The sequence below is a fragment of the Burkholderia sp. AU16482 genome (genome assembly GCF_002223285.1).
Lineage (GTDB): Bacteria > Pseudomonadota > Gammaproteobacteria > Burkholderiales > Burkholderiaceae > Burkholderia > Burkholderia semiarida.
The window spans coordinates 1,188,901-1,246,571 of the sequence record NZ_NKEY01000003.1 but is presented as its reverse complement, the minus strand read 5'-3'; the positions used below and the strand labels follow the sequence as shown (position 1 = coordinate 1,246,571).

Here is a 57,671-nt window from a genome sequence, read left to right as displayed (position 1 = left end):
CTGCGGCACGCGGCGCAAGCCGATCTCGTGATGGCGTTCTACAACCCGATCTCGCGCGCGCGGCCGTGGCAGCTCGACCGTGCGCTCGATATCGTGCGCGCGCATCGCGCGGCCGATACGGTGGTCGTGCTCGGCCGCGACATCGGCCGGCCGGGCGCGACGCTCTCGACGACGACGCTCGGCGCGCTGCGCGGCGAGCAGGTCGACATGCGCACGATGGTGATCGTCGGCTCGTCGACGACACGGCGTTTCGCGATCGGCAACACGCGCGAATGGGTCTATACGCCGCGCTGGTATCGGTGAACGCGGCTGCGCGCGGCGTGGCGCGTACCGCATCCGGGGCGACGCTCGCGTGAATGCGCATGCACGCGCGCCGGCGATCGGCATGCCGGCGCGTCGCCGGTTCGCTGGAACCGGTCCATGCGCACTGCGTCGCGCGACCGGTCGGAAAAAGTGCCCGCCCCGCGTTTCGAAACGCGAACGAATCGGCAAGTTCGTTACGTATCGGAAATCGAATAGCAAAAAGAAGAACACCTAAATTCCCTATTCGACGCGAATCCTCCAAGATAGGCACGCCGCCGGTGGGACACCTGCGTTGCCCGCCGGCGGCGATACGCAGGCCAGCGTATCCCTCTTCCACTTGGAGAACACAGAATGAACAACAATGTGTTGCCGCGTTTCGTTCCGCGTGCGTTCGCCGCGGGTTGTCTGCTCGCGATGGCGAGCGTGTCGCACGGTGCCGGCGTCTATGCACCGTATGTCGACGTGACGCTTTATCCGACACCGCTGGTCGACCAGATCGGCGTACGCCAGGGCATCCAGCAGTTCACGCTCGCGTTCGTGGTCGCGGGCAACGGCTGCGTGCCGTCGTGGGGCGGCGTGCAGCCGATCGGCAACGGCGCGAGCGGCGGCCTGCTGACCGCGCTGTCCACGTCGATCGCGAGCTACCGCGCGAAAGGCGGCGAAGTCGCCGTGTCGTTCGGCGGCGCGAACGGCACGCCGCTGATGCAGGCGTGCTCGACGGTTCCCGCGCTGAAGACTGCATACCAGACGGTGATCGATACGTACGGCCTCACGCATGTCGATTTCGACATCGAGGGTGCGTCGCAGCAGGATACGGCGGCGGTGGCGCGCAACTTCCAGGCGGTCGCGCAACTGCAGGCCGACTACGCGGCGAAGGGCAAGCCGCTGCACGTGACGCTGACGCTGCCGACGATGCCGACCGGGCTCACGCAGGACGGCGTGAACGTCGTCAACGCGGCCATCGCGAACAAGACCACGTTCGATGCGGTCAACGTGATGGCAATGGATTACGGCCCCGCGAACATCGACATGGGCGCCGCGGCGATCAGCGCCGCGCAGGCGCTGTATTCGCAGCTCGATACGGCGTTCAAGTCCGCCGGCCAGCCGAAGACCAACGCGCAGCTGTGGCAGATGGTCGGCGTCACGCCGATGATCGGCGTGAACGACGTGCAGGGCGAAACCTTCACGCTCGCGAATGCGCAGACCGTGCTGAACGCGGCGGTCGCGAACGGCTATGGCTTCTTCGGCAACTGGTCGGTCGGCCGCGATCAGGCGTGCCCGTCCGGCGGCACGTATGCGTCGCCGACCTGCTCGGGCGTCGCGCAGCAGCCGTACGCGTTCGCGGCGATCTTCAGGAAGCTCGACGGCAAGTGGGGCGCGGGCGTCACGCAGGACCCGAACTACGGCGGCGGCTCGGACGGCGGCACGCCTCAGCCGGGCGCACCGTGGGCGGCCGGCCAGGTCTATACGGCCGGCGCGACGGTCACCTACCAGGGCACGACGTATCAGGCGCAGTGGTGGACGCAGGGCGACGTGCCCGGCCAGGCCGCCGTGTGGAAACCGATCGGCGGCGGCACGCCTGCGTGGTCGGCGACGACCGCGTACCAGGGCGGCACGTGCGTGACGTACCAGGGCGCGAAGTATTGCGCGAAATGGTGGACGCAGGGCGACAACCCGAGCGCGGGCGGCGTGTGGGTGAAGTCGTGACGGTGCGGCGCGCTCGCGCGTGACGCGCGGCGGGCCGTTCCCGGCGTGGCAGGACCGCACGCCGGCGACGGCCCGCAGCCGGCGCCCTACCCGCGCGCGTGCTCGGCCAGCAGCCGCGCCTTCGCGTCGACGAGCAGCGCCGCATGCGTGTCGCGATGCTGGCGGATCCGCTCGGTCGGCCCGACGATCGACAGCCCGTACCAGTCGCCGTCGAGCGTCAGCGCGACCGCGATCGCCGACAGTTCGGGCGCGCTTTCGCCGAAGTTCTCCGCCCACCCGAGTTCGCGAAACCGCGCGGTCTGCCCGACGAGCGCCGGCAGGTCGGCCACCGTCGCGTCGGTGAAGCGTTCGAACGGCAGTTGCGCGCCGAGCGCCTGCTGCGCATCGGCGGCGAGTTCCGCGAAGATCGCCTTGCCGATCGAATTCGCATGCAGCGGCCGCAGTTCGCCCGGCTGGCGCGTATAGCGGATCGCCTGCTCCGATTCGACGACGTCGAGGTACGTGACCGACGCGCCCTGGATCTTGCCGAGCACGGCTGTTTCGCGGCTCGCGTCGCGCAGTGCGACGAGGTGCGGATGCACGATGTCGACGACCGGATCGGTCGCGTCGATCGCGGCGGCGACCGTCTGCAGGCGCCGCGTCGGATAGTAGCCGCCGCGCTTGCGCACTTCGTACAGATAGCCGCGGCTCACGAGCGTGCGCGCCATCGCGAGGCAGCTCGACGCCGGCACGTTGAGCAGGCGCGCGAGTTCGGTGAGCGGCAGCGGCCGCCGTTCGGCGGCGAACAGCTCGAACAGGTCGAGCGTGCGGGCAACGAGTTTGACGTCCATGACGAGCGCTTGATTCGGAACGGGAACCCGCGCGCCGGGCGGGCCGCCGGGTCGGTACGGTCAGTACGACTTCGGCAGCCCGAGCACCTTCTCCGCGATGTAGCACAGGATCAGTTGCGGGCTCACGGGCGCGAGCCTCGGAATCATACACTCGCGCAGGTAGCGCTCGACATGGTATTCCTTCGCGTACCCCATCCCGCCGTGCGTCGCGATCGCCGTCTGGCACGCCTGGAACGCCGCTTCCGCGCCGAGGTATTTCGCCGCGTTCGCCTCCGCGCCGCACGACTGGCCCGCGTCGTAGCGCGTCGCGGCCTTCATCACCATCAGCCACGCGGCCTCGAGCTGCATCCATGCTTGCGCGAGCGGATGCTGGATCGATTGGTTCTGCCCGATCGGCCGGCCGAACACCACGCGCTCGCACGCATACTGCGTCGCGCGGCGCAGCGCGGCCTGCCCGAGCCCGATCGCCTCGGCGGCGATCAGGATCCGTTCGGGGTTCAGCCCGTGCAGCAGATAGCGGAAGCCGTCACCTTCGTTGCCGACCAGGTCATCGCGCGGCACGCGCAGATTGTCGATGAACAGCATGTTCGAATCGACCGCCTTGCGGCCCATCTTCTCGATTTCGCGCACCTCGACGCGCGAGCGGTCGAGGTCGGTATAGAACAGGCTCAGCCCGTCGGTCGGTTTCGCGACCTGATCGAGCGGTGTCGTGCGCGCGATGATCAGCATCTTGTTCGCGACCTGCGCGGTCGAGATCCAGATCTTGCGCCCGCTCAGCACGTAGTGATCGCCGTCGCGGCGCGCCTGCGTGCTCAGGTGCGTGGTGTCGAGCCCGGCGTCGGGTTCGGTCACCGCGAAGCATGCCTTGTCGCGCCCGGCGATCAGCGGCGGCAGGAAGCGCGCCTTCTGCGCATCGTTGCCGAACACCTGCACCGGATTCAGCCCGAAGATGTTCATGTGGACGGCCGACGCGCCGGACAGCCCGGCGCCCGACGCGCTGATCGTGCGCATCATCAGCGCCGCCTCGGTCATCCCGAGGCCGGCGCCGCCGTAGGCCGGATCCATCGCGATGCCGAGCCAGCCGGCCTCGGCGAGCGCCGCGTGGAAATCGGCCGGAAACCCGCCCGCGCGATCGCGTTCGAGCCAGTAGTCGTCGCCGAAGCGCGCGCAGATTTTCTCGATCGCGCTTTCGATCGCGCGCTGGTCGTCGGTCAGGTCGAACTGCATGGACTGCTCTCCCGGCAAGCGTGAACGGCCGCGCCGCTCACAATGGAAACACGCCCGTCGCGACCGCGGCGAAGACCATCAGCACGGTGGCGGCGAACAGGAACGGAATCGTGAATTTCTGGTGCTCGGCGAGCTCGACGCCGGTCAGACCGACGATCAGGAACGTCGCGGGCGTGAGCGGGCTCACCGCGAAACCCGTCGTCATCTGGCCGAGCAGCGCGGCCTGCGCCATCTGGATCGGTGGCACGCCGAGCAGCTTGCCGCTCTCCGCGAGCACCGGCAGCACGCCGAAGTAGAACGAATCGGGATCGAACAGCAGGCTGAGCGGCATCGACAGCAGCCCGAGCACGAACGGCATGTGGCGCGCATGCTCGACCGGCACGTGCGCGACGACGACCTCGGCCATCGCCTTCAGCATCCCGGTGCCGGACATGATGCCGGTGAACGCGCCGGCCGCGAGCAGCACGCTCGCCATCATCAGCGCGGCCTTCGCATGCGCGTCGATCCGCTCGCGCTGCGCGTGCACGTCCGGATAATTGATCACGAGCGCGGCGACCGTGCCGAGCATGAACATCACCATCGGGTCGACGATGCCCGACACCAGCGTGACGAGCACGACCAGCGTCAGCGCGACGTTGATTCCGAAGCGGCCCGGCCGGCGCAACGCGCGCTCGGCGTCGGTCAGCTCGCGCGGTGCGATCGCGAGCGCGGCCGCGCCGGCGCGGTCGAGCCCGAGCCGCTTCGCCTCGCGCACGCCGAGCACGTACGCGGTGCCGAATACGAACACGAGCCCGACGATCTGCACCGGGATCATCGGCGTGAAGATCGCCGAGCCGGGAATGTGCAGCGCGGCCGACGCGCGCAGCATCGGCCCGACCCACGGCAGGAAATTGACGCCGGCCGCCATCGACGCGACGCACGCGAGGATGCGACGATCCATCCCTAGCCGCGTATAGAGCGGCATCATCGCGGGCAGCGTGACGAGAAACGTGACGGCGCCCGAGCCGTCGAGATGGATCAGCAGCGCGAGCAGCGCCGAGCCCATCACGATGCGCGGCGGATGGCAGCCGATCACGCGCAGCACGCCGGCGATGATCGGATCGAGCATCCCCGCGTCGGTGAGGATACCGAAAAATAGAATCGCAAAAACGAACATCCCGGCGATCGGGCCGATGTTCTGTACGCCGTGCACGACGAACTTGCCGGTCTGCAATCCGAAGCCGGCCGCGAGCGACGCGGCCACCGGCACGACGATCAGCGCGACGAGCGGCGACAGCCGCTTCGTGATAATCAGGCCGAACAGCGCGACGATGGCGATCGCGCCGATCCATGCGAGCATGATGCGTCTCCTCTTCAGCCGGTGCGCGTGTCGGTGCGTGTCGATGCGCGGGCCGGCGTGGTGTCCGAATTGTTGGTGTGCCGGCGCGCGCGGCCAGGCCGGTCAGGTCCGGCGGTTGTCGTCGTTGCCGTTGTCATCCGCAAACACCTGTGCCGCATGTTCGTTCAGCGCGGGCGGCGGCCGCCGGTACGTGGCCGGCGTGCGGCCGAGCTTGATCGGCGACGCGATGCCGCGATGCCGGCCCAGCTCGACCTTCATCCGCCGATGCGCGACGTGCGGATGGGCGAGCGCCGCGTCGAGCCCGAGCACGGGCGCGCACGGCACGCCGCGGTGCATCAGTCGCTCGGCGAGCGTCGCGCCGTCGTGCGCGGCCAGCGCCGTTTCGAGCAGCGTGCGCAGTGCGGCGCGGTTCTGGCTGCGCGCGCGGTTGTCCGCGAAGCGCGGATCGTCGAGCCAGTCGCGCGTGCCGAGCACGTCGCACAGCGCGGCGAACTGCCCGTTGTTGCCGACCGCCAGGAAAATGTCGACGCCCGCCGTCGGAAAGCTGTCATACGGCGTGATGTTCGGATGCGCGTTGCCGGTGCGCACGGGCGCCTGGCCCGAATGGAAGAAGTTCGGCGTATGCGGATGGAGGATCGACAGCGCGCAGTCGAACAGCGTCGATTCGACGAACTGGCCGCGCCCGCTCGCATCGCGCTCGCGCAGCGCCATCAGCACGCCGAGCGCCGCGTTCAGCCCCGTGACGAGATCGACGATCGGCACACCGACGCGCAACGGTGCGCCGCCGGCTTCGCCGTTGACGCTCATCAGCCCCGCGAGCGCCTGTACCGCCGCGTCATAGCCCGGCAGCCCGCCGAGCGGACCATCCGCGCCGAAACCCGACACGCGGCAATAAACGAGGCGCGGAAACCGCGCGTGCAGCGCATCGAAACCGAGCCCCCAGCGCTCCATCGTGCCGATCTTGAAGTTCTCGACCAGCGCGTCCGCGTGTTCGAGCAGCCCGAGCAGCCGCTCGCGATCGGCCGGCTGCGTCAGGTCGAGCGCGATGCCGAGCTTGTTGCGGTTCACGCCGAGGAAGTACGACGCTGTGTCGCCGTCGAACGGCGGGCCCCACGTACGCGTCTCGTCGCCGGAAGGCGGTTCGACCTTGATCACCTCCGCGCCGTGGTCGGCGAGGATCTGGGTCGCGTACGGGCCGCCCAACACCCGCGACAGATCGATGATGCGCAATCCCGCCAGCGCGCCCTGCTGCTCGTGTTCCGCCATGCGTCTCGCTCCTGGTTCCTGGTTCCGGTCGATCGGACTGCCGGTTCCGGTGGGCCGGCGCTTGCGCGCGGCCAGTCCGGATTCGATGAATAATTCTTGTACGTGAATTTATATTCACACTCACGAATTATGTTGTCAAGCCCGGATGGACCCGCTTGCCGTCCGGATCACTCCGTCGCGTCCAAGTGGGGATGACACCGAACGCGCGCCGGTTGCGGTGGCGCCCTGCGCTTCGCTAAGCTGGCGGCCAACCTTCATCCCTATCCATACAAGGCAGAACATTCATGAAACGGTTGTGGCTGGCGGCCTTCGTGCTGGTGTCGTCGCTGGGCGTCGCGCACGCGCAGAACCAGACTTTCCACTTCGGCGAAGGACAAACCGGGATGCCGGGCGCCGCGCCGCATGCTGCGGGGCCGGCCGCGCGGCCCGCGCCCGCGCGCCGGCACGTCACCGCGCCGTCGCGTCATCACCGGCGTGCCGTTGACAAGCGCCGCCATTCGCGCCGGGCGAAACCCGCGCGCAGCGGAATCTACACGCACGCGTGAACTGTCGTCCGTGGGCGCGACCGCGGCGCATGGAACGGTCACGAACGGCCGGTCACGTCGGCGCTGCGGGCTGCATGCCGTCGCCGCCGGGCGGCGCACGACACGCCGCTCGAAGCCGCGCAGCGGGAGCTTGCGGAGGAAACGCGGCTGGAGGGGCTCGCACTCGACTACGTGGTGCGGTTCGGCGGCCTGACGAAGCTGCGTCACGTGTTGGTGGCCTGGCCGACGTGCCGGCGAACCTGACGCCGTGCGCGAGCAACGAGATCGCGCGCTGCATGTGATTCACCGTCGACCGGCTCGACACGCTCGGGCGAGCGTACCGACGCGCAAGATCATCGAACTGCCGCGGCTCGACTGTTTTTCAGAGTGCACGAGCGAGCTGCTTCGCCGAGGTCGACGCCGGCTCGGGCTCGGGCTCGGGTACCGACCGCGGCGATTACGCGCGCAGGAACGGGCCGGCCTTGCGTTCGAGTAGCGCGACGAGTTCGGGCTGCATGAACGCGTAGCGGTCGGGGATGTCGAGGCAGACGATCTTCCGGTGCTTCAGATGCGCGCCGAATTGCGCGGACAGTCGCGCCTTGTGTGCGCGCTCCATCACGAACACGATGTCCGCCCAGTCGAGCTGCTCGGCGGTGAGCCTCGCGTCCGCATCGGGCGCGAGGCCCGCGGAATCGGTTTCGATGCCCGGCCACGCGGCGAATACCGCTTCGGCCGTCGGGCTGCGCAGCCGGTTGCGGCTACAGATGAACAGTGCGCGCGTCATGTCGCTTCGCGGCCGCCCCGGGATGGCCCGCTCAGCCTTGCGGAATCGTGCCCGGCCGCACGTACGCGAGCATGTGCGGCACGTAATCGGCCTTGCCGAGCTCGACGCCGTGATGGCGCAGGATCGCGTACGCGGCGATCGCGTGAAAGTAGAACTGCGGCAGCGCCCAGTCGCGCGCGTACTGTTCGCCCGTCATGTCGAACGCGGTCCCGTTCGGCAGCTCGAGCGAGATCGGCAGGGCCGCACCGCCGTCAAGTGCATCGGGCGCGAGTTCGCCGAGAAAGGCAAGCGTGCCGGCGATGATCGCCTGCGCGTCGGCCGGCGAGCCCGGTTGCGCATCGGCGTTCCAGCCGGCCTCGCGCAGCGCCAGCAAGGCAGCCGGCAGCGGCTCGCCACGCAGCCGGTGGACCGGCTCCATCGCCTGGAAACACGAGAAACGCACCTGGGCGGCGAGCGGATACATGTCGGACGCCAGCCTCAGCGTCATCGCCGCGTCGGGTTCCTCGCCCGCGGCTTGCCGGTGCGCGACGGCCTTGTCGAGCCACGCGGACTGCGCGCGCAGCATCTGGGTGTAGGTCGGAACGAGAAGTTGGGTCGGTGACACGCGTGCGCTCCTGTGCTGGGGGTTCGCGCCACACGATAGCAGCGTCGGCGCAAACCTGCATCCCGGCGGGGGCGCCGACGTGTCGTTACGGCTTGCCGTGCCGCGCCAGAAAACGGTCGAGCTGCGATGCGAATGCCTTGCCGTCGCGTGCGCTGAATGGCGCCGGCCCGCCCGTGTCGATGCCCGCGCTGCGCAACTGGTCCATCATCGCGCGCGTCGACAGGCGCTCCTCGATGTTTTCGCGGCTGAACCAGTTGCCGCGCGGGTCGAGCGCATGCGCGCCCTTGTCGAGCACCGCGGCGGCCAGCGGGATGTCGGCCGTGATCACGAGGTCGCCGGCTTCCGCCAGCTCGACGATGCGCGCATCGGCCACGTCGAAGCCGGCCGGCACCTGCACGGCCTTGATGAACGGCGACGGCGGCGTGCGCAGAAACTGGTTCGCGACCAGCGTCACGCAGATTTCGGCACGACGCGCGGCGCGAAACAGCATGTCCTTGATGACGGCGGGACACGCGTCGGCATCGACCAATACTTGCATGGCGGGAGTTTCCAGGGAGCAGAAGCGGAAACGGTGATCATAGCGCACCGCCGGGCGGCCATCAGCCCGCGAGATCCGTGCGAAGCGCGTCGGCCGTCACCCACTGCGCGCCCCACGCCGCGGCAAGCCGTGGGCCCTGCCCGATCCGCACGGCCGCATCGTCGAAGTCGACGAACACGACGTGATCGGCTGCCGCGGGTCTCGCCGGCATCTCTCGCGCGCGCCCGTCGGACAGCACCCACAGCCAGCGCTGCCTGGCCGGCTCGCGGCGCGCCGCGCGGGCGAGCAACTGCGCGGCGGCCGCGATGCCGTCCGCCAGCGGCGTGCCGCCGCCGCCGTCGACCGGCTCGAGCCAGCGCGCATTCCACCAGCGCGGCACGGCCGGGCCGAAGCGCCGCGCGGCGCCGTTGCCGCCGAAGCAGACCAGCGCGGTTTCGGCACGCTCACGCGCGGCCTGATCGAAATACGCGACGATCAGCCCCTTCGCGAGCGCGAGCCGCTCGTGCGACAGCATCGACGCCGAACAATCCAGCACGAAGCAATGCAGCGCGTGCGGCGTGCCCGCGCGTTTCGCGAAGCGCAGATGGTCGCGATGCAGCGGGCTCCCGCGTTTCGCGGCGAGCGTCGCCGGCCACGCGACGGCCGTGCCGGCACGCAACGTACCCGGCACGCGCGCCGCTGCGCCTGATTGCCATCGAGGACCGCGAATCGCGTTCGCGGCGGCGCCGGCTCGATGGCTCAGCGTTTTTTTAGCGGCAGCGGCACCACGCCTTTCACGTCGCGCAGCCCGGCCGGTTCGGGTGGCAGGTAACCCCAGTCGCCCTGCGATGCCGACGCGCCGGCCTGTGTTTCGCCCGATCGGTCGCCGGGCTGCTGGCGCGTATCCGGCGGCGAACGATCGTCGCGTTCGCCGTCGTGTTGCGACGACTGGCGCGACGACTGATGCGGCGGCTCCGCATGGCGCCGGTGCCGCAGGACGGCTTCGGCCACGCGCTCCACGTGCGACACCGTCACCGCGTCGGCCTGCTCCAGCGCGGCCAGCGCGCGCGCGGCGCGCAGCATCACGAGATCGGCGCGCAACCCGTCGACGGCCGCATCGATGCACAGCGCGCTGACACGTGCATGAACCGCATCGTCGAAATCCAGCGCCGGCAGCCGCGCGCGCGCCGCGTGAATCCGGTCCGCGAGTTCGCGCTGGGCAACCGCGTGACGCGCGCGAAACGCGTCCGGATCGAAATCGAACGCAAGACGCGCCTTCACGATCCGCTCGCGCTGCCCAGCGTCGAAGCAGTTCTCGAGTTCGACCATCAGCCCGAAGCGGTCGAGCAACTGCGGGCGTAGCTCGCCCTCCTCGGGATTCATCGTGCCGACCAGCACGAACCGCGCGTCGTGCGCGTGCGACACGCCATCGCGCTCGACGATGTTCACGCCGCTCGCGGCGACGTCGAGCAGCGTATCGACGAGCCCGTCGGCAAGCAGGTTCACTTCGTCGACGTACAGCACGCCGAGATGCGCGCGAGCCAGCAGGCCGGGCCGGAAGCGCACGCCGTTTTCGGCGAGCGCATGCGCGAGATCGAGCGTGCCCGTCACCTGCTCGTCGCTCGCCGACAGCGGCAGCGTGACGAACTGCCCTTCCGGCAACAACTCCGCGAGGCCGCGCGCGGCCGTCGATTTCGCGGTGCCGCGCGGGCCGCTGACGAGCACGCCGCCGAGCGACGGGTCGATCGCGGCGAGCAGCAGCGCCTGCTGCAGTGCGTCCTGCGCGACGAGCGCCGTAAACGGAAAAACCGCGCGGGCGCGGTGCATCGTCGGATCGGTCATCGCGGTCCTCCTTCCTGGCGTTGTTCGCTGGCGAGCCAGACCGCTTCGATCCGCTCGCGATAAGAGCCCGGCTGCTGCCACAGCCCGCGCTGCATCGCTTCGACGAAGCGTTCGCAGATGCCGTGCAGCGCCTTCGGGTTGTGCCGTTCGAGGAACGCGCGGGTGGCGTCGTCGAACAGGTACGCGTCGGCGACGAGCGCGTACTGGTGATCGGACAGCACGCGCGCGGTCGCGTCATAGCCGTACAGGTAATCGACGGTCGCGGCCAGCTCGGCCGCGCCCTTGTAGCCGTGACGCTTCACGCCGTCGAGCCATTTCGGGTTGACGACGCGAGAGCGGATCACGCGCGCGATTTCCTCGCGCAGCGTGCGCATTTTCGGCGCGACCGGGTTCGCATGGTCGCCGTGATAGATGCTCGGCTGCTGCCCCGACAGATGGCGCACGGCCGCCGTCATCCCGCCCTGGAACTGGTAGTAGTCGTTCGAATCGAGGATGTCGTGCTCGCGGCTGTCCTGGTTCTGCACGACGACGTCGATCGTCGCGAGCCGCTCGCCGAACACGTCGGCCGCCGCGTCGCCCGCGCTGTTCTGCGCGTACGCGTGGCCGCCCCATTGACGGTAGGCATCGGCGAGATCGGCGTCGGTCTGCCAGCGGCGCTGGTCGATCAGATCCTGCAGGCCCGCGCCGTAACTGCCCGGCCGCGCGCCGAACACGCGCCAGCCGGCGCGGCGCCGCGCGTCGTCGGGCGCCACGCCCTGCGCGACCCACTTCTCGCGTTCGCGCTCGATGCGCGCGCGGATCGGGTTCAACTCCTCCGGCTCGTCGAGCGCGGCAACCGCCTGCACGGCCGCGTCGAACAGATGCATCAGGTTCGGAAACGCGTCGCGGAAGAAGCCCGACACGCGCAGCGTCACGTCGATGCGCGGCCGGTCGAAGATCTCGATCGGCAGGATTTCGAAGTCGGTCACGCGGTGGCTGCCGTGCGCCCATTTCGGCCGCACGCCGATCAGCGCGAACGCCTGCGCGATGTCGTCGCCGCCGGTGCGCATCGTGGCCGTCCCCCACACCGACAGCCCGATCGCGCGCGGATAGTCGCCGTGATCCTGCAGATGGCGTTCGATCAGTTGCTGCGCGGATTTCAGCCCGAGCGACCACGCGGCTTGCGTCGGCACCGCGCGCGTATCGACCGAGTAGAAGTTGCGGCCCGTGGGCAGCACGTCGGGGCGGCCGCGCGACGGCGAGCCGCTCGGCCCCGGCGGCACGAAACGACCGTCGAGCCCGCGCAGCAGTTGACGCATTTCCTCGCGGCCGCACGCGTCGAGTGCGGGCAACAGCGTCGACCGCACGCGCTCGATCACCGCGAGCGTATGCGGCCATTCGCCGGGCGGCGGCACGTCGATACCGGAATTCTCCGAAGCGGTTCCGCACACAGTGGCCAGCCAGTGCTGCGCGAGCCGTTCGAGCCGCTCGCGCGTATCGCCCGCATGCCGCCACGGCGACGCGTCGAGCGTTTGCAGGATGGCCGGCCGCGGCCCCGTCCACGGCGCGGCCCAGTCGGCCGCGAGCGGATCGAACGCGTCGCCGAGCGCAAGATCGCGCGCGAGCGCGCCGATCAGCCCGGCCCGTTCGCCCTTGCCGTCGCCGACCGGAAAACGTGCGAGCGCGAGCAGCGTGTCGCGCCGCTGGCGCTCGACCGGCGACGCGCCGAACACGTGCAGCCCGTCGCGAATCTGCGCTTCCTTCAATTCGCACAGCCACGCGTCGACCCGCGTGAGCAGCGCATCCTCGTCGCCCGCATCGCGCGGCGGCGACACGCTCAGCTCGTCGTGCAGACGATGCTCGGCGATCGTCGCGAGGATCGTCTTGCGCAGCAGCTTCGCGCGCCGTGCATCGACCATCAGCGCTTCGTAGTATTCGTCGACCTGCCGTTCGAGATCCTGCAGCGGCCCGTAGTTTTCCGCGCGCGTGAGCGGCGGCATCAGGTGATCGACGATCACAGCCTGCGCGCGGCGCTTCGCCTGGCTGCCCTCGCCCGGATCGTTGACGATGAACGGATACAGGTGCGGCAGCGGCCCGAGCGTCAGGTCGGGCCAGCACGCGTCGGACAGCGCGACGCTCTTGCCCGGCAGCCATTCGAGATTGCCGTGCTTGCCGAGGTGGATGACCGCGTCGACGCGATACGCATCGCGCAGCCAGAAATAGAACGCGAGATACGCGTGCGGCGGCACGAGGTCGGCATCGTGGTAGCTCGCGTAGTCGTTCTCGTCGCGCGAGCGCGACGGCTGGATGCCGACGAACACGTTGCCCGCGCGCCAGCCGGCGATCGTGAAACGCTGTTGCCGCAGCGTCGGATCGGCTTCGGGCAGCCCCCACCGTTCGTTCAGCGCATCGCGCACGGCGGCCGGCAACCGCGCGAACCGCGCGACGTAGTCGGCCAGCGCGTAACTCTGAAATGCGGGACGCAGCGTACGCACGGCGGGATCGTTGGTGACGCCCTCGGTGAGCCGCGTAATCAGCGCGTCGCCGTCGGGCGGCAGGTCGGCCACGGTATAGCCCGCGTCGCGCAGCGCCGCGAGCACGCGCAGCGCGGAGGCCGGCGTATCGAGCCCGACGCCGTTGCCGATCCGCCCTTCGCTTTGCGGATAGTTCGCGAGAATCAGCGCGATGCGCTTGTCGGCGTTATCCAGCGTGCGCAGCCGGCACCAGCCGCGCGCGAGCGCCGCGACGAACGCGATCCGCTCGGCATCCGGCTGGTAGCGCACGACGTCGACCTCGGTATGCGGGCAACGATACGCGAGCCCCTTGAAGCTCACCGCGCGCGTGACGATGCGCCCGTCGACCTCGGGCAGCGCGATGTGCATCGCGATGTCGCGGGCGTGCAGGCCCTGGCTGTCGGCGAGCCACGCGTCGCGATTGCCGCCGGACAGGATCACCTGCAGCACCGGCGCGTCGCCCGCGAGCACGTCGTGTTCGGGGCTGTCGATCGCGCCGGCCGCGAACGCGGTGGTATTCAGCACGAGCGCGACGCCATGCGTGTCGCACAGCTGCGTGATGACCTCGCGGCTCACCGCGTCCTTCAACGACGTGAGCGCGATCGGCAGCGGATTCAGTCCTTCGTCGATCAGCGCGTCGGCCAGCGCGTCGAACACGGCCGTGTTCGCGGCCTGCCAGTGCGCGCGATAGAACAGGATCGCGACGACCGGTGCGCCGGGCGTCCAGCGCGGCCGCCAGTCGTCGACGCTCGCGCGGTCGCGCGCCGGGTGATACAGCGCGGCGGCCGGCAGCGGGCGCGGCGGTTCGGGCTCGTCGCCGAACCCGAGCGTGTGAAACGCGATGCTGCGCAGCAGCGCGTCGGCGTTGTGCACGCCACCCTCGCGCAGATAGCGCCACCACAGCCGGCACAGGTCGGGCCGGACCGTGCTCTTCGCGACGAGGTTCGGGTCCTCCTGCAGGTCGCCCGAGAACATCGCGAGCTGCTGCCCGCGCTTCGACGCGAGCGACACGGCCTGCTCGATCCCGTACGGCCAGTATGCTTCGCCGCCGAGATGATCGATCACGACCGTCTTCGCGTGACGCAGCACGTCGTCGACGTAGAAATCGACCGACGCCGGCTGCCGCAGGAACGTGACGTTCGCGAGCCGCACGCTCGGAAATCCTTCGGGCAAGTGCGGCACGACGCTCGCGAGCAGCGACAGCGTCGTGTCGGCCGAACTCAGGATCACGATGTCGGCCGGCTGCTGGTCGATCCGGACGACGCCCTGCGTATCGTCGACGAAGCCGCCCGGCGTGGTGCGCAGCAGATGCATCGTGCGTTACGCCTGTTGCGGCTCGGCCGCGCACGCGGCGTCGAACGCGCGTTGCAGCGCGGCCGCGTCGAGATCCTCGCCGATCAGCACGAAGCGGCTCGCGCGCGTTTCGCCGTCCTGCCAGCGGCGGTCGAAATAGCTGTCGAAACGGCGCCCGACGCCCTGGATCACGAGCCGCATCGGCGCGCCCGGCAGCGCGGCGAAGCCTTTCGCGCGATAGATCGTGTGCGCTTCGACCACACGCTGCAGCGCGGCGATCGTCGCTTCGCGCGTGCCGGCGTCGCCCGACACCACGACCGAATCGAAATCGTCGTGATGATGATCGTGATCGCCGTCGTCTGCCGAGCCGTGATGGTCGTGACGCAGGTGGATCGTTTCCTCCGACGCCGATTCGAGGCCGAGCAGCATCGCGAGGTCGAGCTCGCCGCGCGTCGCGCGAACGATCTTCACCTGCGGCGGAATTTCTTCGCGGATCGCGGTTTCGATCCGCGCGAATTCGGCGTCGTCGACGAGGTCGGCCTTGTTCACGATCACGAGATCGGCGGACGACAGTTGATCGGCAAAGAGTTCGTGCAGCAGCGATTCGTGGTCGAGGTTCGGATCGGCGCGGCGCTGCGCGTCGACGGCCTGCGGGTTTTCCGCGAACTGGCCGCTCGCGGCGGCCGGCCCGTCGACGACGGTCACGACCGCGTCGACCGTGAAGCTGTTGCGGATCGTCGGCCAGTTGAACGCCTGCACGAGCGGCTTCGGCAGCGCGAGGCCCGACGTCTCGATCAGCACGTGATCGATGTCCGCGCGGCGCTCGACGAGCGCTTCCATCACCGGATAGAACTCTTCCTGCACGGTGCAGCACAGGCAGCCGTTCGCGAGTTCGTACAGTTGGCCCGACGCTTCGCCCTGCGCGCCGTCTGCCTCGTCGCAGCCGATGCCGCAGCCCTTGAGGATTTCGCCGTCGATGCCGAGTTCGCCGAATTCGTTGACGATCACCGCGATGCGGCGGCCTTCGGCGTGCTGCAGGATGTGGCGCATCAGCGTCGTCTTGCCGCTGCCGAGAAAGCCCGTGACGATCGTGACGGGCAGCTTGCGTAGGGTCATGGTAGGTCCGGTGTCGAAGAAGGAATCAGGACGGGATCGTCGCGTCGGTGGCGGCACGGCCATTCACGGGACGGTACGCGGGAAGGTCGCCGCGCAATCCAGCCGGACAGCCGCGGGACGGGCGGAACAACGAATCGGGCATGGTGCTTCCTTGCGAACGGTCGACATCGTGAATGCCAACACGGCTGCTGCCTGCCCCGCCCGCGTCGCGCCGTTCGCCGTGCCGGCCGGGCGCGTTCGTGCGCCGGCGGATCGGAGGAGACAGCGGGAAACACCGGGCGTCGGGCCTGCCGCGGCCGTGGACGATGCGCCGCCTCCCCGCGGCGCTGAACCCCAACGTTTAGGCCGGTATCCGGGCTGACGAACACGCCGCTTCGCCTTCCCGGATGCGCGGCATCCAGTGGCGGTCGTCCGCATGCGCATGGCATGCGGCGAAGCGGCGCTGCGTGGCGCTTGCGCGCGACGCGTTCGCTTACCGTTGCGGGGGCAGCACAGGTTGGCTCGACTGCGGCGCAGGCAGGCTCCCTGTTTCCCGTTTAACTGCGTGCGCCGGAGCGGCGCGCGCGAGCACCAAAACGCGTGCGAGTGTAGGCGGCGGGGCCGGGAGCGTCAAGGCGAGCGGTGCGCAGCGAACGCGAATGATTGTCGTTTTCAACTGGGCGAGATAAACTTCACCCGATAACAACGCAACCACCGCGCAACGGCAATGTGAGGCAATCACTCAGTTATCCTTAAATTTTCATGTCGAAACGACAGATATCCGGGCGGCGCTTTCCTGTGCTCGCCCTGTCGCTGTGCTCGATCGCCGGCGTTGCCTCCTTTCCTGCCCCGGCGGCCGAGTTCGACGACGAACTGCCCGCGCTCGAGGTGCGCAGCCGCCGTCATCCGAACGATCCGCGCGCCGAAAGCGTGAGTACGGCGACGCGCACCGCGACCGATCCGCGCGACGTCCCGCAAACGATCGACAGCGTGCCGGTCGAGGAAACGCTGTCCTATGGCGGCCGCACGCTGGCCGACGCGCTGGCCGGCGTGCCGGGTGTGTCGAATACGTCGGACACGCGCTTCGATTCGTTCCGCATTCGCGGCTTTTCCGCCGCGGGCGACCTGCTGCTCGACGGCATGCGCGACGACGCGCAATACGTGCGCAGTCTTGGCAACATCGAGCGCGTCGAAGTGCTGAAGGGGCCGGCGGCGGCGCTGTACGGGCGCGGCAGCGGCGGCGGCGTCATCAACCGGATCACCAAGCAGCCGCTGCCGGAAAACTTCGGACATGTGTCGGCGGCGACCGGCAGTTATGGACGACTCGGCGCGTCGGTCGATCTCAACCGGATGCTGTCGGGCGCATGGAGCGTGCGGCTCAATGCCGGACGCGAACACGCGGGCAGCTTCCGCGACCACGTCGACGGCACGCGCCAGTACATCGCGCCGTCGATCAAATGGCAGGACGCGCGGCGAAGCTGGCTGCTGCAGTTCGAATACGACACGTACCGGCGCGTGCCCGATCGCGGCATGCCGGCGTCGGTCGCCGCGGTCGATGCAGCCGGCAAGCCGCTCGCGTACGCGCTGCCGTCCGCGCCGCGCGCGACCTTCTTCGGCGCGGCGGGCCGCGACACGATCCGCGACGAAAACATGAACTGGCGCTCGGTCTTCACGCACGCGTTCGATGGCGGCTGGGAACTGCGCCATACGCTCGGCGTGCTGGATTTGCGCAGCACTTTCGACAACACCTACGTCACGCAAAGCTACGTCACGAAGCCGCGCGACTACCGGCGCGTGCAACGGGCGCGCTACCTTCAGGACATGACGCATCTGAACGTGCAGACCGGCGTCGAACTGGGCGGCAAGGTCGCGACCGGCCCGGGCGTGCATCACCTGCTGTTCGGCATCGAATACGGCTGGCAGAAACGCGCCCCGACGCTCTGGCAGGCCGACGCGGCGCCGGTCCCGATCACCGGACCGGATCGTCTCGCCCTGGCCGGCTCGACGCCGCGTCCGTATGCGATGAATCGCCACCGTGTCAGCGATTACGCGATCTTCGCGCAGGATCGCATCGACTTCGGGCGAGCGTGGAAGCTCCTCGGTGGCGTGCGGGGAGAACGCTTCGACGTCGATTCGACCAACGCGCTGAACGATCTGCATGCACGGCGCACGACGACGGCGTGGAGCCCGCGGCTCGGCGTCGTGTGGTCGCCGGTGAGCGCGCACAGCCTGTATGCGTCGTACAGCAAGAACTTCGCGCCGGTTGGCGGCGACCTGATCGGCATCACGCCCGGCGCGCGCGGCAACGCCAACGATCTCGGCCCGCAATACACGCGTCAATACGAGATCGGCGTGAAAAGCGACTGGCGCGACGGCGCGCTGAGCACGACGCTCGCGCTGTTTCAGCTCGATCTGTACAACCGCCGCGTCGCCGACCCGGTTCGGCCGGGATTCTTCGATCTCACCGGCCTCGAGCGCAATCGCGGTATGGAACTGGGCGTCGCCGGCCGGCTCACGGGCGACTGGTTCGTCCGCGGCGGCATCGGCTGGCAACACGCGCGGGTGGTCGACGCCGAACCGAAGTACGCGGGCAAGCGGTCGGCGGGCGTGTCGGCGTCGAACGGCAGCCTGTTCGTCGGCCATGCGCCGCTGCGCGGGTTTTTCGCCGAACTCGGGCTCGTGTACGAAGGTGCGCGCTACGCCGATCGCGACAACCTGCTCGAACTGCCCGCCTACGTGCGCTGGGACGGCAAGGCCGGATATCGCACGCGCGACCTGGAGGTGACGCTGGCGGCCGTCAACCTGACCGATCGCGACTACTACGCGAATGCGACGAGCGTCGCGCAGATCATGCCCGGCACGCCACGCACGTTCACGCTGACGGCGACGTACAAGTTCTGACCGCGTGCATGGTGCCGCCGCCCCGCGCAGCGGGCGCGCCGGGGCCGCTCGCGCGGCGCACGCGTGTGCTATCGTATGCGCCGCGTTCGGTGCTCGCATGCGCATTCGTGCATGCAGTTAAACGGGAAACAGGAGGCGGAGATCTGCCCGGCCTGTGCTGTCCCCGCAACGGTACGCCGCCCGCGCAACGCGCTCTGCCGCGCGTGCGCCCAGGCCGCCCGCGATGCCACTGCCCTTCTGCCGGGCGGGAAGGCTGCGGCCTGGCAAGCGGCCAGCCCGGATACCGGCCGACGCAAGGGGCGAGCGCACTGCTCGCCGAACGCCCGATCCGCGGGGGACGGATGGGGTGCGCATTCCACCCGCGTTCGCGCGGGTTTCGCCCGATCCGCCATGCACTGCCTGCCCGCCGGCCGCCGATGCGCCGCCCGCCTGCCCTGTTCCACTGTTTCGACACGGTGCGCGCCGTGCCGCGCGCGATGAGCCGCGCCTGGCTCGTCGGCGCCGGCCCCGGTGACGCCGACCTGCTCACGCTCAAGGCCGTACGCGCGATCGGCGCGGCCGACGTGCTGCTCGTCGACGATCTCGTGAACCCCGACGTGTTGCGCCATGCGCGCGCCGATGCGTCGATCGAGCACGTCGGCAAGCGTGGCGGCCATGCGTCGACGCCGCAGGAGACGATCGTCGCCGCGATGCTCGCGCACCTGCGCGCGGGCCGCAGCGTCGCACGGCTCAAGGGCGGCGATCCGTTCGTGTTCGGCCGCGGCGGCGAGGAACTGATCGCGCTCGGCGCGGCGGGTTTTCCGGTGGAAGTCGTCAACGGCATCACGGCCGGCATCGCCGCACCGGCCGCGCTCGGCATCCCGGTCACGCACCGCGGCGACGCGCAAGGCGTGATCTTCGTCACCGGCCACGGCGCGGGCGCCGACGAGCCCGACTGGCGCGCGCTCGCGGCCACCCGCATGACGATCGTGATCTACATGGGCATCCGCCGGCTCGACGCGATCGCCGCGGCGCTGCGCGACGGCGGCCTGCCCGGCGACACGCCGTGCGCGGCGATCGAGAACGCCACGCGCGCCGAACAGCGCCACGTACTCGCGACGCTCGATACGCTCGTCGCGCGCGTCGGCGAAACCGGCATCGGTTCGCCGGCGATCGTCGTGATCGGCCGTGTAGCCGCGCTCGCCGACGATCCGGCGGTGCGTGCGGCGCTCGGCGGCCGCGCATGATGCGCGTCGCGCTCGGCGTCGGCTTCCGCGCGGGCGTCACGCCCGTGCAACTCGATGCCGCGATCCGCGCCGCGCTCGCGCGCCATCCGGGCGCCGAACCGGCGCTCGTCGCGACGCTCGCCGACAAGGCGCGCGCCCGTGCGCTGCGCACGCTGTGCGCGCGCCGTGGCTGGCCGCTCGTCTCGTTCGATGCTGCGCAACTCGCGAGCCGTCCGGAACTGGCCGCGAGCGGTCCTTCCGACGCCGCGCTGGCCCGCTTCGGCGTCGCGGGCGTGGCTGAGCCGTGCGCGCGGCTCGCGGCGCCGCATGGCCGGCTGCTCGGCCCCAAATCCATCCGGGACGGCGTGACGGTCGCGCTCGCCGGCCCGCTTTGAACCCATTGTTTCGCTTTCGACAGGACGATTCCCGATGAAGACCGATTCCGAATCCCATCAGCGGATGGCCGAACGCCGCCGCGCCGGCCACGAGAAGAAGCAGGCCGCCGCCACGCAGGAGAAAGGCCTGCTGATCGTCCACACCGGCAACGGCAAGGGCAAGAGCACGGCCGCGTTCGGGATGGCCGTGCGCGTGCTCGGCCACGGCATGCGGCTCGGCGTCGTGCAGTTCATCAAAGGGGCGCTGCACACGTCCGAGCGCGACTTCCTCGGTGCGGTCGCACAATGCGATTTCGTGACGATGGGCGACGGCTATACGTGGAACACGCAAAACCGCGACGCCGACATCGCGACCGCGCGCAAAGGCTGGGACGAGGCGCGCCGGATGATCGAAAGCGGCGACTACCGGATGGTGATCCTCGACGAGCTGAACACCGTGCTGAAGTACGAATACCTGCCGCTCGACGAAGTGCTCGCGACGCTCACGGCTCGACCGGAGTCGGTGCACGTCGTCGTCACCGGGCGGCACGCGCCCGATGCGCTGATCGATGCGGCCGATCTCGTCACCGAAATGCGACTCGTCAAGCATCCATACAAGGAGCAAGGCGTGAAGGCGCAGCGCGGCGTGGAGTTCTGAGCATGCCGGCCTGCCCCGCGCTGTTCGTCAGCGCGCCCGCGTCGGGCCAGGGCAAGACGTCGGTGACGGCCGGCCTCGCGCGGCTGCACCGCCGGCTCGGCCGCCGCGTGCGCGTGTTCAAGACCGGGCCCGATTTTCTCGATCCGATGCTGCTCGAACGCGCGAACGGCACCAGCGTGCATGCGCTCGATCTCGGGATGGTCGGCGAGGCCGGTTGTCGCGCGCTGCTCGCCGAAGCCGCGCGCGACGCGGACCTGATCCTGATCGAAGGCGTGATGGGCTTGTTCGACGGCACGCCGAGCAGCGCCGATCTCGCGGCCGCGTTCGGCGTGCCGGTCGTCGCGGTGATTTCGGCGAAGGCGATGGCGCAGACGTTCGCGGCGATCGCCTTCGGGCTCGCGCGGTTCCGGCCGGGGTTGCCGTTTCACGGCGTGCTGGCCAACCGCGTCGGCTCGGCGCGGCATGCGGAGTTGCTGCAACAAGCGTTGCCCGGCGACCTGCGCTGGCTCGGGCACGTGCCGGTCGATGCGGGTATTGCGCTGCCGGAGCGGCATCTCGGCCTGCATCAGCCGGCCGATATCGACGATCTCGATGCGCGGCTCGACCGCGCGGCCGATGTGCTCGCGCAAACCGCGCTCGCCGAGTTGCCGCCTGCCGTCACATTCGCGGAACCGGACGTGGCCGCACCGCTGCCGCGTGCGCTGGCCGGCAAGCGGATCGCGGTGGCGCGCGATGCGGCGTTTTCGTTCATCTATCCGGCGAATCTCGCGTTGCTCGACGCACTCGGTGCCGAGCTGCGATTCTTCTCGCCGCTCGCCGACGAACCCGTGCCCGACGATTGCGACGCGCTGTTTTTGCCGGGCGGCTATCCGGAACTGCATGCGGCGACGCTTGCCGGGAATGCCGCGACCGCACGGACGATTCGCGCGCATGCGGCCGCCGGCCGGCCGATCGTCGCGGAATGTGGGGGGATGGTGTATCTGTGCGAATCGCTGACCGATGTGGATGGGTCGACGACGCCGATGCTCGGGCTGCTGCCGGGGCAGGCGACGATGCAACGCCGGTTCGCGGCGCTCGGCATGCAGCAGCTCGATACGCGCACGGGGCCGATGCGCGGGCATACGTTTCATTATTCGCGGCTGGATACGCCGCTGGTGCCGGTCGTGACCGCCGCGCGGCCCGATGGCGCGGCGGGCAGCGGTGAAGCCGTTTATCGCGCGGGCGCGATCGTCGCGACGTACATGCACATGTACTGGCCGTCGAATCCGGATGCGGTCGTTGCGTTGTTCAGCGGGGAAGCGTTCTAGGCTGATCGATGTCGAGCCTGCATCGAGGCGGCATCCTGTCGGGTTTGAGCGTCGCTTTGTAGCGACTACGGCATTCGACGTGCGCGGCTACGGATGCCGTTCGATGTCCATTCGCTGATGCAGGAGCCGAATCACATCGATCGCGTCATCCGTTTCACGGTAAAACACAACGTGAGAGCCAGCGGGGTAGCGAAAATACCCGTCGCGAACGACGCAAGTTCGCCCCGTTTTTTTGCCGCGCGCAGCGCTTCGATGGTGCCGCTCAGATCACGGTGATGGTGCTCTGCCTGCTCAGGAGACCCACGCTGTCTAGCCTCGTCCGTCACACCAGAAACGCCTCGGCCAACTTCACCCAATACGACGCACCGGTCGGCAACGCCGCGTCGTTGAAGTCGTAGCCGGGGTTGTGCACCATGCAGCCGCCCTCCCCGTCGCCGTTGCCGATGATCAGGTAGCAGCCCGGCCGCTTTTCGAGCAGGAACGCGAAGTCCTCGCTGCCAGTGAGCGGCACCATTCCGTCGATCAGATTGGCTTCGCCGACCCATTCACGCGCGACGCCGCGCGCGAACGCCGTCATCTCCATATCGTTGACGAGCACGGGGTAGCGGCGCTGGTAGTCGATCGTCGCGGTCGCGCCGAACACGGCTGCCTGCGCATGCACGACCTTCTTGATGCGCGTCTCCAGCAGGTCGCGCACGTCGGGCTTCAGCGCACGCACCGACAGGCGCATCTGCGCGCGATCGGGAATCACGTTCGGCGCGTCGCCCGCATGGATCGCGCCGACCGTGACGATCGCCATGTCGAGCGGCGACACGTTGCGCGACACGATCGTCTGCAGCGCCAGCACGATCTGCGCGCACACGACGACGGGATCGATCGCCCGGTGCGGCACCGCGCCGTGTCCGCCACGGCCCTGCACGTCGATGACGACCGTATCCGACGACGCCATGAACGGCCCCGGCAGGAAACCGAACGTGCCGGTCGGGAAGCCCGGCATGTTGTGCATCGCGAAGATCGCGTCACAGGGAAATTGCTCGAACAGCCCGTCGTCGAGCATCTTCTTCGCGCCGCCGAGCCCTTCCTCGGCCGGCTGGAAAATCAGGTTCAGCGTGCCCGAGAAGCGGCGTTCGCGCGCGAGGTGCTTCGCGGCCGCGAGCAACATCGCCGTGTGGCCGTCGTGGCCGCACGCGTGCATCTTGCCCGCGATCGTGCTCTGGTACGGCAGGCCCGTCGTTTCGTGGATCGGCAGCGCGTCCATGTCGGCGCGCAGCCCGAGGCGCTGCTGGCCGTCGCCCACTTTCAACTGCGCGACGACGCCAGTGCCGCCGAGCCCGCGATGCACGGTGTAGCCCCATGATTGAAGTTGCTCCGCGACGAGATCGCTCGTCGCGAATTCCTCGAAACCGAGTTCGGGGTGGGCGTGGATACGATGCCGGATCTCGATCATTTCATCGGCAAGGCCTGCGGGGATCACGCTGTGCGTCACGGTGTCGTCTCCTGTTGTCCAGTGGGGAACGTGCAGGCAAGGATAGTTCGTTGAGCAGCAACCGAACAGACAGAAAGTCGTCGCGGTGGCAACCGTTGATTGTCGGTCGATCGCAGGACGCGGGGCAAAGCGCGGCCGCCCGTATGGGCTATCCCATACGAACGACTGCCGCTAGCGACAGGCATGCCCGACACGGGGTGTTCCGGCTCGATTTTCACACGGAGGTTATCGTTGGCAGTCGCCCAACATCCCGGAATAATCTCTTTACATCAACGGGTTGAAATGATTTGTTCATTTTTTGACGGTTGTACATTTTTTGTGTACGCTGACAAAACAGTGAACAAGCGATTCTCCGTGATGCCCGCGAACGTCCCCTTCCCCATCTCGGAACAGCACGTGCTCGACGAGGCTTGTGCCGCGTTCGGACGCGCGACCCGGCGCTTCGCCGCGCGGCCCGTGCGCGTGCCGCAGGCGTACCAGGCGCGCGCCGACGCCATGATTCGCTTCGACATCGCCGGGCAGACCTTCGAGATGCCGGCAGCCGTGAGCGTCGGCGTCGAATCGCTGCAAGCAGCGCTCGCGGCGCTGCGTCGCCGCGGCGGCCCACCGGTGCCGGGCGAGCGGCCGCTGATGCTGGTCGCACCTTATTTTTCTGCCGAACTGGCCGCCCGCCTGACCGAGCACGACATCCCGTTTCTCGATACCGCCGGCAATGCGAGCCTGATCCAGCCGGAGGTCACCCTGATGATCGCCGGCCGACCGAAACCTCCGCGTACGCCGCGCCGTCAGGCGTCGCGCGCGACCACGCCGAAGGGGCTCGCCGTGATGTTCGCGCTCGCGACGCAGCCGGGCCTCGTCGCACAGCCGTACCGGGCGATCGCCGCCGCGTCGGGCGTCGCGCTCGGCACGGTCAATCTCGCGATGGACGACTTGATCGCGCGCGGCCTCGTCGCGCAGCGGCGCAACGGCGAAAGGCTGATGCCGGACTGGCCGCGCTTCCTGCAGGAATGGGTCGCGCTGTACCCGAGCCGCCTGCGCGCGAAACTGCCGGCCCGGCGGTTTGCCGCGATCGCACCCGACTGGTGGCGCGGCTTCGATTTCGCCGCCTTCGATGCGCGGCTCGGCGGCGAAGCGGCGGCGGATCTGCTGACGCACGACCTGAAGCCGGCGGCGATCACCGTCTATACGCACGGCGCCGTGCCGAACCGCCTGCTGCTGCAGGCGCGCCTGCGCCCGGACGAGCACGGCGACGTCGAGCTGCTCGAAGCGTTCTGGCCGCGCTCGCCGGCGCTCGACTGGGGCGAGCAGGATGTGCCGCTCGTGCCGCCGCTCCTGATCTATGCGGATCTCGTCTCGTCCGGGGACAGCCGCAACCTTGCTGCCGCCGAACGGATCCATGACCGATACCTCACCCACCCGCCCGCTTGAAGTCGAGGCGAGCCGGCCGCTCGAACCGGCGGCGGTCGCGCTGCTGCGAGCGGTCGGCACGACCTGCGCGCAACTCGACGCGGCCTTCGTCGTGGCCGGCGCAACCGCGCGCGACATTCTGATGTGGCATGTCCACGGCATCCGGCCGGCGCGCGCGACGCGGGACGTCGACGTTGCCGTATGCGCGGTGAGCTGGCCGTTCCACGCGCAGCTCGTCGATACGCTCGTCGCGACCGGGCGATTCACGCGAGCACCGAAACAACAGCAGAAACTGCTGTTCGAAAGCGGCATGCCGGGCTTTCGCACCGAGCTCGATCTCGTGCCGTTCGGGCCGCTCGAAGCGCCGCCGGGCGAAATCGCGTGGCCGCCGGCCGGTGAATTCGTCCTGAACGTGCTCGGCTTCCAGGAAGCGGTCGACACGGCGCAGCCGGTATCGATCGACGCGCGGACCGTGGTGCCGGTCGCCCGTTTGCCCGCCCTCGCGCTGCTCAAGCTGCTCGCGTGGAAAGATCGGCGCGCGCGCCAGAACAGCGACGCGTACGACCTGCTGTTTCTGCTGCGCCACTATCATGACGCCGGGAATCGCGAGCGCATCTGGGATGCGGCGGCCGATCTGCTCGAGACACATGCGTTCCAGCCCGGTCTTGCCGCAGCCGGGTTGCTCGCGCGGGATGCGAAACGCATTGCCCTGCCGCAAACGCGCGACGCCATCCGCGCATTGCTGTCCGACGAAGCAACCTATGCGGCACTCCGCCAGGATCTGCTCGCTCGCGCGTTCGCGCTACTGCCAGGCGAATTCAGCGACGACGCCGAACGGTATCTCGACGCGTTCCGGCGCGCGTTTCTCGTCGATTCGCCCCCGCCGCACGCATAATGCGCCAAGCAGCGGCGACGGCATCGCACTTTCAGCCCGACGTGTTCATGCCGCCCAATCCTCCAGCGACAACCCCGCGACACGGCCGAATTCGCGGCCGTTGTGCGTGACGAGCACTGCACCGGCCGCGATCGCATGCCCGGCGATCGACGCATCGTTTGCGCCGATCGGCGTGCCGCGTACGGCGAGCGCCGCGCGAATCGCGGCCGTGGCGTCCACCGCCGCGGAATCCCACGACAGCACGCCATCCAGCCGGGAAACGAAGGCCGTCACGAGTTCCGCATGCTTCGGGGACGCTCGTTTGCCAACCGCGCCGAAGCGCATCTCGGCGTAGGTAACGGCCGACACGACGATCCGGTGCTGCGCGTTGACGCACGACTGCAACCGCGACAGCACGACGGGTGGCCGCTCGCGCATGATGAACGAACAGATGTTCGTATCGAGCATGTAGAGCGTGGTCACCGGTTGGACTCCGTCGGGGCGTCGGCGTCGCCGGACAGATCGAAGCGACCGGACTCGATGACGGCCGGACGTTCGGCAAGGAAATCGACATCGGCCAGCGGTTCGTTCGCGAACGACAGCCACGTGGGACGTACCGGCCGCAACAGCAGCGTATCGCCCTCGCGGCGGATCTCGAGTTCCGTGACACCCTCGAACTCCATGTCCTTCGGGATGCGGATTGCCTGGTTACGGGCGTTCTTGAAAATGGAAACGGTGCGCATGAGCCACTCCGTGGAAGTACGATGCGCCCATTTTAGACATATGTCGGCATATGTCAATTTGGCGGGTGGCGAACTCGCGGTTGCGTCCCACGTTGTCGAGGATGACTGATTCATGCTGGCGGCCTGTCGTCGATGAGAGAAGTGCCCCATTCTTCATGACGCAGGCCGCGCGGTCCATATACCGGACGGCCGATGCATGCGCATCGCAAGGCCGCGCGCACCGTCGCAGCGACGCCGCGTGCCCGGCCCCGTCAAGGCAACCGGAAAGTGTCAAAAAACGTATCGCGCTCGATCACGGTGAGCGCCGCGCGCTTGTGCGGGAAATCGAATTCCTTCAGCGTGTAGAACCCCAGCCGGTGCATGTACGCGATATGCCGCACGTGATCCACGCGCGGCTCGCCGACGAGCCGCTGCGTACGCGGCTCGTCGACGAACATGTAGTGCAGCACCCCGCTCCACCACGCATGCAGCTTGCCCGCGCTCTGGAAACGCGAATCGCCGATCAGCAGGTGCAGCCCGCGATCGTAGTCGTGCGCGTCGTAGAACGGCGCGAGGCGGTCCTCCTTCGCCCAGTAGAACTCGAAATAGCCGAACGGCGTGTCGTCGAAATAGCCGATCATCGGGTGCATGTGCGGGTCGGCCAGCCGTTCGGCGAGATACGCCGCATGCTCGTCGCGCGTACCGCGCTGGTCCCAGAAGTGCGCGACACGGTCGAGGTTCATCCAGCCGCTGAACAGGTCCGCGTGTGCATCGATGTCGACGGTGCGCAGGCTGAACGTCATCCCGACCTGCGGCATGTGGCGCGCATAGATCTCGCCGGCCGGCGACGGCGGCCGCACCGGATGCCGATGGCCGTTCGTGATCGCGTAGCGCAGCGGCATCCCGCCGGACGCGCTCGCCTTCAGCCACGGCCGCGGATTCTGCCAGAACGTCGTGCGCGACACGGTGAGCCGCAGCGTGTCGCCCGCGACTTGCGCGCCGTCGATCACGCCCTCGCGCACCGCACGCGCGACGTACGCCGCCACGGCCGCCGCATCGGCGCCGCCGCGCGGCACCGAGATCGTCGCCGCGTCGTACCGCGTGTCGGTGTTGAACAGCGCGACGAACGTCGCGAGCAGCGCGTCGGGCGCGTCGTCGGGCCGCCATGCGTCGAGCGCATGCTCGACGACGGCCCCCGCCTGCCCGTGCGCGGCGCCGTCGAGCGCGGCGGCCGCTTCACCTTCGACCGCGTCGGCGGCGCCGGCCGGTTTCGTCAGCGTGTCTTGCATCACAATGCTCCCGCGTCGTGGCGGTCGGCGAGGACGTGCAGCCCGCGCTCGAGCGCCGGAAACAGGCTGCGCTGGAAGTTGTTCCAGCGCAGTTCGAGAATCGTGTCGTCCGGCGCGATCGGCGTGTCGAGCACGTCGCAGATCACCTCGCCGGAATCGATACCGTTGTCGACGTAGTGGAACGACGCACCCGTCATCGTCACGGGTTCGACCGCCGACGTGGCGCCCGTGGCCCAGTCGACGCGTTCGCCGCGCGCGCCGTGCAGCGCGTCGAGCGTCGCCCATGCGCCGCGCCGCTGGTACGGCGAATCGTCGGCCGTGATGCCCGGGTGGATGTTCGCGATGCGCCGGTGAAAGCGCGCGCCCGGCCGCACGAGTTCGTCGAGGATCACGAGCAGCCCGTCGAGCACGACGATGTCCGCTTCGAGTTCGAGCAGGCGTTCGAGCAGGCGGCGCTCGAACGCCTGTTTGCCGGCCACGCGCTCGCGCGCGTCGCGCGGCAGCCGCCGGTACGTCGACGCAATCGTGCAGAACAGTTCGTCGACCGGCCTGCCCTGCACCGTCAGGCCTTCCGGCAGGATCCACGGGCGGCCCGGGGTGCGCGCGAAACCGTAGTCGGCGACTTTCGCGCGGTCGGCGGGCGAGCCTTCGTCGTCGTCGACGATCACGCCCTGGAGCGTGTAGCGTTCGCCGAGCGGCGAATCGTTCAGGCGCTCGACGAGGAATTCGAGCGGCGCCTTCATGTAGCGCGTGCCGCCCCGATAAGCGACCGGCTGGCCGGCACGATCGGCCGCGCCGTTGCGCAGCGACTGGATGTAGACGAGATTTTTCTTCGGCATGGATGCGTCGTGGAAAAGCGGACGAAGGCGCCGCGGCCGCCCGCGCCGGCCACGAAGGCCGGCCGGCGAGCCGCGGCGCGCGACGTCACCAGTTGTATTTCGCGGTCGCGATAACCGTGCGGTCGGTCCCGAAAATGCAGACGTTGTTCGACTGGCAACCGCTGATGTAATGGCGGTTGAACAGGTTCGTCCCGTTCACGGCGAAGCGCCAGTTACGCATGTCGTAATGCAGGCCCGCGTCGAACAGCGTGACGCTCGATACCGTCAGCGAGTTGTCGGCCGCACCGGCCGACGCGCTCTGGTAGCGAATGCCGCCGCCGAGGCCGAAGCCCGCGAGCGGCCCCGTGTGCCACGTCCAATCGGTCCACAGCGACGCCATCTGGCGCGGCCGCGGGATATCGACCGGCCAGTTGTTCAGCGAGACGTCGTTGGCCTGCACGTTCTTCACGTCCTGATAGACGTACGACGCGATCACCGACAGGTTGCGCGTGACCTTGCCGGTCGCGCTCAGCTCGATCCCGCGCGAGCGCACCTCGCCCGTCTGCACCGACTTCGTGCCGGTCGGGTCCTGGCTCGGCAGCGCCGACGTGAGCACGTTGGTCTGGTTGATCTGGTAGATCGCCGCGTTCAGCATCAGGTTCTTGCCGGGCGGCTGCCAGCGCAGGCCAGCTTCGATCTGCTTGCCGCGCGTCGGCTGCGGCAGCCCGCCGCCGACCAGGTTCACGCCGATCAGCGGATTGAACGACGTCGCGTAGCTGACGTACGGCGACAGCCCGTAATCGCCCTGGTACGTGAGGCCGACGCGGCCCGTGAATGCCGTCACATCGGCCTTCGTCGACGTGCCGGCCGCGCGGTCGTCCTGCCGCAGGTTGACCCAGTCCTCGCGGCCGCCGAGCGTCAGCGTCCAGCGGTTCCACTTGATCTGATCCTGCGCGTACAGGCCGAACGTGTTCAGCGTCGTGTACGTGTTGGTGCGGAACGTCGCGTCGGGCGTGAACACCGCCGTCGTGACCGGCTGGTACACCGGGTTGTAGATGTTCAGCGGCGGCGCGGCGGCCAGCCATTCGCTGTCGGTCGCGGTCTGGCGGTTGTACTGGAAGCCGAGCAGCAGCGTGTGCTGGAGCGGGCCCGTGGCGAAGCGGCCCTCGAGGTTGTTGTCGATGTCGAAGCGGCTGTAGTTCATCTGGAACACGCCGGCCCAGCGCGACACGTCGGTCGTGCTGCCGTCGACGAAGCCGTTGCCGAACACCGAACCGTTGTCGAGCGACAGGTGCATCAGCCGCGTGTTCTGGCGGAACGTCCAGGCCGGCGTCAGGTTGCGCTCGAACTGGTAGCCGACCGACCACTGCTTCTTGCGGTAGTAGTTGAAATTCGGGTCGCCGCCGTAGACGTCCTTGTCGAGCTGCCCGTTCGGATTCGGCAGCACCGTACCCTGCGCGGGCAGGAAGTTCGACGAGATGTCGCCCCAGTCCTGCAGGTAGGTCGCGGACAGCGTCAGCGACGTATCCGCGTCCGGGCGCCAGCGGAACGACGGCGCGAGCGCGACGCGCTGGTCGTTGTTCGGGCCCGTCAGCGCGTTGCCGTCGCGCGCGACGCCGACGAACCGGTACGCATACTTGCCGTCCGGATCGAGCTTGTCGCCGACGTCGATCATGAACTGCTTGCGCGCGTAGTTGCCGATCTGCACGCCCGCTTCGCGCACGCGCTCGCCGTCGGCGAGCTTGGTGTGCACGTCGATGATCGCGCCCGGATCGCCCGCGCCGTACAGCACCGAGGTCGGCCCGCGCAGCACGCTGATGCTGTCGATCATGTACGGATCGACGCGCCAGCTCGCGAGGTTGATCGTGTTCGGCACCTGCAGCCCGTTCACGTAGGCGGTCGGCGTGAAGCCGCGCAGCGCCGCGTACCAGTCGGAGCGGTTGTCCGAGCCGTACGACGAGAAGCCCGGCACGTAGCGCAGCGCCGCGTTCACGTCGGTGGCGCCGGTCATCTCGATCTGCTGCGCGGTGACGACGTTGATCGTCTGCGGGATCTCGTTGAGCGGCGTGTCGGTCTTGGTGCCGGTCGTGCTGCGCTTCGCGACGAGCCCGACCGTGCCGTCACCTGCCGAGGCCGCGTTGACGGTGATCGCCGGCAGCGTGCCGTTTTGCGCGCTGGTCGACGCATTCGCCGTCGCGCCGTTTTGCGCACTGCTGGCCGACGCCGCGGCGCCCGCGTTCACGGCCGGCGCCGTCTGGGCGTATGCGTGCCCTGCCGCCGTACCGAACGCCACGCTTGCCGCGGCTGCGATCGCACGCAAACGCGTGCCTGTTGCCCACTCCATCTTCTTCTGCTCCACTTTTTCGTGCGGTCTCCGACCGCGCCTTTGTCAAAGAGCGAAAGCCATCCGGCCCGCGCTCACCCCGTTGTTCGGTCGTTTTTCGTGCGTTGCCCGGGCCGCGCCGTCGTCCTGCGCGAACGCGATCCCGTCTTCGAGCGACGCGCAGATTTCGTCCGCGCGGCGCGCCAATACCGACAGCAGCGTGTCGGACAGGCCGTGGCTGTCTTCGCAGCAGCCTTGCAGGTAGATGCGCGGCGCGAAGTGCTCGGGCGTCGCGAGCAGGTAGTCGCGCGTCACGTCGCCGCGCGTGAGCGCATCGCCCAGATGCGGCGCGAGCCCTTCGAGCAGCGCCGAATGCGTGTCGCGGCGATAGCCGGTCGCGAGCACGAGCGCATCGAAACGCTCGACGCGCGTGGCGCCGCTCATCCGGTCGCGCACCGTCAGCTCGATGCGGCCGTCGGCGGCGCGCACCGCGGCCTCGATCGCGCTGTTCGCGAGCAGCGCATGGCGCGGCGTGCCGTCGATGCGCTGCAGGTACAGCATTTCGTAGATCTGCTCGATCAGCGGCCGGTCGACCACCGCGTAGTTCGTATCGCGATAGCGCTCGAGCAGCGCACGACGCGCGTCGTGCGGCTGCGCATAGACGACGTCGGTGAATTCGGGGCTGAAAATTTCGTTGACGAACGGGCTGTCGTCGGCCGGCTTCAACGCGCCGGCGCGCATCACGAGACTCGCGTCGACGTGCGGGAAGCGGCGCGCGAGGTCGATGAACACCTCGGCCGCGCTCTGCCCCGCGCCGATCACCGCGACGCGGCGGCGTTCGCCGTCGGTCGACGCGACGAGCCGGTCGATGTCGGCCAGGTACGACGACGAGTGGATCACGCGGTCGCGGCCGAGCGCGGCGAATGCATCCGGAATCGCCGGCGTGCCGCCGACGCCGACTGACAGCGCGCGCGTGACGCGCTGGCGCTCGTGGCCGGCCGCGTCGCGCGACAGCACGCGCAGCGCGTCGATCTTCGCGCCGTCGCCGCGCACCGGTTCGATCCCCAGCACCGTCTCGCTGTAATGGACGCGGTCGTCGAACGCATCGGCGACCCAGCTCAGGTAATCGTGGAATTCGACGCGGGTCGGGTAGAAATTCTTCAGGTTGATGAATTCGTTCAGGCGGCCGCGTTCGAACAGATAGTTGATGAACGTGTAGCGGCTCTTCGGATCGCGCATCGTCACGAGATCCTTCAGAAACGAAATCTGCATCCGGCAGTCGTCGAGCAGCATCCCGCGATGCCAGCCGAATTCCGGCTGGCGCTCGATGAAGCAATGGGCGAGCGTGTGCGCGCCGCCGCGCTCCGCGAGGCGCACGGCCAGCGCCAGATTCGACGGCCCGAAGCCGACGCCGATCAGGTCGAATACGGTTTCTCTCTGCATGTCTCAGCTCCCTTGTCGGTGAATCCGGCCCGTCAGACGTGACGGCCGGAGAAGAACGTCTCGCGCAGCGTGCGCATCCACAGCGGCTGCGCGTCGGCCAGCGCGAGACGGCGCTGCCGCGCGAAGCCATGCCGCGCGAGATGGTCGGCAACCCGCGTGTGGCCGGCCGGAACGGCACAGCCGACCGCTTCGGTACGCAGGTCGTCGAGAAACAGGTAATGCACGACGGACGGCAGCCAGCCGGCCACGCGGTGCGCGCCGCGCCAGCGCGACTCCCCGACCAGCATCCGCAGCCCGCGGTCGTAGTCGCGCGCCGCGACGTGCGGCGCGAGCGCGTCCTCCTTCAGCCAGAACGCCTCGAAATACGCGAACGGCTCGCCGTCGAAACAGCCGACGAGCGGCGTCACGTGCGGATCGGCTTCCTGCGGGCCTTGCGCACCGCATTGGTCAGGCTGGGCCCCCGGCCAGCCGTCGCGCACGCGCGGCTCCGCGAACCAGCGCGCGAGCCGTTCGGCGTCCTCGGCCGGCTGCCAGCCGCGCAGCGTGAAGCGCACGCCGAGCGCCGGCAGGTCGCGCGCATAGACGTCGCCGCGCGGTGCGGGCGGCCGGCGCGGATGACGCCGGCCGTCGGTGATCGTCGGCAGCGTCGCGCACGGCAGAGCCGGGCCGACGCGCCACAGGTCGGCCTGTTGCGCCCAGCCGTCGCGCAGGCAGCGGCCGCCGTCGGCGAGGACGCCGCTCGCGCGCAACGCATCGAGCGCGACGGCCGGCCAGGCAGCCGGGTCGAGCCGGACCGCCGCGTGGCGCGCGCTGTCCGAAAACGCCGCGGCCAGGGCGGCCAGCAGCGCCCGCCGCTGGTCGGCCGGCGCCGCGCGATGGTTGTACGCGACGAGGCGCAGCGCGCCGTCGTCACCGAGCTGCGCGCGCAGCAACTGCGCGCCGATGCCGTCGCCGTGCGCGACACGGATCTCCGCGCCGTCGCGCACGGCGAACAGGCCGTCCGCGAACGCGAGCCGGTAGGTATCGAGCATCGTGAATCCGTCCGGACGCACTTCAGCCAGCATGGCGCGCCTCCTGTCCCGTTTCCGCTCGCGCGTCGAGCCGCGCGGCGAGCGCCGCGAGCGTCGGCGCCGCGAACACGTCGGCGACCGTCAGCGCGTGACCGGCGCGGCCGGCCGCGTCGACGAAGCGCACGACGTCGAACGACGTCGCGCCGGCTTCGAACAGGTCGGCATCGGGCTCGGGCGCGGCCGTCGCGAACGTGTCGGACCACAGCGCGGCGAGCGCGGCGGCGGCATGCGACGGCGTTGCATCGACCGGCGCTGCCGCGTGAGCGTGGGTGCCGAACGCACCGTGCACGGCTGCGCGCGCATCGGGTGCGCCGAGCGCCGCTTCCGACGCACCGGCGAAACGCGCGACCTCGTCGTGATACAGCTCGACGAGCGCGTCGACGAAATCGCGCGCGAGCAGTTCGTCCGCATATGAGAACGCGGCGCTCACGCGGCCGTCCGGATGCTCGACGACGTCCAGCTCCAGCGTGAACACGACGCGATGGCGCGTCTCGTTGAATCCGGCCAGCGACAGGCCGGCCCAGTCGCGTGCGGCGGCGCCGGTCGGGCGCAGATAGTTGAACATCACCTGGAACAGCGGATTGGCCTGCGCGGCGCGCGGCGCACGCAGCGCGGCCACGACGTCGGCGAACGGCACGTCGGCATGCGCATACGCGGCGAGCGCCGTGTCGCGCACTTGCGCGAGCACGTCCGCGCGGCGCGCCGACGGGTCGATCCGCGTACGAACGACGACCGAGTTGATGAACAGGCCGAGCGCGGCGCGGGCCGCGTCGCCCGTGAGCTCGCGCGTCGACGCGAGCACGCCGACCGGCTGGTCGGCCGCGCCCGTCGCGTGGAACAGCGCGGTGTTGAGCGCCGCGTGCAGCAGCATCGGCAGCGTCGCGTGCGAGGCCGATGCGGCGTCGCGCGCTGCGCGAATCAGTTGTGCGTCGAATTCGAACGCGATACGGGCCGCGCGCCATTGCGGCACGGCCGGCGCATCGGCGCGCTGCGGCAACACGCGCGACGGCAGATCCGCGAGCGCGTCGCGCCAGTACGCGACGCGCGCCGGATGGCACGGCGCGGGCAGCACGAGCGGGAGGGCCGGTTGGGCGGCTTGGTCGGCTTCGTCGGCCGGCGCGCCGCTGCGCTGCACGCGGGCGACATAGCGGGCGCGCACCGCGTCGAGCCACAGCTCGATCGATTCGCCATCCGACACGATGTGATGGATCGTCACCGACAGCACGTGGTCGTTCGCACCGAGCCGCAGCACACGAGCGCGCCACAGCGGCGCGTCGGCCAAGAGATCGAACGGCGCGAGCGCATCCTCGTCGGTCAGCGCGGCCGCGCGGGCCAGCGCATCGGCTCGGGCCGACAGGTCGATCACCGGCAGCGCGACGGCCACGTCCGCGTCGATCCGCTGACCCGGCAGCGCGCCGTCGCGGGCGACGAGCCGCGCGCGCAGCGCCGGATGCACGGCCGCCGCATCCGAGAACGCCGCGCGCAGCGTATCGACGTCGAGCGGGCCGCGCACGCGCAGCGCGACCGGAATGTTGTATGCGGCGCTGTCCGGCTGCGCGCGCCACAGGAACCACAGGCCGAGCTGCGCGGGCGACAGCGGCCACACGCCGTGCGCGTCCGGTTTGGCCACGGCGATGCCCGGCGCCGCGGCGCCCGCCTGCGCGGCGCGCGGCGCGTCGGCCACCTGCAGCGCGTACTGGGCAAGCACGGGCGCCTCGAACAGCGCGCGCACCGGCACGTCGCGGCCGAGCCGTTCGGCCACGCGCGTCGCCACGCGCACGGCCGCGAGCGAATGGCCGCCGAGATCGAAGAAATGATCGCCGCGACCGACGCGTTCCAGGTTCAACACGTCGCACCAGATCGCCGCGAGCGCGGCTTCGTCGCCGTCGCGCGGCGCCTCGTACGCGCGTTCGACACGCACGGGCGCCGGCAGCCGTGCACGGTCGACCTTGCTGTTCGCGTTGCGCGGCAGCGCATCGAGCACGATCAGTTGCGCGGGCACCATATAGTCGGGCAGCGTGCGGCGCAGATGCGCGTCGAGCGCCGCGGCTTCGACCGGCTGCGCGGCCGCCCGCGCCTCGGCGGTCAGCTCGACGTACGCGACGAGCTGCGCGAGCGCGCCCTGCCCGTGCACGACCGCACAGGCTTCGCGCACCGCGTCGTGCGCGGCGAGCTGCGCCTCTATTTCGCCGAGTTCGATGCGCAGGCCGCGCAGCTTCACCTGATGATCGACGCGGCCGATGAAGTCGAACACGCCGTCCGCGCGGCGCCGCACGAGGTCGCCGGTACGGTACAGCCGCGCGCCCGGCGCGCCGTACGGATCGGGCACGAAACGCTCGGCCGTCAGCGCCGGACGGTCGAGGTAGCCGCGTGCGACGCCGATCCCCTCGCCGCCCAGATACAGTTCGCCGATCACGCCGACCGGCAGCGGATGCAGCCGCGCGTCGAGCACGTGCGCGGTGCGCGCGCCGACCAGCGTGCCGATCGGCAGATACGCGGCGTCGCCGAGCTTCGCGAGATCGTCGCCGGGACGGAACATCCACAGCGTCGGCGTGATGACCGTTTCGGTCGGGCCGTAGCCGTTGACCACGCGCACGTTCGGCAGCGCGCGGCGCAGCATCGCGAACGCCTCGCGCGACGTCGCCTCGCCGCCGACGGTCAGCGAGCGCAGCGTCGGCGGCGCGCCGTGCGCGAGCGCCCATTCGGCAAGCTGGGCGGCGCAGCCCGGCGGCACGTAGGTCATCGTCACGCCGTCGCGGATCATCATCGCGCAGGTCTGCGCGGGCGGCCACAGCACGTCGGCCGTCACCGACACGGCGGCGCCAGACATGTATTGCGAAAACCAGCCTTCGTGCGCGCCGTCGAAATTGACCGACTGGAACAGCAGGAACACGTCGTTCTCGCCTGCGCCGTAGCGTTCGGCGATCGCCGCGCAGTGCAGCGCGAACGACGCGTGGTCGACGATCACGCCCTTCGGCTTGCCGGTCGAGCCCGACGTGTAGATCGCGTACGCCGCGTGGCCGGGCAGCACGTCCGGCAGCGCGACGTGCGCGGCTTCGTCGAGCGCGTCGATTTCGTCCGCACGCCAGATGCGCAATTCCGGCAATTCGGGCAGCGACGCGGCGCTCGCGGCGTCGGTCAGCACGTGCGCGATGTTCGCATCGCCGACGATCTGCGCGAGCCGCTCGCGCGGGTGCGCCGGGTCGAGCGGCACGAACGCGGCGCCGGACTTCAGCACCGCGATCAGCGCGACGAGCAGATCGACCGAGCGCTGCAGCGCGACGCCCACGCGCATCTCGGGCCGCACGCCGGCCGCCACCAGATGGCGCGCCAGGCGCGCCGCACGCGCATCGACTTCGCCGCGCGTCAATGCGCGATCGATATCGGCGACGCCGCGTGCGTCGGGCCGCGCGTGCGCATGCGCGGCGATGCGCACGTGCACCGGCACGAACGGCTCGGCATCGGTCGCGCCGGCCGGCGCGTTCCACGCGAAGAGCTGCGCGCGTTCGTCGGCAGGCAGCCAGTCGAGATCGCCGATCGGCGTGTCAGGACGCGCGAGCGCGTCGGTCAGCAGCGTGACGAAGCGCGCGGCCAGCCGTGCGATCGCGTCCGCGTCGAACAGGTCGAGCGCGTAGATGAAGGCCGCGTCGAACGTGCCGTCCGGCGTCGCTTCGACGGATAGCGTCAGGTCGAATTTCGCGGACGGCGTGCCCGACGGCAGCAACGCGGCCGACGCCGCGCCGAGCGGCGGCAGCGCGCGGCGTTCGCCATACGCGGCCATCACCTGGAACAGCGGATGGTGGCTCGCGCTGCGCGGCACGCCAAGCGCGTCGATCACCTGCTCGAACGGGACGTCCTGGTGCATCTGCGCGTCGACGAGCGCGCGCTGCGTACGCGCGACCAGCGACGAGAAATCGCCGTGCGCGGGCACGTCGACGTCGATTGCCAGCGTATTGACGAAGAAGCCGATCAGGCCGGCGACTTCCGCGCGCTCGCGGTTCGCGGCCGGCACGCCGACGCAGATCCGCGCGTCGCCGGTCGCACGCGCCAGCAGCGCGTCGAGCGCGGCGAGCAGCACCGCGAACGGCGTCGCGCCCGACGCGGCCGCGAACGCGCGCAACTGCGCACCGATGCGCGCGTCGAGCGAAAACACGTGACGCGCGCCGCGCGCACTGCGGCGGGCCGGCCGTGCGGCCGCGCCCGGCAGCGTCAGCACGCCGCGCTGCGGATCGAGCCGCTCGCGCCAGAACGCGAGCTGGCGGTCGCGCTCGCCGGCATCGAGCCAGCGGCGCTGCCACAACGCGTAGTCGGCGTACTGGATCGGCAGCGGCGCGAGCGGCACCGGCTCGCCCGACGCATACGCGCGATAGAACGCCGCGAGCTCTTCCAGCATCACGCCCGACGACCAGCCGTCCGACACGATGTGATGCACGGTGACCGCGAGCCAGTGATGCGTCGCGTCGAAGCGCACCAGGTGCGCACGCACGAGCGGCGCGGTACCGAGGTCGAACGGTTCGGCTTCGTCGGCCGCCGCGACGGCTTCGGCGCGCGGCACGCGCTGCGCGTCCGGCAGCGCTTCGAGATCGGTTTCGCGCCACGGGCAGCGCAGCGGCGCGTGGATCGTTTGCGCGACGCCGTCCTGCGCTTCGTCGAAAGTCGTGCGCAGCGCCTCATGGCGCGCGATCAGCGCATCGCACGCGAGACGCAGCGCATGCCCGTCGAGCGGGCCCGTGAGCGCCAGGCGCTCGGTGATGTGGTACGCGTCCGGCGCATCGATCAGCCGCGCGTGCAGCCACAAACGCGTCTGCGCGAACGACGCCGGCACGCGGTCGCTGCGCGGCGTGCGCGGCGGGATCGGCAGCACGCGGAAGTCGATGCCGGCCGCGCCGAGCTTGTCGATGAAGACCGCGCGCTGCGCGTCGGGCAGTTGCGCGAAACGCGTCGCGAGCGCGAGCCAGTCGGGTTGAACCTTCGTCATCCGTCGTCCTTATTGGGTTTCCAGTTCGCCGAGCAGCGCGTCGATCGCGCTCGCCGCATCGGTCTCGCCGCGCGCCGCGCAGGCCGCGTCGATCGCTTGCGCGCAGCGCGCGAGCGTGCGCGTGTCGAACAGCGTGCGCAGCGGCAGCGCGAGCCCCCAGTGCAGGTTCGCCTGCGCGTGAGCCTGCGTCGCGAGCAGCGAGTGGCCGCCGAGCAGGAAGAAATCGCCGTCGCGGCCGATCGCGTCCACGCGCAGCACGCGCTGCCAAATTGCCGCGAGCGCACGCTCGGTATCGGTCGCGAGTTCGGCGGCTTCGGCCGCTTCACGCACCGGCGCCGGCAGCGCATGGCGGTCGCACTTGCCGTTCGGCGTGACGGGCAATGCGTCGAGCTCGATCAACTGCGACGGCACCATGTACGCCGGCAGTTGCGCGCGCAGCGCGTCGAGCAGCGCCGCACGGTCGAGCGCGCCCGCGTCGCCGCGCGCGACATAGCCGATCAGTTGCTCGTCGCGCACGATGACGACCGCATCGTTCACGCCGGGCGCCGCGCGCAGCAGCGCCTCGATCTCGCCCGGCTCGATCCGCTGGCCGCGCAGCTTCACCTGCGTGTCGACACGCCCGAGGTAGTCGAGCGCGCCGTCCGCGCGCCGGCGCGCGAGGTCGCCGGTGCGGTACATGCGGGCGCCCGGCACGAACGGATCGGGCACGAAGCGCTCGGCGGTCAGCGCCGGCCGGCCGAGATAGCCGCGCGCGAGGCCCGCGCCCGCGAGATACAGCTCGCCGGTCGCGCCGGCCGGCACCGGCTGCCACGCGGCATCGAGCACGTGCAGTTGCAGGTTCGCGATCGGATGGCCGATCGGCACCGCGACCGCTTGCGCGTCGTCGGGGCCGCAGGTCCAGTGCGACACGTCGATCGCGGCCTCGGTCGGCCCGTACAGGTTCACGAGCGTCGCGTTCGGCAACAGGCGCGCCATCTTCGCGACGAGTTCGGGCGCCAGCGCCTCCCCGCTCGCGACGATCAGACGCACGCTGTCGCATTGCGCGGCGGCCGAGAAATCGTCGAGATGCGCGGCGAACGCGGCGAGCATCGACGGCACGAAATGCAGCACCGTCACGCCGTGCGCGTGGATCGCCGCGGCCAGACGCGCCGGATCGCGGTGGTCGCCCGGCGCGGCGATCGCGAGCGTCGCGCCGATCGCGAGCGGCCACACGAATTCCCACACCGACACGTCGAAGCCGAACGGCGTCTTGTGCAGCACGACGTCGTCGCGCGTCAGCCGGTACGCGTGCTGCATCCACGCGATCCGGTTCGCGAGCGCGCCATGCGTGTTGCCGGCGCCCTTCGGCTTGCCGGTCGAGCCGGACGTGTAGATCAGGTACGCGAGCTGCGCATCGTCGACCGCGGCGGTTTCGCCATCGATATCGCCGGCTTCGTCGGCCAGCAGGTCGGCGACCGTCAGCAGTCGCGTATCGGCGCCCTCGCCCAGCGCGGCCTCGACCTGCTCGCGCAGATGCGCCTGCGTGATCGCGACGGCCGGCTGCGCGTCGCGCAGCAGGTACGCAATACGCTCGGCCGGATAGTCGGGATCGACCGGCAGGTACGCGGCGCCGGCCTTCAGCACGCCGACGAGCGCCATCACCATGTCGAACGAGCGCTCGACGCACAGCGCGACCGGCGTGTCCGGCCGCACGCCGCGCCGGCGCAGCGCGGCGGCGATGCGCGACGTGGCGGCGTCGAGTTCGCGATAGGTCGCGCGCTGCACGCGGCCTTGAGCGTCCGCGTATTCGAGCGCGATCGCGTCGGGCGTCGCCCGTGCCGCGTCGGCGAATTGCAGGTGTAGCGGCTGGCGTCGTTCGATCGGCCAGACATGTGCGGTGTCGTGCGCGCGGGCCAGCGCGTCGCGGGTCGCATCGTCGGCGATCGACAGCGTGCCGAGCAGCGCGTCGGGCGTACGGGCCAGCGCGTCGAGCGCGCAGGCGAACGCGCGATGCCAGGTCTCGACCTGACGTGCGTCGATGCGCGCGGTGTCGTAGCCGTAGTCGATCGTCAGTTCGGCGCCGCTTTCGATCACGAGCGTCAGCGCGAAATCGGTCGCTTCGATGCTGCGTACGTCGCTCAACGCCAGCGCGCGCGGATCGGCATCACGCGCCGTGTCGTCCACCGGATAGTTCTCGAACACGACCAGCGTGTCGAACAACGCGCCGCCCGATCCGCGCGCCCAGCGCTGGATGTCGGCAAGCGGCGTGTGCGCGTGTTCGGCGGCCGCCGCGTTCTCGCGTTGCAGCGTTTGCAGCCAGTCGGCCGCGCGTTGCTGCGGCGCCGGCGCGGTGATGACCGGCAGCGTGTTGATGAAGAGACCGAGCACCGAATCGACGTCCGCGAGCGCATCGGGACGGCCGGCGACGGTCGCGCCGAACGCGACGGCCGGCTGGTGCGTCATCCGCTGCAGCGCGAGCGCCCACGCACCCTGCACCAGCGTGTTGACGGTCAGCTTCAGCGCGCGGGCCGTCTGCGCGACGCGCGCCGTCGTGTCGGCGTCGAGCGTCGCGCGCCACGTGGCCATCTCGGCCTCCGCGCGATCGGCCGTGCGTTCCGCGATCAGCGTCGGTGCGTCGAGGCGCGCGAGGCGTTCGGTCCAGAAGCGTTCGTCGGCGTCGCGCTCGCGCGTGCCGAGCCATGCGATGAAGTCGCGATAGCGCAGCGCCGGGCGGCTCGCGAACGGCGACACGGCATCCGGGTCGCGATAGTCGCGCAGCACGTCGGCGAGCAGGCGCGCGGTGCTCCAGCCGTCGAGCAGCACGTGGTGGCGCGTCCAGACGACGCGCCATGCGTCGTCCGTCACGCGGATCAGCGTGAGCCGCATCAGCGGCGGCTCGCGCCAGTCGAAGCCGCGCGTGCGGTCGGCCGCGAGCCACGCGTCGAAATCGGCGTCGAGGGTGTCGCCGCGCGTACGCCAGTCGAGCTGCTCGACCGGCATGCGCGCGTGACGATGCACGCATTGCAGCGGCGCGGCTTCGTCCGGCATCACGCTCGTGCGCAGGATGTCGTGACGCGCGACGGACGCGTCGAACGCGGCCGCGAGCCGGTCGGCGTCCAGCGCGGTCGCGGTCGCGACGAGCTGGTTCACGTAGCTCGCGTGGCCGGGCGCGAACAGCGCATGGAACAGGATGCCCTGCTGCATCGGCGACAGCGGATACACGTCGTCGATCGCGCGCCAGTCGAGCGGTGCGCGTTCGATCGCGGCCTGCGTGAGGCCGGCGGCCTGCGCGAGCGGGAAATCGCCCGGCGTCGCGCCGGCGCCGCGATGCGCGATGCGTGACGCGCATGCCTCGACGAGTTCGCGCAGCGCGGTTGCGAAGCGTTCGGCGAACGCGTCGATCGTCGCGCGTTCGAATTGCGGCGCACCGTAGACCCAGTGCACCTTCAGCGTGCGCGCGCCGTCGCCATCCGTGTCGAGGTACGCATGGATCGCGAGCGTATTGCCGAGCGGCCCGTTCGGATCGCGCTCGACGCCGGTGCCGCCGAATCGCGGGACGAGCGTCGCATCGCGCGGCGCGTCGAACTGGCCGAGATAGTTGAACGTGACGCGCGGGCGCGGCACGGCGGCCAGCGCCGTGCGCGTGGCAGCATCGCCGTAGTGCGCGAGCACGCCGAAGCCGAGCCCCTTGTGCGGCACCGCGCGCAGCGTGTCCTTCACCGCGCACAGCGTGTCGCGGGCCGTTGCTTCGACCGGCAGCGTCACCGGGTAATGACTCGTCAGCCAGCCGATCGTGCGGGTGGCGTCCGCGTCGTCGAACAGCGCTTCGCGGCCGTGCCCTTCGAGTTCGACCCGGCACGACGCGGCGCCGCGCGCGCCGGCCAGCGCCAATGCGAGCGCCGCGCCGAGCAGTTCGATCGTCTGCGTGCGATAGGCCGCGTGCGCGTCGGTCAGCGCGGCGCGGGTCAATGCCGGGTCGATCGTCTGCACGACGACGGCCGCATCGGCGTTCGTGGCCACGGCGTCGGGGTGATCGGGCGCGATGTCGTCACCCTGCGCCATGCCGGCCCAGTAAGCGGCTTCGGCCGCGAACGGCGACGCCGGTTCCGTCGCGGCACGCGCGAGCCGTGCGGCCCAGGCGTCCGCGCGCAGGCCGGGCTGCGACAGGCGCACCGGCGTGCGTTCGCATGCGGCGCGGTAGGCCGTGTCCAGGTCGTCGAGCAGGATGCGCCACGACACGCCGTCGACGATCGCATGGTGAATCGCGAGATACAGTCGCGTCGAATCGTCCGGCAGCCGCGCCGCGCACGCGCAGGCGAGCGGCCCGTTGCCGAGGTCGAGACGGCGTTGCAGCGCGTCGAAGCGGGCCAGCGCGTCGGCTTCGTCGCGTGCGGCGACTTCGACGAACGGCAGCGCGTCGTACGGCTTCGCCGCGTCGCTCGCGTGCCACGTGCCGTCGGCGCCGCGTGCGAAGCGCTGGCGGAATGCGTCGTGATGGGTGAGCAACGCGTCGAAGGCGCGTGCGAATGCGTCTGCGTCGAACGCACCGCGCACGTCGAACGACACCGACTGGTTCCAGTGGCCGCGGTGCGGAATATCGAGCGCGAAGAAGCGTTGTTGCGCGGGCGTCAGGATCGGCGTGGCGGCCGGCGTGACAGTTGCGGTCGCTACCGCCGCGCCCACGGGTTGAGCGGCGCCGGCCGTGTCGTCCGTTTTCGCGACGCGTGCGAGTTCGGCGACGGTCGGCCCGTCGAACAGTTGCTTCGGCGTGAAGCGCACGCCGCGCTTGCGCGCCCGGGCGATCACCTGCAACACGAGGATCGAATCGCCGCCGAGCTCGAAGAAATTGTCGTCGCGGCCGACCTTCGGCGCTTTCAGCACGGCCTGCCAGACGTCGGCAAGTACCGTCTCGACGGCGCCCTGCGGCGCATCGCCCGGCGCGGCCGCGACCGGCAACGCCGCCCGTTCGCGCAGTGCCGCGCGATCGATCTTGCCGTTCGCCGTCACCGGCAGGCGTGCGAGCGCGACGAACTGCGCGGGCACCATGTAGTCGGGCAGCGTCGCGGCGAGCGCGGCGCGCACCGCGGCTTCGTCGAACGCCGCGCCGTCGCGCATCACGACGAACGTCGCGAGCCGCAGGCGGCCATCGTGCTCGATCGCGAGCGTTTCGGCCTGCGCGATCGGGCCGGCCGCGCGCACGGCCGCGCTCACCTCGCCCGGCTCGACGCGGTAGCCGCGAATCTTCACCTGATCGTCGATGCGGCCCAGGAACGCAAGGCGGCCGTCCGCGCGCAACCGCACGCGGTCGCCCGTGCGATACAGCCGCGCGCCGGGCGTGAACGGATCGGGCACGAAGCGCTCGGCGGTTTGCGCGGGGCGCCCGAGGTAGCCGCGCGCGACGCCCGGCCCACCGAGGTACAGCTCGCCCGTCGCGCCGGCCGGCACGCATGCGCCGAACGCGTCGAGCACCAGCGCGCGCGCATTCGGCAGCGGCAGCCCGAGCGGCACGCCGCTCGCGGGATCGCGCGCGTCGGCGGCGATCGACGCCGTATCGCACGCGATCGCGCCGACCGTCGCTTCGGTCGGCCCGTAATGGTTGATCACGCGGCAGGCCGGCGCGAGCGCGGCCAGCCGCGCGACGAGCGCCCACGTGAGCGTTTCGCCGCCCGTCACGAGCGCGTGGCGCGGCAGCACGTCGGCCGGCACGCGCGCGTCGAGCAGCGCTTGCAGATGGCTCGGCACGATCTTCAGCACGCCGACTTCACGGCGGCGCATTTCGTCGGCGAACAGGTCCGGATCGAATGCGCACGCGGCCGGCAGCAGGTGCAGCGTGCGGCCCGCGCACAACGCGCCGAACAGCGTCGTGTGGCCGAGATCGGCCGCGACCGTCGAGACCATCGCGAACGATGCGTCGGGCGCGAACGCGAGTTCGTCGAGCATCCCCTGCACATAATCGGCCAGCGCGCCGTGCGAGACGACGACGCCCTTCGGCGTGCCGGTCGAGCCCGACGTATAGATCAGGTACGCACCCTGCTCCGGGTGCGGCGCGACGCGCACTCCGGCCGCATGGGCGAGCGTCGCGTCCTGCGCGAGCGCGTCGACGTCGAGCGGCTGCGCGTCGATGCCGGCCGGCCACTCGGCCGGCTGCGCGACGAGCGCCCAGCGCGCGCCGCAGTCGGCCGCGGCCGCGGCGAGGCGTGCGGCCGGCTGCGCGGGGTCGAGCAGCACGGCCAGCGCGCCGGCTTTCAGCGCACCGAGCAGGCCGACGACGAAACGCGCCGAACGCTCGATGCAGACGACGACCGCCGCTTCGGCGGCCACGCCGCGTTGCGCCAGCGCGCGTGCGATGCGGTTCGACGCGTCGTCGAGTTCGGCGAACGTCAGCGATGCCGATGCGTCGGAAAGCGCGACGCGATGCGGATACGCGGCCGCCTGCCGTGCGAACGCGGCGACGATGTCGGCGTGTTCGACGCGCAGCGCACGGCCGTCGCGCGGCTGACGCGATGCAGCCGACGCATCGCACGGCAGCGCGGCCGTCGTGGCGTGCGGTTCACGCGCGGCGGATGCGACGAGCGCCGCATAGCTGTCGAGCCATGCGCGCGCGGTATCGGCATCGATGCAGTCGGTCGCATACGCCGCGACCAGCTCGATCCCGTTCGCGTCGTCGGTGAAATCCAGCGCGAAGTCGAAGCGCGCGGCGAGATCGGGCCCCGGCGTCGCGACCGCGGTCGCGCCCGGCAGCACGCTGTCGTACCGGGCGTCGAACTGCTGCGCGAACTTCACGCGCAGCCATTCGTCGCCGCGCTTGACGGGCGGCTTCACCGCATCGACGACGCGCTCGAACGGCACGTCCTGATGCGCGACCGCATCGAGCGCCGCGATGCGCGCCGCGTCGACGAGCGCGCGGAACGGCAGCGTCGGCGCCACGCGCACGCGCAGCGCGACCGTATTCAGGAAAAGACCCAGCAACGCGCGCGTTTCGGGGCGCTGGCGATGCGCGACCGGCACCGCGACGACGACGTCCGTTTCGCCGGTCACGCGCGACAGCCATGCGTCGAGCGCGGCCAGCAGCACCGTGAAGACGGTCGCCTGCGCGTCGCGTGCGAGTTGCCGCACGTCGGCCGCGACCGCATCGGGCAGGCGCACCGACACGCGCGCGCCGTGCAGCGTACGCACGGCGCCCGGCTGGCGATCGACCGGCAGCGCGAGCGGGCCCGGCACGTCGCGCAACGCGCCGCGCCAGTAGTCGAGCTGGCGCTCGCCCTCGCCGCCGGCCAGCATGTCGCGCTGCCAGTCCGCGTAGTCGGCGTACTGGATCGGCAAGTCGGGCAGCGACGGTTCGCGGCCTTCGGCATAGGCGCGATACGCAGCCGACAGTTCGTCGAACGCGCAGCGCGAGCTCCAGCCGTCGGTGATCGCGTGATGCGCGGTCAGCAGCAGCCGGTGACGGTCGTCGGCGAGCACGACGAGCGTCGCGCGCAGCAGCGGGCCGCGCGCGAGGTCGAACGGCGCGGCCGCGTCGCGCTCGGCGAGACGCGCGGCTTGCGCGTCGCGGGCGGCCGGCGGCTGGTCGCGCAGATCGACGGCGGCGATCGACACCGGCAGATGCGCATGAATCCGCTGCATCACGACGCCGTCGTCGTTGTCGACCAGCGTCGTGCGCCATGCTTCGTGACGGCCGATCACGTGATCGAGCGCGCGCTGCAGCGCGTCGCGGTCGAGCGCCCCGTCGATCGTCCAGTGCGCGGCGATGTGATACGCGGCGCTCGCGTCACGCGTCTGCGCGAGCACCCAGAAGCGTTGCTGCGCGAGCGATGCCGCGCGATCGACGTATGGGGCGCCCGATACGGCCGAATCGGCCGGCGTGCGGCGCGCGGCAATCGTGGCCAGCGGTTCGCCGGTCTCGCGCTCCGCGCGATCGACGGTTTCGGCCAGTTCGGCGAGCGCCGGGTCGGCGAACAGCGTGTCGAGCCGAAGGTTCACGCGCACGGCGGCACGGATCGCGGCCTGCAACTGCATCGCGGCGAGCGAATCGGCGCCGAGCGCGAAGAAGCGATCGTCGCGCGATGGCGTGACGTCGAGGCCCAGCAGCGTCTGCCAGAGGCCCGCGATCTGCTGTTCGGTCGGCGTGCGCGGCGCATCGCCCGCGGCTTGCGTCGTGTCGCGCGCGGCGGCAGCCTGCTGGGCGGCAATCCGCTGGGCGGCAATCCGCTCGCGCAGCGCGCCACGGTCGAGCTTGCCGTTCAGCGTGTACGGCAGCGCATCGCAACGCACGAACCGGTGCGGCTGCCACGCGGCCGGCAATTGCGCGGCCACATGCGCCTTCAATGCGGCATCGTCGGCCGCCGCGCGCAGCGCGACGCACGCGATCAGCCGCGTCGGCCCGTTGGCGGTTTCGGCCAGCACGGCCGCGTCGGCCACGGCCGGGTGCGAGCGCAGGCATGCGGCGATTTCCGCCGGCTCCACGCGCACGCCGCGCACCTGGACCTGATCGTCGAGGCGGCCGAGATAGTCGAACGCGCCGTCGTCGCGCAGCCGTGCGAGGTCCCCGGTGCGATAGACGCGCGCGCCGGGCTCACCGTCCGCATCGGGAATGAAACGTTCGGCCGTGAGCGCCGGGCGACCGTGATAACCGCGAGCGATGCACACGCCGCCGAGCAGCAGTTCGCCCACCCCGTCGCCGTCGGCGCCGTCGATGCGCGCGACCCGCGGGCCGATCACGCGACCGATCGGCAGCGACGCATACGCGTCGTCGGCAGCCAGCACCGGCGTCTCGCCCGGCTCCACCGGCCACAGCATCGGCGAAATCACGGCTTCGGTCGGCCCGTAACCGTTGATCAGGCGCACGGCCGGGAACGTGCGGCGCACGAATTCGAATGCCTGCTGCGGCAGCGCTTCCCCGCCGAACGCGAGCACGCGCAAGGCCGGCGGCACGCCGTCGCGCGCGGCGACGGCCGCGAACTCGCGCAGGTACGCAGGCGGAAATGCGGCGACGTTGACCGCTTCGCGCACCATCAGCGCATGCGCGGCGTCCGGCGCGAACGGCTGCGGCGGCGCCACGACGATGCCGGCGCCGACCGCGAGCGGCGCGAGCCAGCATTCGTGCGCGGCGTCGAAGTTGACCGACGCGAAATGCAGCAGACGGTCGCCCGCCTCGATCGGCAGCGCGGCCGCGAGCGCGTCGCAGTGCGCGGCAAGCGGCCCGTGCTCGACGACCACCGCCTTCGGCGTGCCGGTCGAGCCCGACGTATAGATCATGTACGCGGCCGAACGCGGGTGCACGGCCACGGCATCGTCGTCGAACGCGTGATCCTGCGCGACGCCCGACGCTTCGGCCGCCACGTCGAACGCGTGTTCGAACGGCGTGCCGAGCGCCGCGCGGCCGGCGGCGTCGACGATGCCGTGCCGCAGTTGCGCATCCTGCACGATCCAGTCGAGGCGCGCGGCCGGATGGCGCGGATCGAGCGGCACGAACACGCCGCCGGCCTTCAGCACGGCCAGCAGCGCGACGAACAGTTCACCGGAACGCTCGACGCACACGCCGACCCGCACTTCGGCGCCGACGCCGGCCGCGCGCAGTTGCCGGGCGAGTTGCGATGCACGTGCGTCGAGCGCGCCGCGCGACAGGCGCAGGTCGTTCTGGAAAGGCACCGCGATGGCGGGTGCGTCGGGCGCGAGGCGCGCCAGTTCGCGGATTCGGTGATGCAGCGCAGTCGGGAAACTCGTCATGTGCGTGAAGTCCTTCGGTCCGGCCGCTTCGGCCAAGTCTCGGGGCCGCGAGGGGCGGCTTCACTGGTGTGACGAACGACGCAGCCGATTTTTTACCGTTTTGCGCGCAAAGTGCGTGCGACCGCTTTTTTTGACGATGGGACTAAATATTTGCGCGGCCCGTTCGTCTATCAGGGAGGAAAGCCGCAACGGGGCTCGCCCCGCCCGCCGCTTTCGCGTCAGATTTGCCGTTTTCGCGTTATTGCCTGCCCTCCCTTTACCGACGTTGCCGATGACAGCCGCCCACGAGCCTTCTTCCCCGCCGTCCCTCGACGCTTCCCCCGGCCGCCCCGCGGCGCGCCTGATCCTCGCGCTGCTGCGCGAAAGCCGCGTGTCGCTCACGCTGGCGCTCACCGCGTGCGTGCTGAACGGCGTCGCGAGCGTGCTGCTCGTCGCGACGCTGAACCGCGCGCTGTCGCAACCGGGCGCCGCCGACGCGGCGCTCGCGTGGCGTTTCGCGCTGTGCGCGGTGATCGCGCTCGTCACGCGGATCGTGTCGGGCACGCTGTTCGCCCGGCTGTCGCAGGACACGATGGCGCGGCTGCGCGTGCATCTGGCGCGGCGCGTCGGCGCGGCCGAACTGCGCGACATCGAGCGCATCGGCGCGGCGCCCGTGCAGTCGGTGCTGACCGACGACGCGACCAACGTGTCGATGCTGTTCTTCGCGCTGCCGAACCTGGTCATGCACGGCTCGATCGTGTTCGGCTGCCTCGGCTATCTGGCGTGGCTGTCCTGGCCCGTGTGCCTGCTGGCGCTGGCCGCGATCATCGCCGGCTCGCTCGGCTATCACACCGGCGACCGCCGCGCGATCGCGGCGCTCGAAGCCGCCGGCCAGGCGCAGGACCGTCTGTTCGGCTATCTCGGCTCGCTGTTCTCTGGCGCGAAGGAACTGAAGCTGCACGATGCACGCGCCCGCCAGTTCGTCGACGGCCAGCTCGGCGCCGCGATCGGCGAGGTGCGCGACCACCGCCGCCGCGCGTTCAGCGCGTATGCGGTCGGGGTCGGCTGGATCATCTTCCTGTTCTACGTGTTTCTCGGCGTCGCGTCGTTCTGGCCGCAGCTCGGCGTGCATGCCGACCCGGCCGCGGCCGCCGGCTACGTCGTCGTGTTCCTGTTCATGCTCGTGCCGCTCGACGGCCTGCTGAACAACTTGCCGACCGTCAACGCGGCGCGCGTGTCGCTCACGCGCATCGAAGGCGTGATGGCCGAATTCGGCGCGCTGCGCACGGTGCCGCCCGCGGCCGATGCGCCCGACGTGCCGCCGGCCGGCGCCGTCACGCTGCGCGGCGTCACGCATGCGTATTTCCACGAACGCGACGAACGGATGTTCAGCATCGGGCCGATCGACCTGACGATCAAGCCGGGCGAGCTCGTGTTCATCGTCGGCGGCAACGGCAGCGGCAAGACGACGCTCGCGAAGGTGCTGACGGGGCTCTACGAGCCCGAGCAAGGCACGATCGAGGTCGACGGCCGCACGATCGGCTGGCGCGAGCGCGCGGCCTACCGGCAGCGCTTCAGCGCGGTGTTCAACGATTTCCACCTGTTCGATGCGCTGCTCGGCATCGTCGACCCCGACGATCCGTCGCGCGCGCAGGCCGATGCGCGGGCCAACGCGCTCGTCGCGAAACTCGCGCTCGACCACAAGGTGAAGGTCGTCGACGGCGCGTTCTCCACGCGCGCGCTGTCGACCGGGCAGCGCAAGCGGCTCGCGCTCGTCGTCGCGTATCTGGAGGATCGTCCGTTCTACCTGTTCGACGAATGGGCGGCCGATCAGGACCCGTCGTTCAAGGCCGTGTTCTACGAGCAACTGCTGCCGGAGCTGCGCGCACGCGGCAAGGCCGTGATCGTGATCACGCACGACGACCGCTACTTCGATCTCGCCGACCGTCTGCTGAAGCTCGACAACGGGCGCATCGTCAGCGATACGCAACCGGCGCGCCTGCGTGCGCAGGATGGCGTCGATGCGCTGAGCGCGTAACCCAACACGACGGTCGACGAGAAAAATCGCCGGCACGCTGCATTCATTGGCAGTGTGTCGGCGATTGTCGTTTCAGCGGGGAATGTTGCTGACGCGTGGTGAAAAGGAAAGGTGGAAACCGCGCGTCGTGAGGTCGGTCGCAACGCCCTGCCCGTCAAACGCAGCATCGTCCGCGGCTCGACGCGCGCCGCGCGCTCAACGCACGGCCGGCAGCTTCAGCATCGTATCGGTCATCACGTCGGCCAGCTTCAGCGCCGACATCGGGCCGCCGAACCCCCAGATGTTGCGCTCGATCAGCGCGATCCGGTGCGCCTTCAGCGCGGGCACGAAACGCCACACCGGCGAATCGAGTTTCGCCGACAGCGGCACGTCCATCCCCGACGCGGTCACGAACAGCACGGCCAGGTCGCGCTGCCGCAGCAGATCGGCCGACGTCACGTACAGCGTGCCTTCCCGCGTCGGCTTCTTCGGCCACGGATCGAGCCCGAGCGCGCGCGCGAGGCCCGCCGACGTGCTGTTGCCCGTATAGGCCCAGTAACGGTCGGGCAGGCCGAGATCCTGCAGTAGCGCGACGCGCTCGCCGTGGCGGCCCGCGGCCGCGAGCCGCGCCGCATTGCGCGCGATACCGGTGTCGAGTTGCGCTTCGACTGCCTGCGCGCGCGCATCGCGGCCCGTCACCGCACCGATCGTCCGGAAGATCTGGCGCATCCAGTCGAGCTGCGTGACGGGCACGCCGCCTTCGGACACGTTCGGGCTGAACTGGAACAGGATCGTCGGCGCGATCCGATCGAGCGCATCAAAGATCGGTGCATGCCGGAAACCGACGCCGATGATCAGGTCCGGCTTGACCGCCGCGATCGCCTCGAGCCCCGGCTCCTGCCGCGAGCCGATGTCGGTCACGTGCGCGAGCTGCTCGCTGCGATAGCCGAGCCAGCCCGGGTAGAACGCGGTATCGGCCATCCCGACCGGCACGAGGTCGAGCGCGATCACGCTTTCCGCGAACATGAAGTCGAGCGCGACCACGCGCTGCGGCCGCACGGGCATCTTCGCGCTGGCCTGCGACACGACGGGATTGCCGGCCAGCGACACGGCGCCCTGTGTACCACGTGCATCGCCGGCGACGGAAGCCGCGGCGGCCGATGCGGAAAACGCGCCGCAGCATGCGGCGCCGAGTGCCGCCGCGAGCGTGCCGAGCGCGTGACGGCGGCCGGCGTGCGTCACCGGCACGCGTCCTGCTCGGCCAGCGCCGCGTCGTCCATCGTCAGTAGCAGGGGGCAGCTTCCACACAGTTGCGTTTCTCCAGGAATTTCGTAGCGCAGGCAGCACACGCGGCGCGCGCGAAACGGCGTCGGCAGCAGCGGCGAGCGCGGCACCGCATCGCGCACGGGCTGGCGCAACGGATTCGATTCGCCGCGCACGCAGGTCGAACCGAACAGCCAGTCCGCATCGCGGACGGGATCCACCGCGCACGGCAGCGAACGATACGTATCGAGCAGATAATCGAGCAGATTGCCCGCGTTGCTCCACAGCACGCGCGGCGTGACGCGGCCCATCGCCGCGAGCCGCTCGATCACCGCGCCGAGATGCGCGATGAGCCCCGCATAGCGCGGCTCCGGTTCGTCGCACGGCGCGCCGAGCGCATCGTTCGCGAAATACAGCGCGGCCGGCATCCCGTCGTCGAGCGCGACGAACGTGCGCTCGGGCGTCATGTCGAGCGGCCGGCCGAGCGTCAGCGCGGCGACGACGCCGGCCGGCGCCGCGCGGCCGAAATAGTATTTGCTCCATTGCGACATCAGCGCGCGCACATGCTGCGCGGGATCACCGCCGTAATGGTCGACCATCGCGGCGAGCACGGCGTCGCGATGCGCGGGCAATTCGGCGACGGGCACGACGATACGGCCCGGCGCATGCACGTGTGCATCGTCGGGCATGCCGAGCCAGACGACGTCGAGATGTTCGGCGAACGGTTGCGGCGCGAACGCCGAAAAGCGCGTGGCGCGCGCGCCGTCAAGCGCGGGCGTCATCGCCCCGCGCGCCGGGCGCGGCGCCCCTCGAGAATCAGCAGCCCGAGCAGGTACGGCGCGCCGATCAGCGCGGTCAGCACGCCGGCCGGCACTTCGCGCGGCGCGACGACCGTGCGCGCCGCGAGATCCGCGACGCCGAGGATCAGCGCACCGCACGCCGCCGCGAGCCACAGCCGTGTGCGATGCCGGCGCGCGCCGAGCATCGTCGCGACGTGCGGCGCCATCAGCCCGATGAAGCCGACCGGCCCGACCGCCGCGACGGCCGCGCACGCGGCGAGCGTCGCGATCGTCAGCGCGAGCGGCCGCAGCGCGGCCACCGGCAGGCCGAGCGCGGCCGCCTGATCGTCGCCGAGCGCGAGCATGTCGAGCGGCTTCGCGAGCCACGCGAACACCGGCACCGCGAGCACGCACCACGGCAGCAGCATCGACACCTCGCCCCAACTGCGGCCATACGTGCCGCCGACGAGCCACACGACGAAGCGCGCGGGCTGCACGCTTTCCTGCGTGATCAGCCATTGCGCGAGCGTGGTCCACAATGCGCCGATCACGATGCCGGTCAGCGCAACCGCGAGCGGCGCGTAGCGATGCCGGTGATTCAGCGCGAGCGTAATCGCGAGCGACAGCCCGCCACCGACCAGCGCGGCGGCGGCAAGCGTCACATGGCCCATCAGCGGCCACGTCGACAGCGCGAACAGCGTGACGAGCCCCGCGCCCTGCGTGACGCCGAGCACTTCGGGGCCCGCGAGCGGATTGCGTACGACGCTCTGCATCGCGACGCCGCTGACGGCCAGCAACGCGCCGGCGAGCAGCGCGCACAGCAGGCGCGGCATGCGCAGGTCGATCAGCATGCGCGCGAGCGCATCGTGACCGGACAGCGCGGCCGACCAGCGCGCGGGCGACAGCCACTCGGGGCCGGCCGACACGCCGACGAAAACAACCAGCACGCCCGCCCCGACGAACAGCGCGGTGCGCAGCGGCCAGCCGAGCCGTTCGAGCCAGCCGACGAGCCGCGTCGAGCCGCCGCCCGTCGCGCGTTCGGCATCCGCATGCAGCACGCCCGACCAAGCGGCGCCGCGCCGGATCATCGCGAGCATCAGCGGCGTGCCGACCAGCGCGATCGCGACGCCGGTCGACAGCGTCGCGTCGAGGCCCGACGCGAGCACCGCGCTGTCGGTGACGAGCACGAGCGCGCCGCCGGCGAGCGCCGACAGCGGCACCAGCACGCCGAGCCGCGCCGCGCGCGCGCCGCGTATCTGGCGCAGCAGATTCGGCGCGACGAGGCCGACGTACGACAGCGGGCCCGCGATGCTGACGGCCACGCTCGTGAACGCGACCGCGACGATCGTCGCGGCGAGCCGCGTCGCATCGACGCGCACGCCGGCCGCGGCCGCCGCGTCGTCGCCGAGCGTGAGCGGATTCAGCGGCCGGATCACGAACGGCAGCGCGGCGAGCGGCACGACGAGCCAGCGCGCGGCGAGCGCGAGGCCCGTCGCGCCCGGCTGGTACAGGCTGCCGTTGGTCCACAGCGCGGCGCCCGCGATGTTCTGCTCGAAGAACGCAAGCACGAGCGTCGACAGCGCCGCGAACAGCAGCATGCACACGCTGCCCGCGAGCACGAGCCGCAACGGCGTCGCGCGCCAGCCGCCCGCCGCGACGATCGCGCACGCGGCGGCAGCGAGCCCGCAGACGAACAGCAGCGGCACCGACGCGACACCGGCCAACGCCGGCACCAGCATCGCCGCGAGCAGGCCGAGCTGGGCGCCGCCCGTCACGCCGAGCAAGTCGGGCGACGCGAGCGGATTGCGCGTGAGCGATTGAAACAACGCGCCGGCGATGCCGAGGCAGCCGCCCGCGACGAGCGCGGCCGCGACGCGCGGCAGATTCAGGTCGAACAGGAACACGTGCGCGAGCGCGGCGGCATCGCTGCCGGGCGCCGCGTCCCACCACACGCGCAGATCGGGGGCGATCCGTAGCGCGGCGAGCAGCGCGATCAGCACGACGAGACCGAGCGCAATCGCGCCGGCCCGCCCTGCGGTCGCCCGCTTGCCCGTCGCCGCGAGGCGCTTGCGCATCGCGAATGTCGTCATACCGCGAGATCCCGGTCGAAAACGCCGGCCGCCTGCGGCGCGCCGTCGGTCGACGGCCCGTAGGCCGGCACGCACATCGGCGCGCCCGTCTGCGGATGCGCGAGCTTCAGCATCTCGACGCCGAACGCCGCGCGCAGCCGCGCGGGATCGAGCATCGCGTCGGGCGTGCCCTGCGCGACGAGGCGACCCGCGCGCATCAGCACGATCTCGTCGCTGTACGCGGCCGCCTGGTTCAGGTCGTGCAGCACCCACACGATCGTCAGCCCGCGCGCGCGGTTCAGCGCACGCAGCGCATCGAGGATGTCGAGCTGGTGGTGGATGTCGAGGTAGGTCGTCGGTTCGTCGAGCAGCACGATCGGCGCCTGCTGCGCGAGCGCCATCGCGATCCACGCGCGCTGGCGTTCGCCGCCCGACAGCGCGCCGACGTCGCGCTCCGCGTCGCCCGCGAGGCCGCTCGTGTCGAGCGCCTCGTCGATCGCCGCATGATCGGCCCGCGACAGGCCGCGCAGGAAGCCGCCGTACGCATAGCGCCCGTACGCGACGAGCTCGCGCACCGTGAGGCCCGACGGAATCTGGTTGAACTGCGCGAGCATCGTCAGCTCGCGCGCGAGCGCGCGGCGGCGAAACGACACGAGCGGCCGGCCGTTCACCTCGACATGGCCGGCACGCGCGGGCTGCAGGCCCGCCAGCGTGCGCAGCAGCGTGCTCTTGCCGCAGCCGTTCGGTCCGCACAGCGCGGTTACGCGGCCGGCCGCGATCGACAGGTCCAGCCCGTCGATCACGACATGGTCGCGATATCCCACCGACAGCCCGCGCGCGGCAAGCGCGGCGGTACTACGCGTCATCAATCCTCCGTTCGGTCGCGCGGGACCGTATAACTCTGCGCCATCGCGACGACGACCTTGCGCGGCCCCTCGAACGGGTCGCGCGCATGCGCGGTCAGCATGTTGTCGAGCATCAGCACGTCGCCGGTGCGCCACGGGAACACGATGCGCTGCTGGTCGAGCACGCCGCGGATCTGCGCGAGCGCGTCGGCCTCGAGCGGTTCGCCGTCGCCGTAATACACGTTGCGCGGCACGTTCTCGAGCCCAACCGCGTCGACGAGCGCTTCCTGCATGTCGTCGTCGAGCGCCGACAGGTGAAACAGGTTCGCCTGGTTGAACCATACGCGATCGCCCGTGCGCGGATGACGCGCGACGGCCTGGCAGCGTTCGCGTGTGCGCAGCAGCAATTCGCCGTCGTCGTCGGTGCGCCATGCGCATTCGATCCCGCGCGCCGCGCACATCCGCTCGACCTCGGCCGGCTCGTCGGTGCCGAACGACTGCTGCCACGGCAGATCGAGCCCCTGCCCGAAATTGCGCACGTACAGCAGCTCGCGCTTCTCGAAGCGCGCGACGAGCGCGGGATCGAGCGCGCGATACACGGCGCGGCTGTCCGCGATCGGCGTCGCCCCGCCCTTCGGCGCGGCGAGCGCGCAGTGGAACCAGATGCGCAGCGGCCATTCGCGCGTGTACGACTGCTCGTTGTGCAGCGGAATCGCGCGGTGCGGCGGGTATTCGGTCGACGTGTAGACCGCGCCCTCGACCTGGCTGCGCGGCGTCGACGCGTATTCATAGCCGATCAGCGGATCGCCGAACGAGGCCGCGAATTGCTGGAATGCGTCGATCGACGGCACGCGAAAGCCCGTGAACAGCACGCCGCCCGCCCTCTCGAGCGTGTCGGCCGCGATCTCGCGCGCGAGCGGCGCGACCTCGTCGATCGACATCCCGTCGTTGCCGCGCGGCGACACGACGGTGGGCAGTCCCGGCTCGATACGCAGGTCGTCGAGCGTCGGCAACGAAAGCAGGGTCATGCAACGTCCTCTTCAGGTGGCGCGCCGCGCATGCGGCGCAACGGGTCACGACGCGCGCGTCGCGCGCTCGCCGTCCATCGCGCGGCGCAGGCTCGCGGGGCGCATGTCGGTCCAGACGGTCTCGATGTGCGCGAGACAGTCAGCCTTCGGGCCGCTCACGCCCACTTCGCGCCAGCCGGCCGGCACGGGCCGGAACGTCGGCCAGATCGAATACTGTTCTTCGTCGTTGATGACGACCGTATAGACGAGATCGTCGGTGTCGGCGGAAGGCGTCGGGGCTTGCGTCATGATCGGAAATCGCTGGGCGGTTGAAGGAGGCGGAGCGGCGAATTGGGCCGCTCCTGTCTGATAGACGGTTGGCCGGCGCGTTTTTTTACCGCCGCCGCGCGCGGCCGCCCAGGAACACCGGGCAGGCGACGCCGCGATGGCACGCGTCAAGGCATTCCGCGCAGTGGCGCTCCGCGTCGCGCACCATGAAATGCACGAGCGTCTGCGACACGTTCAGCGCGCGCGCCGCGGTCTGCAGCGTCTCCTCGCGCAGCCGCACCATCTCGAATGCGGCCCGGCTGCGCGCCGGCAGGTCGTCCAGCGCGGCCCACACGCGCCGCAGCGTGTCGCGCGTCATCAGCGCGGCTTCGGGCGTCGGCTCGGGCGACGGCACGTCGAAGCCGTCGTCCTCTTCCGTGTGATAGATGTTTTCGAGGCTTTGCCGACGGCACGCGTCGATCGACGCATTGCGCACCATCCGCGTCACGTACGCGACCGGCTGACGCACCGCGTCCTGGTTCGGGAATTCGACGAGCTTCACGAACACGTCGTGCACGACGTCCTCCGCGCGGCTCGCGCAGCCGACGAAGCCGCGGGCGACGTTGACGAGCATCGCGCGATGCGAGATCAGCACATCGAGCAGCGCGCCCTGCGCACGGGGCTCGGCCGCCCGGCGCGCACGCGGCGCGGCGCGCGGCGGCAGGTCCGGATAACTGCCGAGGAACGGGTTCGCCGCTGCCGCCGCCGGTCGGTCGAGCACTTCCGCCATCGCCATCGATCTGCTCCGTCAAATTCCGAGATAGCGCAATTTAACGTAAACGCAAATCATTCTCAATCCGATTACAGGATGACCCTTCCGGTTGTCGGGATTTGTCTGAACAATCGACGGAATTCATGTTTTGACGGATGGGACGCATCCGGCCGCACCATCTGGCGGCGAGCTTGAATAAACGCCGACACGCCGGCGTTTCCCTCGATCCGCGTGCCGCCGCTTCGGCCGCGCCCGCCGCCGTCAGTAGATAAACAACCGAATCGTCG

General features: G+C 70.4%; 40 protein-coding genes, 2 pseudogenes and 2 riboswitches (2 of these 44 only partly in view). Of the genes and pseudogenes, 12 read left to right on the top strand and 30 right to left on the bottom strand.

Annotation, left to right across the window (positions count from 1 at the left end; genetic code table 11):
• A protein-coding gene (gene cobJ, locus CFB35_RS08280; RefSeq protein WP_089464754.1) for a precorrin-3B C(17)-methyltransferase crosses the window boundary here: on the top strand, positions 1-303 show its final stretch. Its footprint begins 1,419 nt before the window's first position; only the last 303 of its 1,722 coding nucleotides appear in the window; the start codon falls outside the window, past its left edge; its stop codon occupies positions 301-303.
• A 351-nt stretch (positions 304-654) separates the two neighbouring features.
• Positions 655-2,010 (top strand): chitinase, encoded by a 1,356-nt coding sequence (locus CFB35_RS08275; protein ID WP_060966103.1) that lies wholly within the window; start codon positions 655-657, stop codon positions 2,008-2,010.
• An 86-nt stretch (positions 2,011-2,096) separates the two neighbouring features.
• Here the strand turns inward: CFB35_RS08275 and CFB35_RS08270 are convergent, their stop codons facing one another.
• The 4 genes from CFB35_RS08270 to CFB35_RS08255 form a co-directional block, all read right to left on the bottom strand.
• Positions 2,097-2,840: an IclR family transcriptional regulator gene (locus CFB35_RS08270; RefSeq protein WP_059584062.1), complete on the bottom strand. Its 744-nt coding sequence runs from the start codon at positions 2,838-2,840 to the stop codon at positions 2,097-2,099.
• Positions 2,841-2,900: 60 nt separating this feature from the next.
• Entirely contained in the window at positions 2,901-4,067 is a 1,167-nt protein-coding gene (locus tag CFB35_RS08265) for an acyl-CoA dehydrogenase family protein (RefSeq protein WP_059584064.1), read from the bottom strand.
• Between the two features lie 37 nt (positions 4,068-4,104).
• Positions 4,105-5,406: a CitMHS family transporter gene (locus tag CFB35_RS08260; RefSeq protein WP_089464753.1), complete on the bottom strand. Its 1,302-nt coding sequence runs from the start codon at positions 5,404-5,406 to the stop codon at positions 4,105-4,107.
• A 102-nt stretch (positions 5,407-5,508) separates the two neighbouring features.
• Positions 5,509-6,672: a CaiB/BaiF CoA-transferase family protein gene (locus CFB35_RS08255; protein WP_089464752.1), complete on the bottom strand. Its 1,164-nt coding sequence runs from the start codon at positions 6,670-6,672 to the stop codon at positions 5,509-5,511.
• Positions 6,673-6,956: 284 nt separating this feature from the next.
• Here CFB35_RS08255 and CFB35_RS08250 point away from each other — a divergent pair, with 284 nt between their 5' ends.
• Both CFB35_RS08250 and CFB35_RS35290 read left to right on the top strand, forming a co-directional pair.
• On the top strand, positions 6,957-7,217 hold the full coding sequence (locus CFB35_RS08250) for a hypothetical protein (RefSeq protein ID WP_059584075.1): 261 nt from the start codon (positions 6,957-6,959) through the stop codon (positions 7,215-7,217).
• A gap of 99 nt (positions 7,218-7,316) precedes the next feature.
• Positions 7,317-7,605, top strand: a pseudogene (locus tag CFB35_RS35290) (NUDIX domain-containing protein); the annotation flags it as partial.
• A gap of 48 nt (positions 7,606-7,653) precedes the next feature.
• Here CFB35_RS35290 and CFB35_RS08240 read toward each other — a convergent pair.
• The 7 genes from CFB35_RS08240 to cobW all read right to left on the bottom strand — a co-directional run bounded on the left by CFB35_RS08240 (position 7,654) and on the right by cobW (position 15,844).
• On the bottom strand, positions 7,654-7,980 hold the full coding sequence (locus tag CFB35_RS08240; protein ID WP_059584077.1) for a low molecular weight protein tyrosine phosphatase family protein: 327 nt from the start codon (positions 7,978-7,980) through the stop codon (positions 7,654-7,656).
• Positions 7,981-8,011: 31 nt separating this feature from the next.
• Positions 8,012-8,584, bottom strand: a complete 573-nt coding sequence (locus CFB35_RS08235) for a DUF1993 family protein (protein WP_089464751.1) — start codon at positions 8,582-8,584, stop codon at positions 8,012-8,014.
• 85 nt (positions 8,585-8,669) lie between these two features.
• Entirely contained in the window at positions 8,670-9,122 is a 453-nt protein-coding gene (locus tag CFB35_RS08230) for a YaiI/YqxD family protein (protein ID WP_021160082.1), read from the bottom strand.
• Between the two features lie 61 nt (positions 9,123-9,183).
• Positions 9,184-9,792 (bottom strand): VWA domain-containing protein, encoded by a 609-nt coding sequence (locus tag CFB35_RS08225; protein ID WP_089464750.1) that lies wholly within the window; start codon positions 9,790-9,792, stop codon positions 9,184-9,186.
• 68 nt (positions 9,793-9,860) lie between these two features.
• Complete coding sequence (locus CFB35_RS08220; protein ID WP_089464749.1) at positions 9,861-10,943, bottom strand: ATP-binding protein; 1,083 nt, start codon at positions 10,941-10,943, stop codon at positions 9,861-9,863.
• On the bottom strand, positions 10,940-14,749 hold the full coding sequence (cobN, locus tag CFB35_RS08215) for a cobaltochelatase subunit CobN (protein ID WP_089464748.1): 3,810 nt from the start codon (positions 14,747-14,749) through the stop codon (positions 10,940-10,942). Before cobN ends, CFB35_RS08220 begins: the two co-directional genes overlap by 4 nt.
• Positions 14,750-14,755: 6 nt before the next feature.
• The gene (cobW, locus tag CFB35_RS08210) at positions 14,756-15,844 is read right to left on the bottom strand and encodes a cobalamin biosynthesis protein CobW (protein WP_089464747.1); all 1,089 of its coding nucleotides are present in this window, start codon (positions 15,842-15,844) and stop codon (positions 14,756-14,758) included.
• Between the two features lie 325 nt (positions 15,845-16,169).
• A riboswitch (cobalamin riboswitch) is annotated at positions 16,170-16,434 on the bottom strand.
• Between the two features lie 151 nt (positions 16,435-16,585).
• Here cobW and CFB35_RS08205 point away from each other — a divergent pair.
• From CFB35_RS08205 to CFB35_RS08185, 5 genes are all read left to right on the top strand, one after another.
• Positions 16,586-18,724: a TonB-dependent siderophore receptor gene (locus tag CFB35_RS08205; RefSeq protein ID WP_089464746.1), complete on the top strand. Its 2,139-nt coding sequence runs from the start codon at positions 16,586-16,588 to the stop codon at positions 18,722-18,724.
• A gap of 70 nt (positions 18,725-18,794) precedes the next feature.
• A riboswitch (cobalamin riboswitch) is annotated at positions 18,795-19,031 on the top strand.
• A gap of 169 nt (positions 19,032-19,200) precedes the next feature.
• The gene (gene cobA, locus CFB35_RS08200) at positions 19,201-19,950 is read left to right on the top strand and encodes a uroporphyrinogen-III C-methyltransferase (protein ID WP_059584328.1); all 750 of its coding nucleotides are present in this window, start codon (positions 19,201-19,203) and stop codon (positions 19,948-19,950) included.
• Positions 19,947-20,324 (top strand): cobalamin biosynthesis protein, encoded by a 378-nt coding sequence (locus tag CFB35_RS08195; protein WP_089464745.1) that lies wholly within the window; start codon positions 19,947-19,949, stop codon positions 20,322-20,324. Before cobA ends, CFB35_RS08195 begins: the two co-directional genes overlap by 4 nt.
• A 34-nt stretch (positions 20,325-20,358) precedes the next feature.
• The gene (cobO, locus tag CFB35_RS08190; protein ID WP_059584089.1) at positions 20,359-20,961 is read left to right on the top strand and encodes a cob(I)yrinic acid a,c-diamide adenosyltransferase; all 603 of its coding nucleotides are present in this window, start codon (positions 20,359-20,361) and stop codon (positions 20,959-20,961) included.
• 2 nt (positions 20,962-20,963) lie between these two features.
• The gene (locus CFB35_RS08185) at positions 20,964-22,268 is read left to right on the top strand and encodes a cobyrinate a,c-diamide synthase (RefSeq protein ID WP_089464744.1); all 1,305 of its coding nucleotides are present in this window, start codon (positions 20,964-20,966) and stop codon (positions 22,266-22,268) included.
• A gap of 87 nt (positions 22,269-22,355) precedes the next feature.
• Here the strand turns inward: CFB35_RS08185 and CFB35_RS35285 are convergent.
• Both CFB35_RS35285 and CFB35_RS08175 read right to left on the bottom strand, forming a co-directional pair.
• Positions 22,356-22,448 (bottom strand): annotated as a pseudogene (locus CFB35_RS35285) (type II toxin-antitoxin system RelE/ParE family toxin); the annotation flags it as partial.
• A 142-nt stretch (positions 22,449-22,590) separates the two neighbouring features.
• Complete coding sequence (locus CFB35_RS08175) at positions 22,591-23,754, bottom strand: M20 aminoacylase family protein (protein WP_089464743.1); 1,164 nt, start codon at positions 23,752-23,754, stop codon at positions 22,591-22,593.
• A 357-nt stretch (positions 23,755-24,111) separates the two neighbouring features.
• Between CFB35_RS08175 and CFB35_RS08170 the strand changes: the two genes are divergently transcribed.
• Together CFB35_RS08170 and CFB35_RS08165 are read left to right on the top strand one after the other, a co-directional pair.
• Positions 24,112-25,182: a type IV toxin-antitoxin system AbiEi family antitoxin gene (locus tag CFB35_RS08170; protein WP_089464981.1), complete on the top strand. Its 1,071-nt coding sequence runs from the start codon at positions 24,112-24,114 to the stop codon at positions 25,180-25,182.
• Positions 25,151-26,056, top strand: coding sequence for a nucleotidyl transferase AbiEii/AbiGii toxin family protein (locus CFB35_RS08165; RefSeq protein ID WP_059643318.1), 906 nt, complete (start codon positions 25,151-25,153; stop codon positions 26,054-26,056). Before CFB35_RS08170 ends, CFB35_RS08165 begins: the two co-directional genes overlap by 32 nt.
• Before the next feature lie 45 nt (positions 26,057-26,101).
• On the opposite strand, the gene CFB35_RS08160 is transcribed toward CFB35_RS08165, so the two are convergent.
• From CFB35_RS08160 to CFB35_RS08120, 9 genes are all read right to left on the bottom strand, one after another.
• Positions 26,102-26,518, bottom strand: a complete 417-nt coding sequence (locus tag CFB35_RS08160; protein WP_081066539.1) for a type II toxin-antitoxin system VapC family toxin — start codon at positions 26,516-26,518, stop codon at positions 26,102-26,104.
• On the bottom strand, positions 26,515-26,778 hold the full coding sequence (gene vapB / locus CFB35_RS08155; RefSeq protein ID WP_089464742.1) for a type II toxin-antitoxin system VapB family antitoxin: 264 nt from the start codon (positions 26,776-26,778) through the stop codon (positions 26,515-26,517). Before vapB ends, CFB35_RS08160 begins: the two co-directional genes overlap by 4 nt.
• A gap of 251 nt (positions 26,779-27,029) precedes the next feature.
• Positions 27,030-28,046, bottom strand: a complete 1,017-nt coding sequence (locus CFB35_RS08150; RefSeq protein WP_059584095.1) for a GNAT family N-acetyltransferase — start codon at positions 28,044-28,046, stop codon at positions 27,030-27,032.
• Positions 28,046-28,885 (bottom strand): formyltransferase family protein, encoded by an 840-nt coding sequence (locus tag CFB35_RS08145; RefSeq protein WP_089464741.1) that lies wholly within the window; start codon positions 28,883-28,885, stop codon positions 28,046-28,048. The genes CFB35_RS08150 and CFB35_RS08145 overlap by 1 nt, the downstream gene beginning before the upstream one ends.
• Before the next feature lie 85 nt (positions 28,886-28,970).
• Positions 28,971-31,208: a TonB-dependent siderophore receptor gene (locus tag CFB35_RS08140; protein ID WP_089464980.1), complete on the bottom strand. Its 2,238-nt coding sequence runs from the start codon at positions 31,206-31,208 to the stop codon at positions 28,971-28,973.
• Between the two features lie 45 nt (positions 31,209-31,253).
• Positions 31,254-32,630 (bottom strand): lysine N(6)-hydroxylase/L-ornithine N(5)-oxygenase family protein, encoded by a 1,377-nt coding sequence (locus CFB35_RS08135; RefSeq protein WP_089464740.1) that lies wholly within the window; start codon positions 32,628-32,630, stop codon positions 31,254-31,256.
• Positions 32,631-32,662: 32 nt separating this feature from the next.
• Positions 32,663-33,694, bottom strand: a complete 1,032-nt coding sequence (locus tag CFB35_RS08130) for a GNAT family N-acetyltransferase (protein ID WP_059584100.1) — start codon at positions 33,692-33,694, stop codon at positions 32,663-32,665.
• Positions 33,684-38,678, bottom strand: a complete 4,995-nt coding sequence (locus CFB35_RS08125) for a non-ribosomal peptide synthetase (protein ID WP_059584101.1) — start codon at positions 38,676-38,678, stop codon at positions 33,684-33,686. The genes CFB35_RS08130 and CFB35_RS08125 overlap by 11 nt, the downstream gene beginning before the upstream one ends.
• 9 nt (positions 38,679-38,687) lie before the next feature.
• Positions 38,688-48,386, bottom strand: coding sequence for a non-ribosomal peptide synthetase (locus CFB35_RS08120; RefSeq protein WP_089464979.1), 9,699 nt, complete (start codon positions 48,384-48,386; stop codon positions 38,688-38,690).
• Positions 48,387-48,657: 271 nt separating this feature from the next.
• On the opposite strand from CFB35_RS08120, the gene CFB35_RS08115 reads away from it, so the two are divergent.
• Positions 48,658-50,403: a cyclic peptide export ABC transporter gene (locus CFB35_RS08115; RefSeq protein ID WP_059643301.1), complete on the top strand. Its 1,746-nt coding sequence runs from the start codon at positions 48,658-48,660 to the stop codon at positions 50,401-50,403.
• Positions 50,404-50,598: 195 nt separating this feature from the next.
• On the opposite strand, the gene CFB35_RS08110 is transcribed toward CFB35_RS08115, so the two are convergent.
• From CFB35_RS08110 to CFB35_RS08075, 8 genes are all read right to left on the bottom strand, one after another.
• Positions 50,599-51,624 (bottom strand): ABC transporter substrate-binding protein, encoded by a 1,026-nt coding sequence (locus tag CFB35_RS08110; RefSeq protein ID WP_089464978.1) that lies wholly within the window; start codon positions 51,622-51,624, stop codon positions 50,599-50,601.
• On the bottom strand, positions 51,621-52,427 hold the full coding sequence (fhuF, locus tag CFB35_RS08105; RefSeq protein WP_089464739.1) for a siderophore-iron reductase FhuF: 807 nt from the start codon (positions 52,425-52,427) through the stop codon (positions 51,621-51,623). Before fhuF ends, CFB35_RS08110 begins: the two co-directional genes overlap by 4 nt.
• Positions 52,424-54,514, bottom strand: a complete 2,091-nt coding sequence (gene fhuB / locus CFB35_RS08100) for a Fe(3+)-hydroxamate ABC transporter permease FhuB (RefSeq protein ID WP_089464738.1) — start codon at positions 54,512-54,514, stop codon at positions 52,424-52,426. The genes fhuF and fhuB overlap by 4 nt, the downstream gene beginning before the upstream one ends.
• Positions 54,511-55,359, bottom strand: coding sequence for an ABC transporter ATP-binding protein (locus tag CFB35_RS08095; RefSeq protein ID WP_089464737.1), 849 nt, complete (start codon positions 55,357-55,359; stop codon positions 54,511-54,513). The genes fhuB and CFB35_RS08095 overlap by 4 nt, the downstream gene beginning before the upstream one ends.
• Entirely contained in the window at positions 55,359-56,366 is a 1,008-nt protein-coding gene (locus tag CFB35_RS08090; RefSeq protein ID WP_059643292.1) for a TauD/TfdA family dioxygenase, read from the bottom strand. Before CFB35_RS08090 ends, CFB35_RS08095 begins: the two co-directional genes overlap by 1 nt.
• A 45-nt stretch (positions 56,367-56,411) precedes the next feature.
• Entirely contained in the window at positions 56,412-56,654 is a 243-nt protein-coding gene (locus tag CFB35_RS08085) for an MbtH family NRPS accessory protein (protein WP_006476052.1), read from the bottom strand.
• An 85-nt stretch (positions 56,655-56,739) separates the two neighbouring features.
• On the bottom strand, positions 56,740-57,408 hold the full coding sequence (locus tag CFB35_RS08080; protein ID WP_059584111.1) for an RNA polymerase factor sigma-70: 669 nt from the start codon (positions 57,406-57,408) through the stop codon (positions 56,740-56,742).
• Between the two features lie 237 nt (positions 57,409-57,645).
• On the bottom strand, positions 57,646-57,671 hold the end of the coding sequence (locus tag CFB35_RS08075; RefSeq protein WP_089464736.1) for a fimbrial protein. It continues 997 nt past the right edge of the window; 26 of the gene's 1,023 nt are visible here — the last part of the coding sequence; its start codon lies beyond the right edge, outside the window; its stop codon occupies positions 57,646-57,648.

Coding starts and splice junctions, on each gene's coding strand:
- CFB35_RS08185 (WP_089464744.1), top strand. CDS start 20,964: ATGCCGGCCTGCCCCGCGCTGTTCGTCAGCGCGCCCGCGTCGGGCCAG.
- cobW (WP_089464747.1), bottom strand. CDS start 15,844: ATGACCCTACGCAAGCTGCCCGTCACGATCGTCACGGGCTTTCTCGGC.
- CFB35_RS08150 (WP_059584095.1), bottom strand. CDS start 28,046: ATGCAAGACACGCTGACGAAACCGGCCGGCGCCGCCGACGCGGTCGAA.
- CFB35_RS08195 (WP_089464745.1), top strand. CDS start 19,947: ATGATGCGCGTCGCGCTCGGCGTCGGCTTCCGCGCGGGCGTCACGCCC.
- CFB35_RS08265 (WP_059584064.1), bottom strand. CDS start 4,067: ATGCAGTTCGACCTGACCGACGACCAGCGCGCGATCGAAAGCGCGATC.
- cobN (WP_089464748.1), bottom strand. CDS start 14,749: ATGCATCTGCTGCGCACCACGCCGGGCGGCTTCGTCGACGATACGCAG.
- CFB35_RS08230 (WP_021160082.1), bottom strand. CDS start 9,122: ATGCAAGTATTGGTCGATGCCGACGCGTGTCCCGCCGTCATCAAGGAC.
- CFB35_RS08270 (WP_059584062.1), bottom strand. CDS start 2,840: ATGGACGTCAAACTCGTTGCCCGCACGCTCGACCTGTTCGAGCTGTTC.
- CFB35_RS08145 (WP_089464741.1), bottom strand. CDS start 28,885: ATGCCGAAGAAAAATCTCGTCTACATCCAGTCGCTGCGCAACGGCGCG.
- CFB35_RS08275 (WP_060966103.1), top strand. CDS start 655: ATGAACAACAATGTGTTGCCGCGTTTCGTTCCGCGTGCGTTCGCCGCG.
- CFB35_RS08120 (WP_089464979.1), bottom strand. CDS start 48,386: ATGACGAGTTTCCCGACTGCGCTGCATCACCGAATCCGCGAACTGGCG.
- CFB35_RS08115 (WP_059643301.1), top strand. CDS start 48,658: ATGACAGCCGCCCACGAGCCTTCTTCCCCGCCGTCCCTCGACGCTTCC.
- CFB35_RS08220 (WP_089464749.1), bottom strand. CDS start 10,943: ATGACCGATCCGACGATGCACCGCGCCCGCGCGGTTTTTCCGTTTACG.
- CFB35_RS08165 (WP_059643318.1), top strand. CDS start 25,151: ATGACCGATACCTCACCCACCCGCCCGCTTGAAGTCGAGGCGAGCCGG.
- CFB35_RS08095 (WP_089464737.1), bottom strand. CDS start 55,359: ATGACGCGTAGTACCGCCGCGCTTGCCGCGCGCGGGCTGTCGGTGGGA.
- CFB35_RS08090 (WP_059643292.1), bottom strand. CDS start 56,366: ATGACCCTGCTTTCGTTGCCGACGCTCGACGACCTGCGTATCGAGCCG.
- CFB35_RS08240 (WP_059584077.1), bottom strand. CDS start 7,980: ATGACGCGCGCACTGTTCATCTGTAGCCGCAACCGGCTGCGCAGCCCG.
- CFB35_RS08080 (WP_059584111.1), bottom strand. CDS start 57,408: ATGGCGATGGCGGAAGTGCTCGACCGACCGGCGGCGGCAGCGGCGAAC.
- CFB35_RS08130 (WP_059584100.1), bottom strand. CDS start 33,694: ATGCTGGCTGAAGTGCGTCCGGACGGATTCACGATGCTCGATACCTAC.
- fhuB (WP_089464738.1), bottom strand. CDS start 54,514: ATGACGACATTCGCGATGCGCAAGCGCCTCGCGGCGACGGGCAAGCGG.
- vapB (WP_089464742.1), bottom strand. CDS start 26,778: ATGCGCACCGTTTCCATTTTCAAGAACGCCCGTAACCAGGCAATCCGC.
- CFB35_RS08260 (WP_089464753.1), bottom strand. CDS start 5,406: ATGCTCGCATGGATCGGCGCGATCGCCATCGTCGCGCTGTTCGGCCTG.
- cobA (WP_059584328.1), top strand. CDS start 19,201: ATGAGCCGCGCCTGGCTCGTCGGCGCCGGCCCCGGTGACGCCGACCTG.
- CFB35_RS08140 (WP_089464980.1), bottom strand. CDS start 31,208: ATGGAGTGGGCAACAGGCACGCGTTTGCGTGCGATCGCAGCCGCGGCA.
- CFB35_RS08170 (WP_089464981.1), top strand. CDS start 24,112: ATGCCCGCGAACGTCCCCTTCCCCATCTCGGAACAGCACGTGCTCGAC.
- cobO (WP_059584089.1), top strand. CDS start 20,359: ATGAAGACCGATTCCGAATCCCATCAGCGGATGGCCGAACGCCGCCGC.
- CFB35_RS08085 (WP_006476052.1), bottom strand. CDS start 56,654: ATGACGCAAGCCCCGACGCCTTCCGCCGACACCGACGATCTCGTCTAT.
- CFB35_RS08125 (WP_059584101.1), bottom strand. CDS start 38,678: ATGACGAAGGTTCAACCCGACTGGCTCGCGCTCGCGACGCGTTTCGCG.
- CFB35_RS08205 (WP_089464746.1), top strand. CDS start 16,586: ATGTCGAAACGACAGATATCCGGGCGGCGCTTTCCTGTGCTCGCCCTG.
- CFB35_RS08255 (WP_089464752.1), bottom strand. CDS start 6,672: ATGGCGGAACACGAGCAGCAGGGCGCGCTGGCGGGATTGCGCATCATC.
- CFB35_RS08135 (WP_089464740.1), bottom strand. CDS start 32,630: ATGCAGAGAGAAACCGTATTCGACCTGATCGGCGTCGGCTTCGGGCCG.
- fhuF (WP_089464739.1), bottom strand. CDS start 52,427: ATGACGCCCGCGCTTGACGGCGCGCGCGCCACGCGCTTTTCGGCGTTC.
- CFB35_RS08250 (WP_059584075.1), top strand. CDS start 6,957: ATGAAACGGTTGTGGCTGGCGGCCTTCGTGCTGGTGTCGTCGCTGGGC.